General features: G+C 36.6%; 64 protein-coding genes (1 of these 64 running past the window's edge). 11 read left to right on the top strand and 53 right to left on the bottom strand.

Going from position 1 to position 57671, the window contains the following annotated elements; translation table 11 throughout:
• The 18 genes from dnaG to rpsU all read right to left on the bottom strand — a co-directional run.
• Nucleotides 1-618, bottom strand: the 5' portion of a protein-coding gene (dnaG, locus tag BAZO_RS14370) for a DNA primase (protein WP_003332333.1). It extends 1197 nt beyond the left edge of the window; the window shows 618 of its 1815 coding nt (coding positions 1-618); the start codon lies at nt 616-618; the stop codon falls past the left edge of the window.
• A 409-nt stretch (nt 619-1027) separates the two neighbouring features.
• Nucleotides 1028-1858 carry a pyruvate, water dikinase regulatory protein gene (locus BAZO_RS14365; RefSeq protein WP_051015818.1) on the bottom strand — a complete coding sequence of 277 codons (831 nt, stop codon included), beginning with the start codon at nt 1856-1858 and terminating at the stop codon, nt 1028-1030.
• A gap of 20 nt (nt 1859-1878) precedes the next feature.
• A complete protein-coding gene (ccpN, locus tag BAZO_RS14360) occupies nt 1879-2520 on the bottom strand; it encodes a transcriptional regulator CcpN (protein ID WP_081585723.1) in 642 nt (213 codons plus the stop codon).
• 150 nt (nt 2521-2670) lie between these two features.
• The gene (gene recO / locus BAZO_RS14355) at nt 2671-3417 is read right to left on the bottom strand and encodes a DNA repair protein RecO (RefSeq protein ID WP_003332330.1); all 747 of its coding nucleotides are present in this window, start codon (nt 3415-3417) and stop codon (nt 2671-2673) included.
• A 60-nt stretch (nt 3418-3477) separates the two neighbouring features.
• Nucleotides 3478-3621, bottom strand: a complete 144-nt coding sequence (locus BAZO_RS21840) for a YqzL family protein (protein WP_003332329.1) — start codon at nt 3619-3621, stop codon at nt 3478-3480.
• Nucleotides 3622-3882: 261 nt separating this feature from the next.
• Nucleotides 3883-4791, bottom strand: coding sequence for a GTPase Era (era, locus tag BAZO_RS14350; RefSeq protein WP_003332328.1), 909 nt, complete (start codon nt 4789-4791; stop codon nt 3883-3885).
• Complete coding sequence (locus BAZO_RS14345; protein ID WP_003332327.1) at nt 4784-5194, bottom strand: cytidine deaminase; 411 nt, start codon at nt 5192-5194, stop codon at nt 4784-4786. The genes era and BAZO_RS14345 overlap by 8 nt, the downstream gene beginning before the upstream one ends.
• 72 nt (nt 5195-5266) lie before the next feature.
• Nucleotides 5267-5659, bottom strand: a complete 393-nt coding sequence (locus BAZO_RS14340) for a diacylglycerol kinase family protein (RefSeq protein ID WP_003332326.1) — start codon at nt 5657-5659, stop codon at nt 5267-5269.
• Complete coding sequence (ybeY, locus tag BAZO_RS14335; RefSeq protein WP_003332324.1) at nt 5637-6101, bottom strand: rRNA maturation RNase YbeY; 465 nt, start codon at nt 6099-6101, stop codon at nt 5637-5639. Before ybeY ends, BAZO_RS14340 begins: the two co-directional genes overlap by 23 nt.
• Nucleotides 6098-8203 (bottom strand): HD family phosphohydrolase, encoded by a 2106-nt coding sequence (locus BAZO_RS14330; protein WP_003332323.1) that lies wholly within the window; start codon nt 8201-8203, stop codon nt 6098-6100. Before BAZO_RS14330 ends, ybeY begins: the two co-directional genes overlap by 4 nt.
• 134 nt (nt 8204-8337) lie before the next feature.
• Nucleotides 8338-9297 carry a PhoH family protein gene (locus tag BAZO_RS14325; protein ID WP_003332322.1) on the bottom strand — a complete coding sequence of 320 codons (960 nt, stop codon included), beginning with the start codon at nt 9295-9297 and terminating at the stop codon, nt 8338-8340.
• 3 nt (nt 9298-9300) lie between these two features.
• A complete protein-coding gene (gene yqfD, locus BAZO_RS14320; RefSeq protein WP_003332321.1) occupies nt 9301-10488 on the bottom strand; it encodes a sporulation protein YqfD in 1188 nt (395 codons plus the stop codon).
• Between the two features lie 17 nt (nt 10489-10505).
• A complete protein-coding gene (yqfC, locus tag BAZO_RS14315) occupies nt 10506-10796 on the bottom strand; it encodes a sporulation protein YqfC (RefSeq protein ID WP_003332320.1) in 291 nt (96 codons plus the stop codon).
• Between the two features lie 77 nt (nt 10797-10873).
• Nucleotides 10874-11428 (bottom strand): hypothetical protein, encoded by a 555-nt coding sequence (locus BAZO_RS14310; RefSeq protein WP_003332319.1) that lies wholly within the window; start codon nt 11426-11428, stop codon nt 10874-10876.
• Entirely contained in the window at nt 11428-12420 is a 993-nt protein-coding gene (gene floA / locus BAZO_RS14305; protein WP_003332318.1) for a flotillin-like protein FloA, read from the bottom strand. The genes BAZO_RS14310 and floA overlap by 1 nt, the downstream gene beginning before the upstream one ends.
• Nucleotides 12421-12423: 3 nt before the next feature.
• Nucleotides 12424-13770, bottom strand: a complete 1347-nt coding sequence (locus BAZO_RS14300) for an NfeD family protein (protein ID WP_003332316.1) — start codon at nt 13768-13770, stop codon at nt 12424-12426.
• Nucleotides 13771-14091: 321 nt separating this feature from the next.
• On the bottom strand, nt 14092-14535 hold the full coding sequence (locus BAZO_RS14295) for a GatB/YqeY domain-containing protein (RefSeq protein WP_003332315.1): 444 nt from the start codon (nt 14533-14535) through the stop codon (nt 14092-14094).
• Nucleotides 14536-14550: 15 nt separating this feature from the next.
• Nucleotides 14551-14724 (bottom strand): 30S ribosomal protein S21, encoded by a 174-nt coding sequence (rpsU, locus tag BAZO_RS14290; protein WP_003332314.1) that lies wholly within the window; start codon nt 14722-14724, stop codon nt 14551-14553.
• A gap of 240 nt (nt 14725-14964) precedes the next feature.
• Here rpsU and BAZO_RS14285 point away from each other — a divergent pair, with 240 nt between their 5' ends.
• Nucleotides 14965-15897 carry a Na/Pi symporter gene (locus tag BAZO_RS14285; RefSeq protein ID WP_003332313.1) on the top strand — a complete coding sequence of 311 codons (933 nt, stop codon included), beginning with the start codon at nt 14965-14967 and terminating at the stop codon, nt 15895-15897.
• A gap of 289 nt (nt 15898-16186) precedes the next feature.
• Here BAZO_RS14285 and deoC read toward each other — a convergent pair whose 3' ends face one another.
• The 13 genes from deoC to gpr form a co-directional block, all read right to left on the bottom strand.
• Nucleotides 16187-16858, bottom strand: coding sequence for a deoxyribose-phosphate aldolase (gene deoC / locus BAZO_RS14280; RefSeq protein WP_039957612.1), 672 nt, complete (start codon nt 16856-16858; stop codon nt 16187-16189).
• An 82-nt stretch (nt 16859-16940) separates the two neighbouring features.
• Nucleotides 16941-18296: a tRNA (N(6)-L-threonylcarbamoyladenosine(37)-C(2))-methylthiotransferase MtaB gene (mtaB, locus tag BAZO_RS14275; RefSeq protein ID WP_003332311.1), complete on the bottom strand. Its 1356-nt coding sequence runs from the start codon at nt 18294-18296 to the stop codon at nt 16941-16943.
• A 4-nt stretch (nt 18297-18300) separates the two neighbouring features.
• On the bottom strand, nt 18301-19053 hold the full coding sequence (locus BAZO_RS14270; RefSeq protein ID WP_003332310.1) for a 16S rRNA (uracil(1498)-N(3))-methyltransferase: 753 nt from the start codon (nt 19051-19053) through the stop codon (nt 18301-18303).
• Nucleotides 19054-19067: 14 nt separating this feature from the next.
• Nucleotides 19068-20015: a 50S ribosomal protein L11 methyltransferase gene (gene prmA / locus BAZO_RS14265; protein WP_003332309.1), complete on the bottom strand. Its 948-nt coding sequence runs from the start codon at nt 20013-20015 to the stop codon at nt 19068-19070.
• 124 nt (nt 20016-20139) lie between these two features.
• On the bottom strand, nt 20140-21261 hold the full coding sequence (dnaJ, locus tag BAZO_RS14260) for a molecular chaperone DnaJ (RefSeq protein ID WP_003332308.1): 1122 nt from the start codon (nt 21259-21261) through the stop codon (nt 20140-20142).
• 172 nt (nt 21262-21433) lie between these two features.
• The gene (gene dnaK, locus BAZO_RS14255) at nt 21434-23272 is read right to left on the bottom strand and encodes a molecular chaperone DnaK (protein WP_003332306.1); all 1839 of its coding nucleotides are present in this window, start codon (nt 23270-23272) and stop codon (nt 21434-21436) included.
• Nucleotides 23273-23327: 55 nt separating this feature from the next.
• A complete protein-coding gene (grpE, locus tag BAZO_RS14250; RefSeq protein WP_003332305.1) occupies nt 23328-23933 on the bottom strand; it encodes a nucleotide exchange factor GrpE in 606 nt (201 codons plus the stop codon).
• Nucleotides 23934-24024: 91 nt separating this feature from the next.
• Complete coding sequence (gene hrcA / locus BAZO_RS14245; protein ID WP_003332304.1) at nt 24025-25059, bottom strand: heat-inducible transcriptional repressor HrcA; 1035 nt, start codon at nt 25057-25059, stop codon at nt 24025-24027.
• A gap of 80 nt (nt 25060-25139) precedes the next feature.
• Nucleotides 25140-26279, bottom strand: coding sequence for a radical SAM family heme chaperone HemW (gene hemW, locus BAZO_RS14240; protein WP_039957611.1), 1140 nt, complete (start codon nt 26277-26279; stop codon nt 25140-25142).
• 55 nt (nt 26280-26334) lie between these two features.
• Entirely contained in the window at nt 26335-28173 is a 1839-nt protein-coding gene (lepA, locus tag BAZO_RS14235; protein ID WP_039957603.1) for a translation elongation factor 4, read from the bottom strand.
• Nucleotides 28174-28415: 242 nt separating this feature from the next.
• Nucleotides 28416-28766, bottom strand: a complete 351-nt coding sequence (locus BAZO_RS14230; protein ID WP_003332301.1) for a YqxA family protein — start codon at nt 28764-28766, stop codon at nt 28416-28418.
• Between the two features lie 26 nt (nt 28767-28792).
• Nucleotides 28793-29938, bottom strand: coding sequence for a stage II sporulation protein P (gene spoIIP, locus BAZO_RS14225; protein WP_039957610.1), 1146 nt, complete (start codon nt 29936-29938; stop codon nt 28793-28795).
• Nucleotides 29939-30043: 105 nt separating this feature from the next.
• Nucleotides 30044-31162 (bottom strand): GPR endopeptidase, encoded by a 1119-nt coding sequence (gpr, locus tag BAZO_RS14220; protein ID WP_003332299.1) that lies wholly within the window; start codon nt 31160-31162, stop codon nt 30044-30046.
• Nucleotides 31163-31336: 174 nt separating this feature from the next.
• On the opposite strand from gpr, the gene rpsT reads away from it, so the two are divergent.
• Complete coding sequence (rpsT, locus tag BAZO_RS14215; protein WP_003332298.1) at nt 31337-31603, top strand: 30S ribosomal protein S20; 267 nt, start codon at nt 31337-31339, stop codon at nt 31601-31603.
• Between the two features lie 130 nt (nt 31604-31733).
• Here the strand turns inward: rpsT and holA are convergent, their stop codons facing one another.
• On the bottom strand, nt 31734-32756 hold the full coding sequence (gene holA / locus BAZO_RS14210) for a DNA polymerase III subunit delta (protein ID WP_003332297.1): 1023 nt from the start codon (nt 32754-32756) through the stop codon (nt 31734-31736).
• A gap of 318 nt (nt 32757-33074) precedes the next feature.
• Between holA and BAZO_RS21835 the strand changes: the two genes are divergently transcribed.
• Complete coding sequence (locus BAZO_RS21835) at nt 33075-33206, top strand: YqzM family protein (RefSeq protein WP_003332296.1); 132 nt, start codon at nt 33075-33077, stop codon at nt 33204-33206.
• Between the two features lie 99 nt (nt 33207-33305).
• Here the strand turns inward: BAZO_RS21835 and BAZO_RS14200 are convergent, their stop codons facing one another.
• The 3 genes from BAZO_RS14200 to BAZO_RS14190 all read right to left on the bottom strand — a co-directional run bounded on the left by BAZO_RS14200 (nt 33306) and on the right by BAZO_RS14190 (nt 36817).
• Nucleotides 33306-35630, bottom strand: a complete 2325-nt coding sequence (locus BAZO_RS14200; RefSeq protein WP_003332295.1) for a DNA internalization-related competence protein ComEC/Rec2 — start codon at nt 35628-35630, stop codon at nt 33306-33308.
• A 24-nt stretch (nt 35631-35654) separates the two neighbouring features.
• The gene (locus BAZO_RS14195) at nt 35655-36122 is read right to left on the bottom strand and encodes a ComE operon protein 2 (protein ID WP_003332294.1); all 468 of its coding nucleotides are present in this window, start codon (nt 36120-36122) and stop codon (nt 35655-35657) included.
• Nucleotides 36123-36211: 89 nt separating this feature from the next.
• Complete coding sequence (locus tag BAZO_RS14190) at nt 36212-36817, bottom strand: helix-hairpin-helix domain-containing protein (protein ID WP_003332293.1); 606 nt, start codon at nt 36815-36817, stop codon at nt 36212-36214.
• 96 nt (nt 36818-36913) lie between these two features.
• On the opposite strand from BAZO_RS14190, the gene comER reads away from it, so the two are divergent.
• Nucleotides 36914-37741: a late competence protein ComER gene (comER, locus tag BAZO_RS14185; RefSeq protein ID WP_003332292.1), complete on the top strand. Its 828-nt coding sequence runs from the start codon at nt 36914-36916 to the stop codon at nt 37739-37741.
• A gap of 76 nt (nt 37742-37817) precedes the next feature.
• Here comER and BAZO_RS14180 read toward each other — a convergent pair whose 3' ends face one another.
• The 8 genes from BAZO_RS14180 to BAZO_RS14145 all read right to left on the bottom strand — a co-directional run bounded on the left by BAZO_RS14180 (nt 37818) and on the right by BAZO_RS14145 (nt 43117).
• Nucleotides 37818-38558 carry a class I SAM-dependent DNA methyltransferase gene (locus BAZO_RS14180; protein WP_003332290.1) on the bottom strand — a complete coding sequence of 247 codons (741 nt, stop codon included), beginning with the start codon at nt 38556-38558 and terminating at the stop codon, nt 37818-37820.
• A 3-nt stretch (nt 38559-38561) separates the two neighbouring features.
• Nucleotides 38562-38915, bottom strand: coding sequence for a ribosome silencing factor (gene rsfS / locus BAZO_RS14175; RefSeq protein WP_003332289.1), 354 nt, complete (start codon nt 38913-38915; stop codon nt 38562-38564).
• A gap of 32 nt (nt 38916-38947) precedes the next feature.
• Nucleotides 38948-39508, bottom strand: a complete 561-nt coding sequence (gene yqeK, locus BAZO_RS14170; protein ID WP_003332288.1) for a bis(5'-nucleosyl)-tetraphosphatase (symmetrical) YqeK — start codon at nt 39506-39508, stop codon at nt 38948-38950.
• Nucleotides 39459-40064, bottom strand: a complete 606-nt coding sequence (locus tag BAZO_RS14165) for a nicotinate-nucleotide adenylyltransferase (RefSeq protein WP_039957602.1) — start codon at nt 40062-40064, stop codon at nt 39459-39461. Before BAZO_RS14165 ends, yqeK begins: the two co-directional genes overlap by 50 nt.
• Nucleotides 40065-40084: 20 nt before the next feature.
• The gene (yhbY, locus tag BAZO_RS14160; protein ID WP_003332286.1) at nt 40085-40375 is read right to left on the bottom strand and encodes a ribosome assembly RNA-binding protein YhbY; all 291 of its coding nucleotides are present in this window, start codon (nt 40373-40375) and stop codon (nt 40085-40087) included.
• Entirely contained in the window at nt 40376-41215 is an 840-nt protein-coding gene (gene aroE, locus BAZO_RS14155; protein WP_003332285.1) for a shikimate dehydrogenase, read from the bottom strand.
• 229 nt (nt 41216-41444) lie between these two features.
• Nucleotides 41445-42554, bottom strand: coding sequence for a ribosome biogenesis GTPase YqeH (gene yqeH, locus BAZO_RS14150; RefSeq protein WP_003332284.1), 1110 nt, complete (start codon nt 42552-42554; stop codon nt 41445-41447).
• Nucleotides 42555-42556: 2 nt separating this feature from the next.
• Nucleotides 42557-43117, bottom strand: a complete 561-nt coding sequence (locus BAZO_RS14145; protein WP_268869825.1) for a YqeG family HAD IIIA-type phosphatase — start codon at nt 43115-43117, stop codon at nt 42557-42559.
• Between the two features lie 389 nt (nt 43118-43506).
• On the opposite strand from BAZO_RS14145, the gene BAZO_RS14140 reads away from it, so the two are divergent.
• Nucleotides 43507-43647 (top strand): sporulation histidine kinase inhibitor Sda, encoded by a 141-nt coding sequence (locus BAZO_RS14140; protein WP_003332282.1) that lies wholly within the window; start codon nt 43507-43509, stop codon nt 43645-43647.
• Between the two features lie 252 nt (nt 43648-43899).
• On the opposite strand, the gene BAZO_RS14135 is transcribed toward BAZO_RS14140, so the two are convergent.
• From BAZO_RS14135 to BAZO_RS14125, 3 genes are read right to left on the bottom strand one after another with little or no spacing between them, the layout of a single operon-like run.
• On the bottom strand, nt 43900-45237 hold the full coding sequence (locus tag BAZO_RS14135; protein WP_003332281.1) for an ArsB/NhaD family transporter: 1338 nt from the start codon (nt 45235-45237) through the stop codon (nt 43900-43902).
• Nucleotides 45238-45256: 19 nt separating this feature from the next.
• Nucleotides 45257-45715 (bottom strand): hypothetical protein, encoded by a 459-nt coding sequence (locus BAZO_RS14130; RefSeq protein WP_003332280.1) that lies wholly within the window; start codon nt 45713-45715, stop codon nt 45257-45259.
• Nucleotides 45716-45755: 40 nt separating this feature from the next.
• The gene (locus BAZO_RS14125) at nt 45756-46559 is read right to left on the bottom strand and encodes a phosphatidylserine decarboxylase (RefSeq protein ID WP_039957609.1); all 804 of its coding nucleotides are present in this window, start codon (nt 46557-46559) and stop codon (nt 45756-45758) included.
• 105 nt (nt 46560-46664) lie between these two features.
• Between BAZO_RS14125 and pssA the strand changes: the two genes are divergently transcribed.
• On the top strand, nt 46665-47204 hold the full coding sequence (pssA, locus tag BAZO_RS14120) for a CDP-diacylglycerol--serine O-phosphatidyltransferase (RefSeq protein WP_003332278.1): 540 nt from the start codon (nt 46665-46667) through the stop codon (nt 47202-47204).
• A gap of 46 nt (nt 47205-47250) precedes the next feature.
• Here pssA and napH read toward each other — a convergent pair whose 3' ends face one another.
• The 3 genes from napH to BAZO_RS14105 form a co-directional block, all read right to left on the bottom strand.
• The gene (gene napH / locus BAZO_RS14115; protein WP_003332276.1) at nt 47251-48156 is read right to left on the bottom strand and encodes a quinol dehydrogenase ferredoxin subunit NapH; all 906 of its coding nucleotides are present in this window, start codon (nt 48154-48156) and stop codon (nt 47251-47253) included.
• Nucleotides 48157-48440: 284 nt separating this feature from the next.
• A complete protein-coding gene (gene sigK / locus BAZO_RS14110; RefSeq protein ID WP_003332275.1) occupies nt 48441-49151 on the bottom strand; it encodes an RNA polymerase sporulation sigma factor SigK in 711 nt (236 codons plus the stop codon).
• Between the two features lie 80 nt (nt 49152-49231).
• A complete protein-coding gene (locus tag BAZO_RS14105) occupies nt 49232-49999 on the bottom strand; it encodes a FixH family protein (RefSeq protein WP_003332274.1) in 768 nt (255 codons plus the stop codon).
• A gap of 179 nt (nt 50000-50178) precedes the next feature.
• Here BAZO_RS14105 and BAZO_RS14100 point away from each other — a divergent pair, with 179 nt between their 5' ends.
• Nucleotides 50179-51138, top strand: coding sequence for a metal ABC transporter solute-binding protein, Zn/Mn family (locus tag BAZO_RS14100; RefSeq protein WP_003332273.1), 960 nt, complete (start codon nt 50179-50181; stop codon nt 51136-51138).
• Nucleotides 51139-51181: 43 nt separating this feature from the next.
• Here the strand turns inward: BAZO_RS14100 and BAZO_RS14095 are convergent, their stop codons facing one another.
• Nucleotides 51182-51478: a DUF2325 domain-containing protein gene (locus BAZO_RS14095; RefSeq protein ID WP_003332272.1), complete on the bottom strand. Its 297-nt coding sequence runs from the start codon at nt 51476-51478 to the stop codon at nt 51182-51184.
• A gap of 202 nt (nt 51479-51680) precedes the next feature.
• Here BAZO_RS14095 and BAZO_RS14090 point away from each other — a divergent pair, with 202 nt between their 5' ends.
• Entirely contained in the window at nt 51681-52274 is a 594-nt protein-coding gene (locus tag BAZO_RS14090) for an IMEF encapsulin system ferritin-like cargo protein (RefSeq protein WP_003332271.1), read from the top strand.
• Between the two features lie 20 nt (nt 52275-52294).
• Entirely contained in the window at nt 52295-53143 is an 849-nt protein-coding gene (locus tag BAZO_RS14085) for a family 1 encapsulin nanocompartment shell protein (RefSeq protein WP_003332270.1), read from the top strand.
• Nucleotides 53144-53206: 63 nt separating this feature from the next.
• Here BAZO_RS14085 and BAZO_RS14080 read toward each other — a convergent pair whose 3' ends face one another.
• Nucleotides 53207-53671: a hypothetical protein gene (locus BAZO_RS14080; protein ID WP_003332269.1), complete on the bottom strand. Its 465-nt coding sequence runs from the start codon at nt 53669-53671 to the stop codon at nt 53207-53209.
• 227 nt (nt 53672-53898) lie between these two features.
• On the opposite strand from BAZO_RS14080, the gene BAZO_RS21830 reads away from it, so the two are divergent.
• Complete coding sequence (locus tag BAZO_RS21830) at nt 53899-54054, top strand: DUF1540 domain-containing protein (RefSeq protein ID WP_003332267.1); 156 nt, start codon at nt 53899-53901, stop codon at nt 54052-54054.
• Between the two features lie 953 nt (nt 54055-55007).
• On the opposite strand, the gene BAZO_RS14070 is transcribed toward BAZO_RS21830, so the two are convergent.
• Both BAZO_RS14070 and BAZO_RS14065 read right to left on the bottom strand, forming a co-directional pair.
• Nucleotides 55008-55880: an AraC family transcriptional regulator gene (locus tag BAZO_RS14070; RefSeq protein WP_003332265.1), complete on the bottom strand. Its 873-nt coding sequence runs from the start codon at nt 55878-55880 to the stop codon at nt 55008-55010.
• Nucleotides 55881-56387: 507 nt separating this feature from the next.
• Nucleotides 56388-56798: a VOC family protein gene (locus BAZO_RS14065; RefSeq protein ID WP_003332264.1), complete on the bottom strand. Its 411-nt coding sequence runs from the start codon at nt 56796-56798 to the stop codon at nt 56388-56390.
• A gap of 369 nt (nt 56799-57167) precedes the next feature.
• On the opposite strand from BAZO_RS14065, the gene BAZO_RS14060 reads away from it, so the two are divergent.
• The gene (locus tag BAZO_RS14060; protein ID WP_235786742.1) at nt 57168-57671 is read left to right on the top strand and encodes a hypothetical protein; all 504 of its coding nucleotides are present in this window, start codon (nt 57168-57170) and stop codon (nt 57669-57671) included.

Genomic DNA, 57671 nt, shown 5'->3' with positions numbered 1-57671 from the left:
TATCCGATCACGAAACCGGTCAAAATAAGTCCCATCACTATCCTTTCTTACTATAAGGCCTGCCTTTGCCATCTCATGGAGATTGAAGCCTCTTTTTTCCAAAAATCTTGAGGCAACATCCCAAGTATTAGGTGCATAACCAATTTTAAATCTATTAATAACTTCCTCTGTAAAGCCTCTTTGCTGCAAATATTTGGTTGCTACAGTCCCCTCTTTTGTATTTACCAGCAAGTGGTGGTAAAATTTTTGTAATAGGTCGTGGGCCCGAAACATCTCAGCGTAATCAGGGGATTTTTCAGAGAAAGGACTTACCTCATTTTGAATAGGAAGATTAATATGTACTTTCTCAGCTAATGTTGCTGCAGCCTCCATAAAGGAGCAGTTTTCAATATTCATAAGAAACGAAAAAACATTACCTCCTGCCCCACAACCAAAACAATGATATATTTGTTTATCTGCGGAAACAGAAAAAGAAGGCGTTTTTTCGCCGTGAAAAGGACATAGACCGAAATAATTCCGACCTTGCTTTTTTAATTGGATATATTCACTAATTACATCAACAATGTCTACCTTATTTCTAATTTCTTCAATGGTTTCTTCGGGAATACGATTTCCCATCTAGCATCACCATATTTTCTACCTTTAATATTTATTCTATCTCCTTATTAAAATCCCCTTCAAATTTCGACATTTTTCTTAGAAATTTTTTATAAAATCTTTTCTAGTATTTCACCATCTTTCTTAATTCTACATCCCTCTATATATTCCTTCTTTAAATTAATTATTTTATAATTTTGATTTTTGTCGAAACGCTTGGGAATTATACTTTAGTCTTTCTAATATAGTTTATTCTTTCATTGTCAAGTATAAACCAAAAATTTTAATTTAATCACAAATTTTTATTGTAATATAAAGTTATTTAAATTTCTAGATATAAATCAAAAAAATATCTCAAGAATATCAAGCATTCATTATTCCATAAGCAATTATGATTGCTATATTGTACGAATGCATGACATTTTGAGATTTAAGACATTTTTTTAGCGTATAAATTTAATATTAAGTTTGCTGTTTCTTCTACGGCCTTGTTGGAAACATCTATTACTTCACAACCGATCTTTTTTACAAGGTTATCAAAGTACGATAGTTCCTCTTTAATTCGATCTAAATTAGCATAGCTGGCTGTGTCACTAAGTCCAAGCGATTTTAACCTTTCCTTGCGGATATTATTTAACTTTTCCGGCGTTATTTTTAAAGCAAAGCACTTTTCGGCCGGAATTTGGAATAATTCCTCTGGCGGCTCAACTTCAGGCACAATAGGGATGTTAGCAACCCTTAAACGTTTCAATGCTAAATATTGTGATAACGGTGTCTTTGATGTTCTTGACACCCCAAGAAGAACGATATCCGCTCTTAAAATTCCGCGCGGATCCCTACCGTCGTCATATTTTACAGCAAATTCAATTGCTTCGACCTTTTTAAAGTAATCTTCATCCAATTGGCGTACGAGTCCCGGCTCTTCTCGAGGCTTCTTATTATAGCTATCCTGCATCTGTTTAACCATTGGACCGATAATATCGACAGCAGGAACACCAACTTTCCCTGCCTCAGCAACTAAGAAATCCCGCATGCTAGGAACTACCAATGTAAAAGCAATGATAGCATTATTTTCTTTTGCCAAAGAGATCACTTCACTTAGCGTTCCAGTATCTTCAACATATGGGATTCGTTTCACATTTATTCCAAATGAATAAAACTGACTAGCAGCTGCTTTTACAACGAGCTCAGCCGTTTCCCCAACCGAATCAGATACAACATAAACATTGGCATTTTCCAAAATTCCTCCATTCCTTTCCATCTACTTATTGTTTGTGTATATTAGATGATTTCATCTTTTGCTATCTCTAATAGTACCTTTGTCATATTGGTTTTTGTCAACCTTCCAATAACTTCGTACCCTTTTCCTGAAATTTTAACAACCGGAACTGCATCGATTTGTTTTTCAATGATTTTTTCAGCTACATCGATTATTAAATCATCTTTTTGACAGAAAGTTATATTCGGCATTCTTGTCATTATTATATTCACAGGAATAGCCTCAAGGTTCGTTTTTCCAAGACTTGCACGTAATAAATCCTTTCTTGAAAGCACACCAACTAACATTGAGTTCTTGTCAACTACAAATAATGTACCAACATCCTCAAGGAACATTGTACATATAGCATCATAGACAGAAACACCTTCATCAACGACAACAGGCATGGATTGATATTGGTAAACTTGTAACTTTTTAACCTTTTCTGTCAATAATTGCGAACCAGTTTTTCCAGTATAAAAATATCCTACACGCGGACGCGCTTCTAAATAACCGGCCATTGTCAAAATAGCTAAATCTGGCCTAAGTGTCGCTCTAGTTAAATTTAATTGATCAGCTATTTGTTCACCTGTTATTGGACCGTTATCTTTTACAATTTGCAAAATTTTCTCCTGACGATTACTTAGTTCTATCGTACTCACCACCTTAAATCATAAAAACACTATATAAAAGAAAAAGGTAATATTTTAATTATAATATTGATATATTTATTATAGCTTAATTTGGATGATTGAGTAATAATATGCTTCATTAAAATTAAAAACTTAATAAATAGTATGTAACAATATCCTTTTTCAAGGTTTAAAACGATCAAGTTGGGTGAGAAAACGCTTAGATTTAAGATTCAATCCAGAATATTCATCATATAACGACGAAATCACGGTTTTTAGTTCTTTTTTAGTCGTGTCCTTAACAGAAATTTTTCCAAGACGATGCAAATCAAAGTAATAAAAAAGACGAAGTAACTTAAGCGTTGCTGGTGATATCTGAATCAGATTGGGATCAATATGGAAACAACGATGACATATAAAACCGCCTTCTCTAATCGAGAAGGCGAATTTTCCTTGCGTTTTTGAACAATGAACACATCCATCAAGTTTTGGATAAATACCTGCAATATTTAACATTTTCATTTCATATATATAAGTTAGTATTTCCAAGTCCATTCCTTCGTTTATATAATTTAAAGTTTGATACAGGAGTTCGAATAAAAATGGATTTGTCTTTTTTTCCTCTGTTAATTTATCGGTGAGTTCAACGATATAAGCAGAATAGGCCGACTTTTCCAGATCCTCTCTAAGTCCCCTAAAGGAATTAATGATTTCGCCTTGCTGTAAAGTCCCTAAACCGGTGCCCATTTGCACTAAAAAATGTCCATAAATAAACATTTGTGAAACGGACGTTAGCCTGCTTTGTGGCTTTTTGGCTCCACGTGCCATAACACCTATTTTACCCATTTCTCTTGTAAACAGGTTAACAATCTTATTTGTTTCGCCATAGTCAATCGTTCGGATGACAATCCCTTCAACTTTTCGCAGCAATTTTGACACCATCCACTATTTATTGATTCATAAATTCGCTTTCAAGAAGCGGTGCATGGGTCAAGATAAAGGAGAATCAGTTTGAATTAGCTCGTTAAAATTAATATCAGTAGTTTCTTGATATTCCCGTTCAATCTCTTTCATAAGAAGATACGTTTCCAAATTACCAGTTTGACTAAAGATTTTCCAGGTAAAATCTATCACAAGAAACCCCACCTTTTCAATTTTTTAGAAAGACACGACTTGCCGCCCACGATGGCGGAGTACCTAAAGGTATGACCTAAAGGCCCTCGATGTCCCTTCTTATACTGATAACCAACAAAAACATAAACTTATCAGTATAAAAACTAGCTTTTTTTACAACTCCCTAATATTAGCCTGACCTAACGATTACATTTAATGTAAGTGAAATTCTGTAAATTTAATGTCTAGCTCTAGCACCCAGCGAGTGCTTCCGCTTTTCGATCAATATTCATCTTCTCTAAAACCGAAGTCTCTTAGTTGATTTAATCTGTTCCGCCAATCTTTTTGGACTTTAACCCATAATTCTAAAAAGACTTTGGAACCTAATAACGCTTCTATATCAATCCTTGCCAATCGGCCGACCTCTTTCAACATCTTCCCTTGCTTGCCGATCACGATACCTTTCTGCGAGTCCCGCTCAACAATTATTGTTGCCGCAATATATACCGTATTCCCATCCCCGCGACGTTCCAATGAATCCATTACAACGGCAATCGAATGTGGAATTTCCTCGCGTGTTAAATGAAGCACTTTTTCACGTATAAGCTCGGTTATGATGAACCTCTCAGGATGGTCTGTCACTTGGTCAGCAGGATAATACTGCGGTCCATTCGGCATGTACTTTTCGATTTGTTCTAACAATGTCGTTACGTTATTTCCTTCAAGGGCTGATATCGGGATAATTTCCTTAAAAGGATACATTTCTTTGTATTGATCGATCAGCGTTATTAATTCATCAGGATGGACCTGATCTATTTTATTAATTACCAGAAAAACGGGTTGGTTGGTCTGTTTTAAACGCTCAATAATAAATTGATCGCCTTTTCCAAAACCTTCCACCGCATTGATCATAAATAAGATCAAATCAACTTCATTTAGCGTATTCTGGGCAACTTTCATCATAAAATCGCCAAGCTTATGTTTAGGTTTATGAATACCAGGTGTATCAATAAATATAATTTGACTATGGTCAGTTGTATAGACACCCTGAATTTTATTTCTTGTGGTTTGCGGCTTATCGCTCATGATTGCTATTTTTTGACCGATTACTTTATTTAAAAATGTTGATTTTCCTACATTTGGTCTTCCAATAATGGATACAAATCCTGATTTATAATTTTCATTACTCATGCATATCCTCCGCAGTAAAAGCACCCGGCAATAATTCCTGAACAGTAGTTTCAAAAATATCGCCTTTCAAATTTGTTAAATATACTGGCATATTAGGCGGGCAAAATTCAGCCATTACTTGACGGCATGCACCACAAGGCGGTACAGGACGTTCCGTATCAGCTACAACTGCAAGTGCCTTAAATTTTTTAATTCCTTCTGAATAAGCTTTAAATAGAGCAGTGCGTTCTGCGCAATTGGTTAATCCGTAGGAAGCATTTTCTATGTTACAACCTTTAATTACATCATCTTCTTCGGTTAAAAGGGCCGCTCCAACTTTAAATTTTGAATAAGGAACATAGGCCATCTCTCTTGCTTCTTTTGCTTTTTCTACGAGTGCGATTTTTGATATATCTTGTTTCATTTTCATTTCCTTTCGAAGTACTTTTATTTTACACTAACTTTTATTAAATTTCAGCAATAACAAAAGAATAATTTACAAAAGATTCAAAAACTTTAAAAATGGTATTGTAAAAATAATTAATCCTATGATAACAGATATAATTGCGAAAACAAAAACAGCTGCTGCAGCGGTGTCCTTAGCTTGTTTAGCTAAAGGCTTCATGTCCTTCGTGCATAAATCAACTGTTCTTTCGATTGCTGTATTGACTGATTCCAGACTAATAACGATTCCAATACACAGAAGGAGCAAGATCCATTCAATTTTAGAAACCGAGAAAAAATATGCTAAAAAAACAACAATACAGGCAACCGATAGGTGGATCTGCATATTTCGCTCTTTTTTTATAACATGTAATAATCCTTGGGTAGCATATTTAAAACTGGCCGCCAATCTTTTACGTTCTTTACCGATGGAGCCCATATTCATCTAATAGTTCCTTTTGTTTAGCAAACATTATTTGTTCATCTTCTTTTTCCATATGGTCGTAACCCAACAAGTGAAGAAAACCATGGATACTTAAAAACCCTAATTCTCTCATAAAGCTATGATTATATTCATTTGCTTGTTCAATCGTTCTTGGAATCGAGATAATGATATCACCTAGTATAGTAGGCAAATTTTCTCCCGTAATGGCAATCTCGCCTTCCCCCATTTCCTCCATCGCAAAAGAAATTACATCCGTTGGTTGATCCTTCATCCGGTAAGTACGATTAATCTCCTGTATTTCTTCATTATTAACAAAGGTAACAGATAGTTCAGCATCGGAGTTAATCCCTTCTTTTTCTGCTGCAAATTGCAGTAATTTCTCAATTTCTTTTTGCTGCTCCTCTAGGACATAATTATGGTCATCAATAAAATCAATAATCATTCTAACACCTCTACCTTTTTTACTTGTTTCTTATCAGGATTTTCTGGATACTCAATTCTTGAATGGAATATTCCTTTTAATGTTTCACACATTGATTTTGTAGCGATATCAAGCTCCTTTAAAGTGATATCACATTCATCGAACTGACCATCTTGGATTCGATCAGATAATATCTTTCGAACTAAATTCTCTACTTTTTGCATAGTTGGATTTGGCATTGACCGAACAGCAGCTTCGACACTATCAGCAATACCAACAATGACCGATTCCTTTGTTTGAGCCTTTGGTCCTGGATATCGGAAGTCTGACTCGATGACATTTTCCGATTGTTCCTTCGCTTTAAAATAAAAGTATTTTAATAATGTGGTACCATGATGCTGCTCACAAATATCAATGATTTCCTTCGGGATATTGTGTTCCCGGAGCAAATCTGCCCCATCATATGGGTGTGCCGTAATGATCGTCGTACTTAGTTGCGGCGAAATGTTATTGTGTGGGTTTTCCATGTTCATCTGGTTTTCAATATAGAAATGTGGTCGCTTTGTTTTACCAATATCATGATAATAAGCCCCCACTCTTGCCAAAAGCCCATTCGCCCCAATTGCTTCACATGCTGCTTCGGATAAATTAGCAACCATGACACTGTGATGGTAGGTCCCTGGAGTCTCAAGTAATATTTTACGTAGCAACGGATGATTTGGACTGGATAATTCAATTAATTGGACTGTAGATAGTATTCCAAACCATGCCTCAAAAACAGGCAACAAGCCTAACGTCAAGACCGCTGAGATAAAACCGGATAAAAACGCCAATAAAAAGTAGGTCCCAATCTCAATCCCTGTATAATGACCATTTCTAATCATAAACAAGGCTGCTATTACAACGATATTAACAACAGAAACATATAATCCGGCTTTTAATATTTTCGTACGGTAATGCCTTTCGTTAATAAAGATTATACCTGCAATTCCACTAATTAAAAAATAAATGCCGATTGAAAAATTAAATTTTCCAAGCATCTCAACATTAAAAATAAGACTGCTGCAGATTGCGAAAATGATACTTGAGATAGCTGCCAGCTTTTCATTAAGAAGTACCTTTATTAGCATCGGTGCCATCGCTACAGGGAAAATATAGCCTATTTCAGAAACAAGTTGGAATAAACTTATAACCTTCATTAATAAAATAGTTAATAAAAAAATTAAAATATAGATAATTCGTTGTTTAGGGTTAATACCATGAAGATATACAGCAATAATACTTGTTAAGGTTAAAGTAAATATGGCTAGTCCAATAAAAAGATTTGGATTTACTTTTTCATCTAAAAGACCAACAAGTTCGAGCTGTTTATACATTTCCCGGTCGATAACTTGTCCTTCTTTAACAAGGACTTGACCAGCCCTAATCTTTACAGGGCTTACTGCATCCATCGCTTCCTGTCTTTTACCTTCAGTCCCCTTTACATCATAAACGTAATTAGGGATGATTGCATATTGAGCAATTATAATCATGACCGTTTTTAAATTTTCAGGTAAATTTACTTTTTTTATTTCCTCTGAAACGATTTCCTTTTGCAAATCCTCTTCCCCGACCTTAATCGGCTGTGTCATAATTTGCTTTATTAATGTGATGGCTGTATTTTTTGCACTGTCCAGCTGCGAGGGTGAAGCCGCTAATAATGTTTCCAAATTAGTATTTGAAAGCTGCCCTTTAAGCTCTGATGGTATCAATTCGTTTAGTGTCGTTAATTTACTTTCAAGTATTTCGCTCTCTAATTCTTCTTTTTTAACAACGGTAACAGCATCAAAAATGGACGAAATAATTTCGACACGGTTTTCAGCGTAATCCGTTTTTAAAATATACTGATCTTCCACCTTCAAGGCTGCCTCTTGCTTTTTTTCCTCAGTTGCCTCGATATCCTCCACGGTTATCGGTGAAATAATATCCTTTTTAGCAACAGAAAAAAGACGGAGATCTAATTTTTCGGGTTGAATATTCGAATACATTGCCCCATATAAAACAATTGCAAGTATGGTAAAAAGAAAAGCTGAAAAAAACCTATTCTTTTGCATTTTTTCAAACCAAAGTTTTAAATTTTTCATCTTTCTCCTCAACTCCTAAAACAAATGGAAAAAAGGGCTGTCTCAACGGTGTCAGACCCCACATACTTACGATGTAGTTCTTTGGCATCCGCCGAGTGGATGCCAGACACCGTTGAGACAGCCCTCTCTGGGTCTTATCTTAGGTTTTCGTATGCATTTATAATTTTCTGTACTAATGGGTGCCGTACAACATCTGATTGTTCTAAATAAACAAATTCAATTCCTGATATATCCTTCAATATATCCCTTACGACGCTTAGTCCTGATTTAACTCCATTTGGAAGATCTACTTGGGTAATATCACCGGTAATTACCATTTTTGAACCAAAACCTAGTCTAGTTAGAAACATTTTCATTTGTTCTTTAGTTGTATTTTGTGCTTCATCTAAAATGACAAAGGAATCGTCTAGTGTGCGGCCGCGCATATAAGCGAGCGGCGCAATTTCAATTGTGCCTCTTTCAATTAATCTTGCAACTTGGTCTGCACCTAATACATCATGCAAAGCATCGTATAAAGGGCGCAGATATGGATCTACCTTTTCTTTAAGATCGCCTGGTAAAAAGCCGAGACTTTCCCCTGCTTCTACTGCAGGTCTTGTAAGAATGATCCGTTTCACCAGTCCACTCTTAAGTGCTGCAACAGCCATAACAACTGCAAGATATGTCTTGCCCGTTCCAGCAGGGCCGATTCCAAAAACTAAGTCATTCGCTTTAATCGCAGATATATATTTTCTTTGTCCTAATGTTTTTACACGAATAGATTTACCCTTCACATTTTTCGTAATTTCTTGCTCGTATAATTCTTCAAATTGATCGAGCATTCCTTTTTTACCCAAATCAATAGCGTACACTACATCACGTTCGGAAATGCTCGCTCCTTTCCTAATCACCTTAAGCAGGGCCATAAGAACTATTTCTGCAAGCTGAAGTGCTTCAGCGTCACCCGATACGCTTACTGATTCTCCTCTTGTGACAATAAAAAGCTGAAGCTTTTCTTCCATTATTTTTAAATTCCGATCCTCAGTCCCAAATAAAGATAGAGCTTCATTTAAAGTCTGTAGTTGTATGTTGATCGTTTTAAAATTTTCTTGCATTATTTAGTCTCCTTGAATTATAGGTTGTGGTGAGGCGATATTTTCTATAACCTGGTAGTGTATCATTAATTTAACTTTACCATTGTCTAATGTCTGGTGCAAAACATTTTCTCCTTTTATAACTGCTTCTTCTCCAAGTTTTGCCTTTAAATCATTTCTTGCTGTCTTTTTCCCAATTAAAATGGCGGATTGTTTATCATATTTTCTAATATGTTCTTCTTCTTCGCGAATGATTTGTTTTCGATATACGATGGGTAAATCCCATCTTAAAAATTGAACTTGTTTATCTAAATTCTCTGTCTTATAAGTTTTATATTCAATCTTTTTAAATCCCCATAATGGGATATTCAATTTAAAAACCTCAAGGGAATACTTTGTCATACTTTCTCCGGTAAATACATTAAAGACCGTTTCTAAAGGCACAGTAATATGAGACTTGTACCAAATTTCGCCAAAAACCTTACCCTTAGCAGGAATAATCTGAGTATTCCCTTCCTTGCCAATAATCCCTGAAACGAGAATTTTACCGGGTTTCACAAAATCATTGATCTTTATAATAGGTTGTCCTTGTTCGACAAAATAATCATAAATTACAGCCTTTTTATTCGCTACTAGATGCCTTGGGCTAAGTAATTCAGGCTCTTCAGCGACTTTTTTCTCAACTACCTCAAAATGATAGGCCGTGCCGCTTAATTTAACTCCTACCCATGTAATCGAAGACATTCTTTCCATCAGTTCACCCTGGATATCTTCGTTACTTGGAAGGGAAAAATGAAGTTTTCCCCGTTTTATACCCATTGATGAAAGTTCTTTTCTCATATCATGCTCAATCTTTGGGTTTGCCCCTGTTATTTCAATATTCCAAATCATATTGGACAAAAGCAATGTAATTATAAAAGCAATGGCAATACCAATAATAAACCCGCTATTAGACATCATTTTCTTTACTAAAAAAGGCCAACCTAAGCGACCGATGAACTCCAGCCTACAGCCGCTCTTTCGGATAATCCTTCTGAGTTTATGTATATCCTCTAATCTCAAATAGCCCGTAACCGATGTAATACCTTGCCTTTTCAAATTCCAAATATATACATCCGCTCTGACACAATTATTTAAAAAAGGTTCTATTAGTCTGCCGGTCACTTTAATTTTGACATAGCCTGAAAAATAGCTGGTCCATTGATTTTTCATTACATAGATCTCCTTCCTTATTTTCCGGGTTCGTCCAAATATAATACTTGAGCTATTTTACCTTCGAGTAAGATCTCTTCAGGAAGCATTGTTCTAAGTACAAATTGTTCCCCTTTAATCAATAGCTGACCTTGCTTTAGCAACAAGCGCAGTTCTGTATCCGAAAACTGAAGTAATCCCCGATGATTTTCTATATATATATGAATTTGTCCGATCATCGTAATCCTTGGGAGATCCATCATTACATCGGCGGGTAGTTCCATATTTTGTGTTATCCATCTTTTAATTTGTTGTCTAAACTTTTTCATTAAGAGACCCCCCTCTCCTTTCATGTTTATGAACAAACAGTGATTTTTAGCACCAAAAAAGAGGTTAAGCACAATGCTTAACCTCTTTTTAAATAGGAATATGAATGTTTTTTTCTTGCCCTTGGTGGTCCAAGAATTTCTCCCCAAATCACACCTTCAATGACTTTCTTTCTGTTCATTTCTTTCATATTGATCGCTTGCTGTCTAATTTCTTTCGGGGCAGCGGTATTTTTATTTACATATTCGAAGCGTGTCTTTACTTTTTCGATATCAGGCATCACTTCTTCGGCGGATATTATAGCGGTTTCGAATTCCGGCTTTTTTATTTCAGCTTGATACACTGTTGGTTGTTGCTTTTGATTTTGATCCTCTATGTGTTTTGTACTTTCGCCCAATAAATCATCAAGCTGTGGGATAAAAGGTTTAACCCTTTTATCCTTTGCCGGTTGATACCGTTTTTCATCTCGGGTTTGAATTGGAGTCGGAGTTTGTTTTCTGTTTTGATTTCGATTTTGATTTCGGCGGTTGTTATTTTGGTTTTCATTAGCTCGTTTCAAAAAGCTGATGACCCCGCCAATTATCACGATAATGAAAGCGAGATTTCCGAATATAAGATCAAAAAGCGCCTCCATTATTTCATTCCTTCTTCATCATCTTTAGAAATTTTGCCGATTGAATTTCTCATATCTGTATCAGCATCAATATTTCTAAAGTTCATATAATCCATAACACCAATATTACCTGATCGTAGTGCCTCAGCCATAGCAAGTGGTACTTGGGCTTCTGCTTCAACAACCTTCGCTTTCATTTCTTCGACTTTCGCCCTCATCTCTTGTTCTTGAGCTACAGCCATTGCACGGCGCTCTTCAGCCTTGGCTTGAGCAATCTTTTTATCCGCTTCAGCCTGGTCTGTTTGTAAACCAGCACCAATATTTTTACCGATATCAATATCTGCAATATCAATAGACAAGATTTCGAACGCTGTTCCGGCATCAAGTCCTTTTGTCAGAACGGTTTGTGAAATCATATCAGGATTTTCTAATACTTTTTTATGATCGGTTTGACTACCGATTGTTGATACTATACCTTCGCCAACACGAGCAATAACCGTTTCTTCACCAGCACCACCGACTAAACGATCAATGTTGGCGCGAACTGTAATTCTCGCTTTGGCTTTAACCTCAATTCCATCCATGGCAACCCCTGAGATAAATGGTGTTTCAATAACCTTAGGATTAACACTCATTTGCACAGCTTCTAATACATCACGGCCAGCAAGATCGATGGCAGCCCCACGTTCAAAAGTAAGTTCAATATTCGCACGGTGGGCTGCAATCAATGCATTAACAACCCGGTCAACATTACCACCAGCAAGATAGTGACTTTCTAATTGATTTGTACTTAAATTCAGACCTGCTTTTACCGCTTTAATCAATGGATTAATCACACGGCTTGGAATAACTCGACGTAACCTCATTCCAATTAATGTAAAGATGCTGACTCTTACACCTGAAGCTAACGCGGAAATCCAAAGCATAACAGGAACAAAGGTAAATAATACTGATAGTGCGATAATAATTAGTGCAATGATTAACAATAAAAAAATGGTACCTTGTGTTATCATATCCTATTCCTCCACTTCCTTTTTAATTTCTCGAACAACAATTCTAGAGCCTTCTACCTTTATTATTTTCACTTTTATATTACTGCTAATAAAACTACCTTCTGTTACAACATCGACTCGTTCATCATTGAAAACAGCCGTACCAGATGGACGAAGCGGTGTTACAGTGGTTCCCTCTAGTCCAATCAAATCTAAACGATTTTGGTTAGATACATACCCTTGCTCACTGCTTGTTGAATCAAAAAGAATAATTCTCCTAAAGATCCCTTTCTCATACCCAAAACGCCTAAATAAAATGACAGAAGCAATTATAGTTACAAGAATGGCAATTAATATTGAAAAAATCATATGGCTAATATTCTCCGCAGCAAGTAATAAACTTGTTATGATAGAAAGTACACCTAAGAGTCCCATAATTCCTCCTGGAACAAAAAACTCAAGTACAATAAGTATAATACCAATGATTACCAATATAATCGATTCCATACCTGCTAACCCCGCTATCATATGGCCATAAAAGAATAACAACAATGAAGATAAACCCATTATTCCTGGTACCCCAAAGCCTGGACTATATAACTCAATGACCAAACCAAGGCTTCCAATAGAAAGTAAAATTGGGACAACGATCGGGTTCGTTATAAAACGAGCTAACTTTTCTGCAAAGCTTTCTTCCATTTGTTGAATGGTTGCCCCAGACAAACCTAAGTAATCGAGCAACTCTGCTCTTGTACTTACAATTTTCTCAGCGTAGCCAACCTCTATCGCCTGTTCTGCCGTTAGTGTTAAAAACTCGCCTTTTTTTACCCCGAATTTAGGTATTTCAACATTTTCATCAGCCATTGCTAGTGCATATATCGGATCACGATTATTTAATTCCGCGGAAGCCTTCATTTCCGCTAACCACATAGACTCAGCTTTTTTACCGGCAGTATTACCTTGTTGATCAATTATTCCTGCTGCCCCCATCGTTGAATGAGGTACCATTACAATTTGATTGGCATTCAGCGCTAGATAAGCACCTGCAGATAAAGCACTTTTATTTATGAATGCTGTGGTTGGTATTTCTGTCTCTCGCAAAGACTTCGCAATATCTAAGGCCGCATCGACTACACCACCAGGAGTGTTCAATTCAAACACAATATGACTCGCCCCGATTTTCTCCGCCTCTTCGATGGAACGATTAAGAAAGGCACCTAGTCCCTGTTCCACTGTTTTTTCAACAGGTACAAAATATACAATCTTTTCAGATTTAGCCTGTACAGGAAATACTTGTGGTAGAAGAATGAATAGAGTAAATAGAGCAAAAGTAATGATTATAGCTTTCTGTATAAAGGTTTTTGACCGCAAATATAAACCTCCCCTCTAAAAATCAAATGCGCCCTGACGTATTTGTGCCCAGATTTTTTCGAGCTTGCTCGAAAAACTACCTCTAAAAATCTGAGGCATCCGCCGGAAGCTTTAACTTTATTCAGTACTGAATAAAGTTATAAATTGTTCTCATGTATGTATTACGGATTAGTTCCTAAAAAGGTTTCAATTCAAAGATATAAAAAGATATAAAATTAAAAGGGACTGTTCCAAAACTTATCAACGACCACATACCATAATGATGGTATTTCATCTGTGGTTGTCAGATAAAATTTTGATACAGCCCCTTATTTGAAAGTATTATGACAAATGTTTAAGGACGAGGCGATTTACTAATGTACCATCAGCTTTGCCTTTTACTTTTGGCATGATCGCACCCATAACCTTGCCCATTTCAGCTTTGGTTGAAGCTTTTATTTCAGAAATTGTTTGTTTGACGATTTCCTCCACTTCTTCTTCTGTTAGCTGTTCAGGCATATAAATCATTAATATTTCAATTTCAGCTTTAAGTTTATCAGCTAAGTCGCTGCGACCAGCATTTTCGAACTCAAGGAGGGAGTCTTTACGCTGTTTTAATTCGCGGTTTAAAACAGTAAGCTCTTCTTCATCAGATAAGTCATGACCAAGCTTTATTGCTTCGTTCTGAAGAGCAGCTTTTACCATACGGATAACAGATAATTTTTCTTTATCTTTATCTCTCATCGCTTGCTTCATATCGTCAGTAAGACGCTCAAGAAGACTCATAAATAACACCCTCTCTTAAAACTTACGCTTTCTTGCAGCCTCTGATTTTTTCTTACGTCTTACACTAGGTTTCTCATAAAATTCACGCTTCCTAGCTTCAGAAAGTGTTCCATTTTTAGAAACGGATCTTTTGAATCGACGAAGAGCATCCTCAAGTGATTCATTTTTACGAACGCGAGTCGTTGACATAACTATTTCCCTCCCTCCGAAAAACCAATAACACCTGACATGTTTTAAAGAATCTATTACTTTTTTAAAAGACATGTCTTTTGCCATTATATAATAAGGATGTGCCTTTTTCAACTATTAATATTTATTTCAAATGTTTCTAACAGTTTTACGTCTGCAAATTTTGACCTTTGTCGAAAAGTAAAAGTCATGTCCCATGCATCCTGTCCATACAATGGGTGATGAGGATGGTGACTTGGTATGATTAATATTATTACTCAATTTGCAATTTTTATTGCAATTTTTTTATATGGAATGACTGTTATGAGAATTGGCCTTTATAATCTTTCTCACAAAAGGCTAAAGCAAGTATTGGTGAATATGACGAGCACACCATTAAAAGGCATGATTATTGGGACGCTCATTACAGCCGTTTTGCAAAGCAGTTCTGCCGTAATGGTTATTACGATCGGCTTTATTGCGGCTGGATTGTTAACATTTAAGCAATCCATCGGCATTATTCTTGGGACAAATATCGGGACAACAATCACAACTGAATTTATCACTATTGATCTAATATACCACGCAATCATGCCTTTATTATTGATAGGGGCGCTTTTATTATTTACCAGAAAACTGCTTTCTTTTAATATTGGCGCAATATTATTTGGACTTGGCTGCCTTTTCGTAGCGATGAATGGGTTTGAAACACTAGCAAAGCCTCTTTCAACGATTCCCGTTATTCACTCATCAATTGAGTTATCAAACGAAAATAATTTAATAGGTGTTGGATTAGGTACATTATTGACCGCCGTTATTCAATCCAGTTCAGCTACAACAGGCATCATCATGGGCTTTATGAGCGAAAATTTAGTAACGCTATCTTCAGGAATTGCCATTGTTCTCGGCGCTAACATTGGGACGTGTGTGACAGCCTTTATTGCAAGTATAGGGGCGAATGTTGAGTCAAAGTTAGCGGCTTATGCACATATTTGGTTAAACGTCTTTGGGGTTATTTTATTTTACCCTTTTATAAAATTCCTGGGTGCCGCTGCTGCAATGGTAACTAGTCTGCCAGATGTACAGCTTGCCCATGTTAGTGTGATATTCAATGTTCTGTCTTCGATTATTGCTTTGCCGCTGGCAGGATTGTTGGCGAAGTTTATTTTGAGGATGCATGGGAAGCAGGCGTAGGTGAGTGCGGCCTCCTGTTATCTACCATTAATTATGAGCCCGAAACCATTTGGTGAGGATAAAATTGATTTTTCTACTATCAAACGCTGGGCTGGAGTCGTTTTGTAAGGATAAACATGAGTTTTCTATCATCAAACGTGGGGTCAAAACGGTTTCGTGAGGATAAATGCAAGGTATCTACCATCAAACACGGAACCAAAGACGTTTCGTGAGGATAAACGCAAGGTATCTACCATCAAACGTAAGCATCAGGCTGTTTGATGGTAGATATTTTTTGTTCTTCCATTAATTAATAGTTTGCATCAGATTGCTCACCTTTTACGATCGCTATTCCTGCACTGGCTCCAATTCTTGTCGCACCGGCTTCTATCATTTGAAGTGCTCCTTCACGGTCACGGACACCGCCAGAAGCCTTTACTCCGATGTTAGGGCCTGCGGTTTCACGCATAAGCTTAATATCCTCAACCGTTGCACCGCCTGTTGAAAACCCAGTAGAGGTCTTAACATAATCAGCACCTGCTTTAACTGCAAGCTTGCAAGCTCGAACCTTTTCTTCCTGTGAAAGGAGACTTGTCTCAATAATTACCTTAACTAGTGCTTTCCCACTAGCGGCTTCAACAACGGCACGAATATCTTGTTCAACTAATTCGTCATTTTGATCTTTTAGGGCACCGATATTAATAACCATATCAACTTCAGTAGCACCTTTTTCAATTGCATCCTTTGTTTCAAATGCTTTTGTTTCTGAGGTAGAAGCCCCTAATGGAAACCCGATGACAGTACACACCTTTACTTCCGAACCTTTAAGTCGTTCAGCTGCTGTTTTGACCCATGCTGGATTTACGCAAACTGAGAAAAAGCCATATTCCTTCGCCTCATCACACAGCTTTACGATTTGTTCCTTTGTTATATCTGCTTTTAATGCAGTATGGTCGATCATTTTTGCAATATTAACAGTCATTAAACCCAATCCTTTCATATCAGCAATTAAAAACAGCAAGATAAAATTTCTACCTTGCTGTTATCATCTCTTAATTCTATTATTACCCTATTTTCACTTTTTCTTCAATCTCGTCCGAAACGACACTCACAAATTCACCTTCGCTGTACGGGTAGCCGACCTGCGTAATTTTTACTTTTACGATTTGACCAATCATATCCTCTTTACCAGGGAATACTACTTTTAAATAGTTGTCAGTATAGCCAACGTAAAGGTCGGTGCGGTCCGGTCCTTCTGTAAATTGCTCTTCTGGAATTACCTCTAAGATATCGCCTTCGTAATTAGATGCATATTCTTTTGCTAATTGGTCTGATAATGATATTAGTCGGTGAACTCTATCATTTTTAATCTCTTCATCCACTTGGTCCTCCATACGTGCGGCAGGAGTACCTGTGCGTTTAGAATATGGGAATACATGCAATTCAGCGAATTTATTATCACGGATTAAATTATAGGTTTCCATGAATTCCTCTTCTGTTTCGCCAGGGAATCCAACAATCACGTCTGAAGTAACAGCTAATCCTGGAAGTGCTTCTTTCAAACGATTAAGACGATCTACATAGAATTCTGTTGTATATTTACGACGCATCCGTTTTAACACGGAATCAGATCCAGATTGCAATGGAATGTGTAAATGGCGGACAATCTTTTCTGATTTATCAAGAACGTCAATCACTTCATCCGTAATTTGGCTAGCTTCAATAGATGAAATACGAATACGTTTTAAGCCGACAACCTTTTGGTCCAATTCGCGAAGAAGCATTGCAAAATTATAATCCTTCAAGTCCTCACCATATCCACCTGTATGGATGCCTGTTAAGACAATTTCTTTATAGCCAGCATCCACTAATTGCTGTGCTTGTTTAACAACATCTTCTGGCATTCGAGAACGCAAAAGCCCACGAGCCCACGGAATGATACAGAAAGTACAGAAATTGTTGCACCCTTCTTGAATCTTTAATGATGCCCGAGTTCTATCTGTAAACGCTGGAACATCTAGTTCCTCGAAAACTCTTGCTTTCATGATATTGCCTACACCGTTGATTGGCTCACGATTCTTTTCATATTGACGTACATAATCAAGCAATTTTACACGGTCTTGTGTACCGATTACGATATCCACACCTGGAATATCTAAAATTTCAGCTGGTGCTGTTTGTGCATAACATCCTGTTACAGCTACAACAGCATCAGGATTTTTGCGGATTGCTCGTCTAATAATTTGACGACTTTTCTTATCACCTGTATTTGTTACAGTACATGTATTAATAATATAAACATCTGCTATTTTCTCGAAATCTGCACGTTCATAGCCAGCTTCTTGAAATAGCTGCCAGATCCCTTCTGTTTCATAATGATTTACTTTACATCCTAATGTATGGAAAGCCACTGTTGGCATATGATCACCCCAATAATTCAGTATGGTAGGAAACAGCTGCTAGTAGATATAGAGGGGCTGTTTCTGTTCTTAATATTCTTTGACCAAGACTACAGGATATAAACCCATTGTTCCGTAACTCAGAAACTTCTTCTTCCGTTAGACCACCTTCCGGTCCAATAACAGCTAGTAAGGAATCGCCCCCAGCTAATTTTGACAAAACAGAAAAAAGATTGCTCTTTTCACTAAGCTTTGCGTCTTCCTCATAAGCTACAATTTTATATGTGTAATTTTTGCTTTCATTTAAAAGAGTCTTAAAGTTTACTGGCTCATTTATTTCCGGAACTTTAGTACGATGGGATTGCTCCGCCGCTTCTTTTGCTATTTTCTCAAGCCGTTCAACCTTTTTTCTCCCCTTTTTTTCATCCCACTTCACAATAGAGCGCGATGCAAAAAAGGGCAGAAAACGATGGGCACCCATTTCTGTTCCTTTTTGTACGACTAGCTCCAATTTATCACCTTTTGGTAAGCCCTGTGCAATTGTTACAAATACAGGCAGTTCCTTATTCTCATCTATCCATTCTACTATAGAGGCGAAACATAAGTCATCAGTAATTTCTTGGATTTCACAGCGGGCTACTTGTCCATCTTCCGAGCAACAAATAATGTTTTCTCTAGGCTTCATCCTCATGACTCGTGATATGTGATGGGCATCTTCACCGCTAATCTCTATTTTATTCTCTGTTATTTGATCATTTTTCACAAAATATCTTTGCACAGGCTCTCACCTTCTTACTGGTCATTATTATTTTTTGAAATAATTGCTACCCAATCTTCAATTTGCAAAATCTCTTCAATAGTAAACCCGGCCTTTTCTAGGTTACCCACGATATCATCCTGCTTGCTTTTAATGATCCCGGATGTGATGAACAGTCCATCTTTTTTCAACCTTTTAGCTGCATCATCAATAAATAGCAAAATAATTTCCGCCAAAATATTAGCAACAATCACATCTGCTTTTCCGCTGATATTTTCCAATAGATTGTTCTGCCTCACTTCTACAATATCATCGGTTTGATTAAGTTCAACATTCATCTTGGCACTGTTGACGGCAACTTCATCAAGGTCGTAGGCATCTACCTTTCTTGCTCCCAATTTAGCAGCAACAATACTTAGTACACCTGACCCGGTACCCACATCAATAACATGTTCCCCTTTTTGAATGACCTTTTCAAGCGCTTGAATGCACATAACCGTTGTTGGATGGGTTCCTGTTCCAAATGCCATCCCAGGGTCAAGTTCAACGATGATTTCATCCGACTGTTCCGGTTCATATTCCTCCCAGGTTGGAACAATCGTTACCTTCTCGGAAATTTTAACTGGATGATAATATTTTTTCCATGCAGTTGACCAGTCTTCTTCATTTACTTCAATAATCTCAACTGTATTAAAGCCAAGATCAATTCCGTAATGGGTAAGGTTAGTAACCGCTTCTTTAATAGATTCCACCGTTTCGCTAAAGCTGCTTGTTACAGGTAGATAAGCTTTAACAATTACACCTTCTTCGGGATAATCGTTTGGATTAAGAGCATAGATTTCGCCAAATTGCTGTTCTCTCACTTTGTTTAGGTCGGCTGGATCTTCAATTGCTACTCCGCCGGCACCTGCTTCATGCAAAATATTAGAAATTGGCTCTACAGCCTCTTGTGTTGTATGTATACTCATTTCAGACCATTTCATCTTTTAAACACTCGCTTTTTATTTGTTTAAAGGCTATTTCAAAGGTGTCTAACATCCATACAGGATACTACAGATTTTCCATGTTTGATGTGATGTTTAACACAATTTGAAATAGCCTCAATTGTTATCCTTTAAATGCTCTTTTTACTTTAGCAAAAAAGCTATCCTCATGTTCGGCTGGAGCTTCATCACCAGTAAGTTCTGCTAATTCGCGGAACAACTCTTTTTGACGATTACTTAGCTTTGTCGGTGTAACAACACGAATTTTAATATGTTGATCACCTTGACCATAGCCCCTTACATTCGGAACCCCTTTGCCTCTTAGTCGGAAGTTGGTGCCCGTTTGTGTACCCGCAGGAACTTTTAATTTCACCTTGCCATGAAGGGTTGGAACTTCAATTTCATCGCCAAGCGCTGCTTGAACAAAAGTAATTGGCATTTCACAATAAATATCATCACCATCACGTTCAAAAAACTCATGTGGCTTCACATGGAAGACAACATATAAATCCCCTGAAGGCCCTCCATTAATACCTGGTTCCCCTTGACCGGAAACACGCATTTGTTGGCCCTCATCAACGCCGGCAGGAATTTTTACGTGAATTTTTTTACGTTTCTTAACCTTTCCTGAACCTCCACATGTAGAACACTTGTCTTTAATCATTTTTCCAGTACCATTACAATAATGGCAGACACGGCGATTGACAATACGACCAAATGGTGTATTTTGTTCCACATTCAATTGACCTGAACCATTACAATGTGAGCACGTTTCAGGTTTAGTGCCTGGTTTCGCACCACTGCCATGACAGGTGTCACATTCTTCTTCCTTTGGAATCTCTAAATCTGTTTCTTTTCCAAAGGCCGCTTCCTTAAAATCTAATGTCATTGTATATTGAAGGTCAGCACCTTGCCTTGGGGCATTCGGGTCACGTCTTCTTGATCCTCCCCCACCAAAAAACATATCAAAAATATCACCAAATCCTCCAAAGTCGGCGCCTTCGAAACCGCCAAAGCCACCTTGGTTCGGATCCGCATGACCAAATCGGTCATAACTTGCCCGTTTCTGATCATCACTTAAAACCTCATATGCTTCTGCAATTTCTTTAAACTTTTCAGTAGCGTCCGGTTCTTTGTTCACATCTGGGTGATATTGTCTTGCAAGCTTACGATATGCCTTTTTTATCTCATCTTTAGAGGCATCCTTCGCCACTCCGAGGACTTCATAATAGTCTCGTTTACTCATATCATATCCACTCCCAAAAATCCCGTTCTATTCTTATCTGCATAACGATTATGATAACATTTTTAAACTACACTATGCAACTTTACAAACTTTGACAATAAAAAGGCCAAAGCCAAGGTAGCCCTGACTTTGACCGTTCAATCTTACGCTTAGACATACTTGGCGTATTCGTTTATTTCTTAGCTTCTTCCTCATTTACTTCAGTAAATTCTGCATCTACGACATTATCGTCTTTTGCGCCAGCCTCTGCACCTGCTTGGTTAGCCTGTGCTTCTTGTGCTGCTTGTTCATAAAGTTTTACTGAAAGCTGTTGGACAACTTCTTGTAATGTATCTTTTTTCGCACGCATTTCGTCTAGGTCATTCTTTTCGATTGCCTGTTTTAATGCATCTCTTGCTTCTTCGGCCTTCTTCTTGTCAGCCTCATCAACCTTGTCACCAAGATCTTTTAATGTTTTATCAGTGGCAAATACTAGCTGGTCTGCTTCATTGCGAAGTTCAGCTTCTTCTTTGCGCTTTTTATCAGCCTCAGCATTTGCTTCAGCTTCTTTAACCATTCTATCAATTTCATCATCAGATAAACTTGTTGATGATTGAATTGTGATGGATTGTGCTTTACCAGTACCTTTATCTGTCGCACGAACATTAACAATTCCATTCGCATCAATATCGAAGGAAACTTCGATTTGTGGAATTCCACGTGGTGCTGGTGGAATATCTGTTAATTGGAAACGGCCTAATGTTTTATTATCAGACGCCATCGGACGTTCCCCTTGAAGAACATGGATATCCACGGCTGTTTGGCTGTCGGCTGCTGTAGAGAAAATTTGTGACTTACTAGTTGGAATCGTTGTATTACGATCAATCAGCTTCGTAAATACACCACCCATAGTTTCAATACCTAATGAAAGTGGAGTTACGTCAAGTAATACGATGTCCTTCACATCACCAGTTAATACCCCACCTTGGATAGCAGCACCAAGTGCAACTACTTCATCAGGGTTTACACCCTTACTTGGTTCTTTACCAACTTCTTTTTTGATTGCTTCTACCACTGCTGGAATACGTGTAGAACCACCTACTAAAAGGACTTTATCAATTTCACTCTTCGAAACACCCGCATCTGAAATGGCTTGTCGTACTGGCCCCATAGTTCTGTCAACAAGGTGTGCAGATAGTTCTTCGAATTTAGCACGAGTTAAATTCATTTCTAAATGTAGAGGTCCAGCTTCACCTGCAGTAATAAATGGTAATGAAATTTGAGTAGAAGTCACTCCTGATAAATCTTTTTTCGCTTTTTCAGCAGCATCCTTTAAACGTTGCATTGCCATTTTATCTTTTGAAAGGTCAATGCCATTTTCTTTCTTAAATTCCGCTACTAAATAATCAATAACTACTTGGTCGAAATCGTCTCCACCAAGACGGTTATCCCCTGCTGTTGATTTTACTTCAAAGATACCGTCACCAAGCTCAAGGATGGATACGTCAAAAGTACCGCCACCAAGGTCATAAACTAAAATAGTATGGTTTTCATCTTCTTTATCAAGACCGTAAGCTAAAGCAGCAGCAGTCGGCTCGTTAATAATACGCTCAACTTCAAGACCTGCGATCTTACCAGCATCTTTAGTCGCTTGACGTTCTGCGTCGTTAAAGTAAGCAGGAACCGTAATAACGGCTCTTGTAACAGGCTCGCCTAAATATTGTTCTGCAGTTGATTTTAAATTTTGAAGAATAATCGCAGAAATTTCTTGTGGTGTATAGGCTTTGCCTTCAATTTCTTCAGTTTTGTAATTTGTGCCCATATGACGCTTAATTGATAAAATTGTATTCGGATTAGTAATAGATTGGCGTTTTGCCACCTCACCAACTTGACGTTCACCATTCTTAAAGGCAACAACAGATGGAGTCGTACGGTTTCCTTCTGGATTAGGAATTACTTTAGGCTCTCCACCTTCCATTACAGCGACACAAGAGTTTGTTGTTCCTAAATCGATACCAATAATTTTGCTCATAAAAATGTCCTCCTCAAATCTTCGAAATTTACTCTTCTATATATTCTACAATTGATTATTGATTAACTTTGACCATTGTAGGACGGATAACACGATCCTTCAAAATATATCCCTTTTGCAGTTCATCTACAACAATATTTGACTCATAATTACTATCTTCCACTTGCATTACAGCCTGATGGAAATTTGGGTCAAATTCCTTGCCAACAGCATCAATGATATCTAATCCTTCTGTTTTCAAAGCGTCAAGCAATTGACGGTATACCATTTCTACACCTTTGAGCAATTGTAATGTCTCCTCTTCCTTCGCTTCGATATTCAATGCTCGATCGAAATTATCAAGAGCCGGAAGAATATTTTCAATCAGGCTTTGGGCGCGGTATTTTGCTGCTGCTTCCTGGTCCAAACGAACCCTGCGGCGGAAGTTTTCAAAATCCGCTTGCAGCCGTAAAAGACGACTTTGTCTATCATCTAGCTCCTGCTGTAATCTTTGGATTTCCAATTGTTCTGGAGACACCTCGTTTACTTCCTCTTCTTGGATAGATTCCGCCTGATTATCTATATTTTGTTCAGTTGATTCAGTGACAGAATCATTATTTAGAGCAGCTTTTGCTACCTTTTCGTCATTTGCCTCTTCTTGCGAATAGTTTTTATTAACCATTCGTTTCACCTCCCGCAAACTAGCTTTTTTTATGTAAGTAGAAAAGCCTATAGAAGCTTTTCTATCAATCTTCCCTTTACCAATATGACCATTACTTTTCGTTTTGATACAAGGAAGTTAATGCCTTTGATAAATCTTGAGAAAAGATGTTTAACAACGTTATTACTCTTGCGTACTCCATTCTTGTTGGTCCCAATATTGCAATTGTCCCCATTGGTTCATTCCCTATTGAATAAGTAGCTGTTATAACGCTGCAATCCTGCATTTCCTGCATCTGATTTTCTTGACCAATTTTTACTGTGATTCCTGTACTCGTTGATTTAAACAAATTATAAATAACACTTTCTTGTTCGATAACTGATAACAGGGAACGAATCTTCCCGATATCATTAAACTCAGGCTGGGAGAACATATTCGTTTTCCCGCCATAAAAGACTTTTTCAGCCTTTGTATGACCGAACAAATTCGTTAATAATTCGAATACGCGGTTATGATCATAAAGATTCTTCTTAATAATCCCAACAAGTTCCTTTTGAACGCATTCTTGCAATTCGGCTATCGGACACCCCTTCAATTGCTCATTAAGAATATTAACAAGCTTTTCTAATTCTGAGGAGTCTAAACCATCTGGAAGTGACAAGGTGCGGTGCTCCACATGTCCTGTATCAGTTACGATAATGGCGACGACACTATCACGATTAAGTGGAATCATTTGAATTTGCTTTAATCGAGTTTCCATAAGTTCTGGGCCTAATACAATGGTAGTATAGTTTGTAAACTCAGAAAGAAGCTTTGCCGACTTTTTCGCAACCATTTCAATTTCATAAATTCTACTATCAAAAAGGGAGCGAATAGTCCCTATTTCCTCCTCATTTATCGATGATGGCGATAACAGGTGATCGACATAAAAACGATATCCCTTTTCAGAAGGAATGCGCCCTGAAGAAGTATGAGGCTTTTCGATAAAACCCATTTCCTCCAAGTCGGCCATGTCATTACGAATCGTTGCTGGACTAAATGAAATATCCTCTTTTTTGGCTATCGTTCTAGAGCCAACAGCTTGTGCAGAGCGAATAAAATCATCAATGATCACTTGCAAGATCAACAACTGGCGTTCTGTTAGCATAGTTTAATCACCTCTGTTAGCACTCATGTACGCCGAGTGCTAATTCTATATAATAAGTTACCAAAACCGAGTGTATATTGTCAACATAAAAAGGATTGGAATACTTCATTCCCTAAAAACAAACCTTTTCTAGTAAGTTTGATTGATTTCGGGCTTTCATCTAGCAATCCTTTCTCAACTTCGGTCATAATTTCATTGCCAAATACACTATTCAAATCCTTTCCAAACTTTTGATAGAATATCTCTTTTGAAACTCCTGAAGTTTTTCTTAACCCGAGAAATACCTCTTCCTCCATTCTTTCCCTCTCCGTTAGCACATTTTCTTCTATATAAGGAAAACCAGTTTCTTTTATTAATGAAATATATTGATTGAGCGGTGCAGCATTTGCCCTTCTAACTCCTTGTACATAGCTATGGGCCCCCGCTCCAATTCCAAAATATTCATCGTTGTTCCAATAAGTTAAATTATGTCTGCTCTCAAAACCGTGCTTTGAAAAATTACTAATTTCATACTGGTTATAGCCATGCGAAGCCATTTCATCCATCAAAACGGTGTACATTTCAACTTCTTCGTCCTCAGTCGGTAAATGCAGCTTTCCTTTTCTCTTCAAATTATAAAAAACTGTTTTTGGCTCTATTTGTAGGGAATAACCGGAAAAATGTTGGACGCCAAGCGATAATGCTTGTTTTAGCGTATCTTTAAAGCCTTCAACGGTTTGGCCCGGTAAGCTGTATATTAAATCGGCATTAATATTTTGAAAACCGATTTCTTTTGCTAAAGCAATCGTTTGAAAAACATCGACAGCCCGATGAGTCCGTCCAATTTTTTCTAATAATTCATCATCAAAAACCTGCACACCAAAGCTTAAACGATTCACACCTGCTTCAGCTAATAGGAGTAACTTATCCTTTGATAGATGACTGGGATTAGCTTCAAATGTAAATTCTATTTTTGGATTGATATATTTCCCAAAATGGTTATGGATTCCATTAAGAAAACGATCAAGCTGTTTGACTGTTAAGGAAGTAGGTGTACCACCGCCTACAAAAATGGTTTGTACCTCCTCGGTCCCAAATCTTGCAATGGATAGCTCCATTTCTTTTTCCATTGCCTTTAAATAGTCTTCCACCGGCTGATTCTTAATATAAAATTTATTGAAATCACAATAATGACAAATGTGCTCACAAAAGGGGATATGAAGATATACTGAATTAACCATCCAATCACTCTTTTCATTTAATTCGAAAAAAGGATGGCTATCAAAGCCACCCCGTCTATTTCTTACTATTATTATCATCCATACGTAGTACCGCCATGAACGCTTCCTGTGGTACTTCCACTGATCCTACTTGTTTCATGCGCTTTTTGCCTTCTTTTTGCTTTTCAAGTAGTTTACGTTTCCGTGAAATATCTCCACCGTAGCATTTTGCTAGAACGTTTTTACCTATTGACTTGATTGTTGATCTGGCAACAATTTTCGTACCAACTGCAGCCTGCACAGGCACTTCAAATTGCTGTCTTGGAATAAGCTCTTTCAGCTTTTCAACAATGACCTTGCCGCGATCATAAGCAAAGTCGCGATGGACGATAAATGATAAAGCATCGACTTGCTCACCGTTTAATAGAATATCCATTTTTACTAGTTTGGACTGTTTATATCCTATTAATTCATAGTCAAAGGAGGCGTATCCTTTTGTACTAGATTTTAAAATATCAAAGAAATCATAGACAATTTCTGAAAGTGGCAACTCATAAGTAATATTCACGCGATTTTCATCAAGATACTGCATATCAATAAAATTACCGCGCTTACTTTGACATAATTCCATAACAGACCCAACATAATCATTCGGAACCATTATTTTTGCTTTTACATAAGGTTCAAAAATTCCGGCAATACTTTGGGGATCCGGCATTTTTGACGGATTTTCAACAGTAATTTCTTCGCCATCCGTTAACTCTACTTTATAAATAACGCTTGGTGCTGTTGTAATTAAATCAATATTAAATTCCCGTTCGATCCGCTCTTGGATAATCTCCATATGAAGTAACCCTAAGAAGCCGCATCGGAAGCCAAATCCGAGCGCCTGAGATGTTTCTGCTTCAAATTGAAGGGAGGAATCGTTTAATTCTAATTTCTCAAGGGCTTCACGTAAGTCATTATAATCTTTAGAATCGATTGGGTATAGACCACAGAATACCATCGGATTTAGTTTACGATATCCCGGTAAAGCCTCAGGTGCCGGATTTCTTGCACTAGTAATGGTATCTCCGACTCTCGTATCACTAACATTCTTAATAGAGGCAGTCAAAAAGCCAACATCACCGACCGTTAATTCATCTCTTGGTACGGCCTTTGGAGTGAATACACCAACTTCATTTACCTCAAACTCTTTACCTGTCGCTATCATTCTGATTTTATCGCCGACTTTTACAGTTCCATCAACAACGCGGATATATGTAATAACCCCGCGGTAGGAATCATATAGAGAATCGAAAATCAATGCCGTGAGCGGCGCATCCGGGTCGCCCGCTGGAGCCGGAACTTTTTCAACAATTTGCTCTAAAATATCCTCTATTCCAATTCCGGCTTTCGCTGAAGCAAGAACAGCGTCAGAGGCATCGAGTCCAATTACATCTTCAATTTCCTGGCGAACCCGCTCTGGGTCAGCACTTGGTAAATCAATTTTATTAATTACCGGTAAAATCTCAAGGTCGTTATCCAGCGCTAAATAAACATTTGCTAATGTTTGCGCTTCAATTCCCTGCGCTGCATCAACGACTAGAATAGCACCTTCACATGCAGCTAAACTTCTTGATACCTCATAAGTAAAGTCAACATGTCCAGGGGTATCTATTAGGTGAAGAATATATTCGTTGCCATCTTTCGCTTTATATAATAATTGAACGGCATTTAACTTAATTGTAATACCGCGTTCCCGTTCTAAATCCATAGCGTCGAGAATCTGCTCTTTCATCTCACGTTGTGAAACTGTACTAGTCTTTTCTAGTATCCGGTCTGCTAATGTTGATTTCCCATGATCGATATGAGCAATAATAGAAAAGTTACGAATCCGTTTTTGACGCTCATGTCTAGTTTCTTTATTCATCAAATAACCACTCCTACTAATGTGAGCCAATATATCAAATGCGCCTTGGCGTATTTGTGCCCAGATTTTTTCGAGTTTACTTGAAAAACTACCTTTGAAAATCTGAGGCATCCGCCGGAGGCTTAACTTTATTCTCTAGAATAAAGTTAAACTGAAGATGATTATAACAATATCTTAAAAAGTATTCAATTAGAAATGCGAAAGGCACGAGGACTTCTTTCCTCATGCCTTTCTGATTGCCTTACTTATGATAAAGCTTTATCCAAGGAACTAACGACTAGATTGGTAAGTTGTTGAAATATGATTGATAACATATCACCGAGCCTACTGCCTAAATTAGAGAGGAAGTGAAATGCCTTCATTTCTTCTAATTTTTTTTGTTTTTCTTCGATATCATGTGCTGTAATTTCTTGACCGAGCACAGCTGCTTCAACTTCACCAGCCTCAGTTTTCTTTAAATGAAAGGCCCCACCAAACGTTTTATCATCGAAGCCCTTCATCTGTAAAAGCCCTTCATTCGCTTGCTGCATCCCGAGAAGAACACCGAAAAATAATGTAATTACTAAAAGAAAAAATTTCAATATAAACTTTTTCATCGTAGATCCCTTCTGTTCATTAACATTTAGCCATTAACTTCTTCGGCTTGCCAATAATATTCGCTAAATATTTCAGCAATTGCTTCCACTGTGCGGTATACCTCTTCTAATGAGTTTTCCGGACCCCCCATTTCAATTAAAATAGCATTTTCAGACAAGTCTTGATTGAATTTCCCATTCGTTCCTTCACCTTGTTTTTTCGTAACACCTCGACTTAAGCCTGGGTATTCCTTCTCTAATAAGTTATGCAAATCTGTAGCCATTTTTAGATTTTGTTCGTACTTCGCATGTTCTCCACCAATGATAAAAATCGTTCTCGCATAATCTTTCCCATTAATTTTTGTCGTCGTTATTTTATGTGGCTGTGAATCACGATGAATGTCGATAAAGTATCTTAAATCACGATTATTGGCCATCGCATCTTTAACCACTGGTCTTGAGACCTCATAGGACTTAGAATAGTTCAATCCTTTATCAGATAAAAGCTTCGTAATATCAGTTCCTTCAAATTGAGTACCAATTCCTCTATTTTCTAATTCTTTGCTAAGTTTTTCAGCCACAGTCATTACATTCGCTTCATGCGAGTAGGCTTCAGATACTTTTGTACCTTCAGGCAAGTGTGGTAAGTATGATTCCCTTGAATGAGTTGTATAAATATAAACAACTTTTTTGCCATTTGTCGTCATTGTTGGAGGATTTATATTTTTTGACTCATCCAATTTTTCCAAGCTTTCGATGGAGGCTTCCCGTTCCTGTAAAAGCACCTCCATTGGCGGTGACGATTCAATTGGCATATTCGTATAATTTGTGCCTTGCCCGGCTACGATAATCTCCCCATCAAATAGTGAAAATCCTGGCAGTTCTCTACCAAGCAAACTCCGCGGATCATTAGGGTTGATACTCGTAGCTAATTCAAAGAAAAGAGTGCTAAGGCTAATGGGCGTTCGTTCTGTTTCTTCAAACGCCTGTTTAAAATATTGATTTTCAAAGCCTAGCAAATGAATATAGGCCGTTGTATCTAATTGTTTACTCCATTCATTAATAGATGACGATGATATTCTTAACTCAGGCTTAAGAGCCGTAAGCATGCCAGCAATAACAAACATAACCATCATCGATATCGTAACCATTATAATTGGTTTGATAATTGTGTTCCCATTAAACGAAATCATTAAATTACGCAAGCGCAAACTCTCTCACCCTCCCAAAGCTTCTCTACTAACATTTATGCCCAAGCTTTGAGAGATAGAACCTACAATTTAGTAGTTTAGATATGTTTAATGGGTGTAAGAACCAATATTATCTTGATCAACTTCATAGTGAAGGGCCGCATTCAAACCAGCTGCAACGACATTCGCCATATCCTCGATAAAGACATCAACTTCCTTTGGCGTTACCATTAAATTATGACCAAGCGGTGCGAGTACCTCATGGATTAATTTCCGTTTTTCCTCATCAGGAAGTGTACCGACTAAGCCAAGAAATGAGCGTTTTTCCTCATCCCCAGGCAAATCTTCATCGGTGAGTACTTTTTTCTCACCAAATGTTAAGCTAGCCGGTGCCAGTCTTCTACTAGGCTTATCGCCTTCCTTAAGCTCCCGTCCAAAATGCTTTAAAATAAAATCAATCGTATCGCTAGTAATCGATACAGCGTCTACAACGGTTGGAATTCCAATCGCAATTACAGGTATCCCCAATGATTCTTTACTTAATTCTTTACGTTTATTTCCAACACCAGAACCAGGGTGAATTCCTGTATCAGAAATTTGAATCGTTGCATTCACACGTTCAAGAGATCTTGCTGCCAATGCATCAATTGCGATCACAAAATCCGGCTTTGTCTTTTCGATTACGCCATAAATAATATCACTAGTTTCAATTCCAGTAATCCCCATTACACCTGGAGCTATCGCGCTCACAGAACGGAAGCCCTCCTCTACAGTTTCAGGCTGTAATGCAAATAAATGTCTCGTTACAAGCAGATTTTCAACACAAATTGGTCCAAGGGCATCAGGCGTAACGTTCCAGTTGCCCAATCCAACCACAAGACAGCTGTCCTTATCTTTAATACCAATTTGTTTCATAAATTCACTAAATTCCCTAGCGAAAACTTGTTGTACTTCATCCTGGAGCTCCGTATCCTGCTGTCTAATTCCCTGAACCTCTAATGTCAAATAGTTTCCCGGCTTTTTCCCTACCGTTGTTGCTCCTAATTCAGTTATTTCTACTTTCGAGATTTTTACATTTCCTACCTTTCGTTCTTTAACGATGACTCCTTCTATAGAAGATAAATTGGCATCCTGCTTTTTTTTCTCGTCTACAACCATTTCATGTGCTTCAATAGCCAAATCTGTTCGAACATTATATTTTGATAAATCAAGAGATTGTTGCTCCATCGCTAGTTCCCCCTCATTCTATTAGGTACTGTTAAAATTTAGCTTTTCCCAATTAAAAATAAACATGCATCAAATACTTTTAAGCTCAGAAAGTATTGCATTACCCCATTCATTTTGATAAAATATTGTTTGTTCTATGTGAAGCCGTTATCGGCTTATCAGGAGGTGAAAGGAATGCCAAATATTAAATCTGCTATTAAACGTGTAAAAGTTAACGAAGGACGTCGTGCTCAGAACATCTCTGTTAAATCTGACATGCGTACAGCGGTTAAAAAAGTTGAAACGCTTGTTGTTAATAACGATGTAGAAACTGCAAAGAGCGCACTTATTACAGCTACTAAAAAGCTTGATAAAGCTGCTCGCAAAGGTCTTATCCATAAAAATACTGCGGCTCGTCAAAAATCTCGTTTAGCTAAAAAATTAAACGAATTAAATGCATAATCGTGCCGATTTTAGAAAAACACGAAATTTGCCCATAATGGCAAATTTCGATGTCTTTTCTTATACTGATATCTAAAAGTTTTAATTAAAATCAGTGAAAAAAGAAGCGTCTTAAACGCTTCTTTTTTTATTATTTATTCAATTGGAGAATAAACAGCTCTATTAACAGCTTTTTATCCATTTTTCCCGTTTTCATTTTATAATCCATTTCCGCCAGATCATTCATTATTTTTTGCAGCTCACCTTCGCTAAATTTAGCAGCCTGATCTCCAGCGAGTTTTACTCGGTATGGGTGCACCTTTAAATAAGTCCCTGTTTGATTTTGGCCATAGCCTCTTTTATATAGCTCTTTTACTTGATATATTAGGCGAAACTGTCCTGCTAATAGTGATAGGATTTTAATAGGTTCTTCTTTTTGTTCTAGTAAATCATAGAAAAACAATAATGCATCCCGGGTTCTCCTTTTTACAATCATATCTATCAGAGCAAAGACATTTTGTTCTAACGTTCTTGGAACTAGATTACGGATGACAGAAGAATCAATTCTAGTATCTTCACCAATATAAAGGACCAATTTTTCTACTTCATTTGCGAGCAGCATTAATTTAGGTCCAACTAACTGAAGGAGTAAATGAATAGCTTCCTCATCTATTTCTTTATCTGCTTCAGTTACTTTATTTTTTATCCATGTACTAATTGCTTTATCATCCATTAAAGAGGTCTGTATGACTTCGCCATTCTTCTTTAGCAGCTTAACAATTTTTTTTCGCTCATCTAGTTTGTCATAATTGCCGGTGAAAATGACAATAGCGTCAGGCGATGGGGAGTCCAAATATTGCTCAAGCCTTTTAAGGTCATGCTCTACCTTCGTTTTATCTTTGTTGCCAGTGAAAAAAACTGGGTCCTTAATAAGAACTACTCGTTTTTCTCCCATAAACGGCAATGTTTCAGCATCTTCAACCGCTACATCGATTGGAACCTCATTCATATCGAATACAGATAAATTGAATTCCCTTTCTTCGAATGACAACGCTGAGTTTATAATTAAGTTGACAGCTTCCTCGATTAAAAATTCTTCTTGCCCATAAAGAACATATATAGGTGCCATTTTATTTTGTTTTATTTTTTTATGTATTTCTTGTAATGCATTCATTAAAGTTCACCTCGAAGATCTTCACATACTTATATGCTAGACGGAAGATGTCGATTTGACAAGAAAATTGAGGTAAAAATACTTGAGAGGAGTTGAAATATTCAACCCCTCTCTTTATAATAAACGTTGAACAGTAAGCCCCGGGATAACTTAACATCCAACGATTGTAACCGTAAACTTATAATGCACCAAAATGTGATAACCTATAGGTGACAACTCTTGTCACTTTAGGAAAAACAAATTATGACTTTTCCTTAATGGAGTAGATTTTTTTCATATATTAGCTTATACTAAAATTGTCAAATGGGAGGGATTCTAGTGAACGTATTTGAAAAAGATGTCCAAAGCAAAAGAAATGATGCTATTGATTCTGGTATGGGTTTCATCTTTTCCTTTGTATTTTTCGCACTAATATTTACTATCGGTACTGTTATTAAGCTTGTAGGATAACAAGGTAACAAGTACATACATTCTTTTTTGAAGGAAGGGGACTGCAATTATATGGCAGTCCTTTTTCTTTGTCCGCTGGATTTTTACTATTAATCTATACTATGGCAGCAGCCATTTAAAGGTTCCTTTATTCCCATTAAATTTATAACAAATTGCACCATTTTCATCCGTTCTGAAAATCATAATATGTTGTTTTTCTAATAATTCAATGACTTTCGGATGTGGATGTCCGAAACGATTATTTTTCCCGACAGAAATGAGGGCAACATTTGGATTTACTTGCCGAACAAAAGATTTTGAGGTAGACGTCAAGCTGCCATGATGTCCAATTTTTAAAACATCAGCTTTGATATTTGGATACTGTTCTAATAAATTCCGCTCACCTTTTTCTTCCAAATCTCCGGTAAATAGCCAGCGCTTCCCCCCTAAAGCAGTGTAGAGCACGATGGATCGATCATTTTTATTGTCTTCTTTTCCACTTGGACCAACAACATAAAATACAAAACGACCTATTCTCCATGAATCTCCTTTTTTCACCGCTTTCAATGTAATTTTTTTCTTTTCAATTAAAGTATGCAATGCCCTTTCCTCTTCGTTTTTGCTATTTGCAAAATCCACTGTACTTACAAGGATTTCTTTTACCTTAAAATTTTGAATAACAGCTTCGGTTCCGCCGATATGGTCAAGATCACCATGTGTTAATATTAATTTATCTATTGTTCGAATCCCTTTAGCTTTTAACAAAGGGGTTATAATATCTTCACCGACCTCAAATGGGTTTTTCCTTTTTTGCCAGTCCTCCTTTGAAAAGGAAATTACACCGCCAGTATCAATAAGGTAGACTGCTTTACGATAAGGAAGTTCGATTAAAATACTATCCCCTTGTCCAACATCAATCATCGTTACTTTTCCCTCATTTAGTAAAAAAGGCGAAACCCAATGATAGCTGGAAACTAAAAGCAGAAAAGCTACACCTTTTTGAAGACTTGCCTTTTGGTTCTTATTTTCCCAAGTAATACAAAAATAAATAATCGCAACATAATAAATGAGGAAGAGCCCTCTCGATGGCTTACCAAAGATTAACGTAAAAGCCGAAACCTTCTCTGTCTGTTCAAGTAATAAATCTGAATAATCGAGAATAGAGGACAGGACCATAATCGGAATTGAAGCAAGCGGTTCATATAGATGACTTGCAATAAAAGAAATAATCGAAAGTGGAAGTATGATGACGGACATTAACGGGACATAAATAAAATTCAACGGCAAGCTTAATACGGAAATTTCAAAGTTATAATTTAGGATTAAAGGCAGGGCACAAATTTGTGCAATCATTGTTACGGCAACAAGCTGTTTCCAGTAGCTATTATAAGCAGAAATGATCGTAGCAGAGGATAAAATTAAAAACAAACTAACTAAAAATGAAAGTTGGAAGCCGATATCAGTTATATAGTAGGGGTCAATACTAACCATGATGAGAAAAACAATACTAAGTACATCCAATGGCAAAAATTTCATCCTAAATTGAATGGCGATCATCACAACCATTGCTGCTAAACAAGCCCTAGCAACTGACGGAGTACCACCGGCGATAACCATATAAAAAGGCAACGCAATAAAAAGCAGTAAAAATGTCCGCTCCCTCGTAACTCCAATTCGAACTAAAGTATAAAAAGTAACTGCTACAATCAGAACGACATGGGAACCGGAAATTGCCAACAGATGGATAAGTCCAAATTGTTGAAAGTTATCCTCCACAGCTTGATGTATTTCATTTCTTTCTCCAAAAATTAAAGCTTGTACAAAACCAACTGTATTTCCTGGAAAATGATTCTTTATGTATAAAAGCTCGGCGGACCTCCATTTTTGCAGGGAATATTTCAATGAGGAGGATGGCTGGCATTGCGCGGACTTTAATGAATCGGGTGTAAATATCCAATGGATCTGTTTATTGTATAAATACTTTCGATAATCAAAGGCCATAAAATTCCTAGCCTCTTCCGGTGTTGACAATGTACCCCACAGCTTGCAATCCATGCCAACTTGTAATTGTTGTTGAAGTTGATTTTTTTCTTGCTCTGTTTTAATTCGATAAGATAATTGGAGCTTTTCTTTTGAGGGAAGCTGAAGGATTAGTGTTAACCTGTCTCCGTCCACTTTTGGAATGGACTTAATCGTACCTGAAAGTTTTTTTTCAGTTCCTCTTAATGTTGATCCATTATGTTCGTCAACCCATTGAAACCAAACGGCAAATAAACAAGTGGTAAAGGCGCAAATCAAAAATAATTTTAACTGCCAGTTATGTTTATAGATCAGCCAAATCAAATAAACGAGACTGCTTATGATTGTGAATAAATGAAAGCGAAAGTAGGCAGCCATAATCCCAAGGGCTGCAGCAAAAGCTACGAATATCCATTTCCCTCTCAAGTAAGGCCACCTCGCTCTTTCACTTTATTTCTTTCCTCCAAAATCTTGAAAATACGTTGTTATATCTTCCAGTTCGACCTTTTGGACTTTAACATTGGCCTTTTCAAGTATTTCAATTGCATACGGGTGATTTTTATAATCTTCAGCATAGTATAGAGCTTTAATTCCGCTTTGAATAATCGCTTTCGTACAGTGGACACATGGAAAATGGGTTACATAAATTTCCGCTCCATCCGTTTGAACGCCGAACTTGGCGCATTGTAAGATTGCATTGACTTCGGCATGAATAGTTCGGATGCAATGGTTATCAATTACATAACAGCCATCATCAATGCAATGTGTCTGTCCTGTAACTGAGCCATTATACCCCCCAGCAATAATTCGCTTGTCCCTTACAATCGTTGCTCCAACACGTAACCGTGTGCATGTACTTCGTAATGCTAATAAATGGCTTTGCGCCATAAAATACTGATTCCAAGAAATACGATTCACTAGTAAATCTCCCTTCCAAATAAAACAATGTGCTATTTTATTGTAGCCACGAAAAAAGTGGCTCGTCAATGTATTTCTGTATTAATATTTTAACGAACCTTAATCTGATCCTTTAGTTTCTCAAACGATTTAGCACCGATTCCCGATACATTAACAATATCTTCAATTTCCTTAAATGGACCATTCTGTTCCCGGAAGGTGATAATACTCGCTGCCTTAGCTACCCCAATTCCAGGTAAGCTTTCCAATTCACTTGGGGTGGCTGTATTAATATTAATCTTACCGTCATCAACTTCATTTGCAGGTAATCCAATATCATTAACTATAACCTCACCGATCACAGGGATATAGAGTACCATTTCGTCCGTTACACGGGCTGCCAAGTTAATTTTTATTTGATCAGCGTCAGTCTGAAACCCTCCTGCCATTTGGATTGCATCCAGTACCCTTTTCCCATCTTCAAGCTTATACACACCCGGTTTCACCACAGCTCCTTTAATGTCAATATACACAATCGAAGGCTTCGGCTTTTCCGGAATGGGTGCGACCTCTTCTTTTTCCAATTCAGCCATTGTTGTGATTTCCTCTGTTTTGTCATTACGATCATAAAGCTTAATGAAAAGAAATAGAATAAACACAAATATGATAACCGCAATAATAGTAATTCTTTTTTTATCAATAATAATTTGAGCCATTTTATCGCCCCATTCGTAATTTAGAAATCAATCATATTTAATCTTCCTGAATCATAAGCATTAGTAGAGTATTGTTTGCAAAGAGGGGGGAAAATTGTGAACATAGGAGTTATCGGGACTGGAAACATGGGCAAAATCCTTATTGAAGCATTTCTTAAATCCTCCGCCGTAAACGAAGAGAATTTATATATTATGAATCGAACAAAAACAAAAGCTGAACAATTAAAAAGCGAATTTCCAAATATTCATGTTGTTGATTCTCCCGAGGATATTGTTAAAAGCTCTGAATATATCTTTTTATGTATTAAACCATTGGATATTTATCCATTGCTTAAAGGATTGGCACCGTTATTAAAGAAAGAGCAATGTATTGTATCGATAACAAGTCCAATAAGCGTTGAACAATTAGAGTCGATTGTACCATGTGCGGCTATCAGGGTAATACCGAGTATTAATAACCGAGTTTTGTGCGGAACTTCTTTACTTTCCTCTGGAAAACATTGTCCAGCACACCATCAAGCATTCATTGAACAAATCATGACGAAAATTTCGACACCGGTCACCATCGAGGAAAATATAACAAGAGTTGCTTCGGATATTACGAGCTGTGGACCTGCCTTTTTTACCTATTTACTCCGTAATTTCATCAATGCAGCTGTAGTGGAGACTGAGATCACAAGGGAACAAGCCACATTATTAGCCAGTAAAATGATTATCGGATTAGGTCAATTAATTGAGCAGGAAGTATACACACTGGAAACATTGCAAGAAAAAGTATGTGTAAAAGGTGGGATTACCGGCGAAGGGATTAAAGTCCTCGAAGATGAAATTGGAGCCATGTTTAATCATTTATTCCAACAAACACATGCCAAATTTAAGCATGAAAAAGAAAAGGTTAATGAACAATTTTGCATAAAGGACTAATTCGCTATAAATCTACAAAATCCTGCTAAATAAAGAAATAAATTAGAAAAAAACCGAAGGAAGCATCCCTCGGTTTTTATTTCTTTTTTAAAGTGAAAAAGATTCTCTGCGAATTTTCTGCTGGTTTCTCCTCAGAAAAATCCGCTGAAATCTCCAATAATTCAAAACCTGCTTTTTCCAGCCATTGTTGATAATAATTAATCGGAAATGTTCGCTGATAATGGACTTCATCATATCTATGATAAATATCATTATCCTTTACGAAAAAGGTCAATTCATGCTCCACTGAATGCGGTTGTTCCCCGGCAAAGCAATTCCAAATGTACGATATCTCTTCTTCATTACTGCTATAGCTTTCGCCTATAAAAATATTGTCCATTTTATAGATTGAATGAACATCAAATAAGAAAAGTCCACCTGGAAGCAGTTGGTCATAAATTTTTCTAAAAGTTAGTTCAACATCTTGTTCTGTTTTTAAATAATTTAGAGAATCGCAAAATACACCAATTACATCAAAAGGTTCAAACCCTTCCAACTCCTTCATATCCTGCTGAAAAAAGGCTATTTGAACACTCGCTTCCATTGATTTTGCATGGGCTATTGCTAACATTTCTTCAGATAAATCAATTCCGGTGACATTATACCCTTGAATTGCGAGCGGTATCGACAACGTACCAGTGCCACAGCCAAGGTCTAATAGACGTTTGCCCCCATTCCCATACTTCGTAATATTTTTCATTATGAATTGCAGCCAATCTTCATAGGGGGCATCCATCATTAGTTCATCGTAAAGAAGCGCAAAATGCTGGTACGACATATTTTAAACCAATCTTTCCTGAATATTGACTCTTGGAGCATCTCCCCACAGGCGTTCTAGATTATAATAAATTCTTTCATCTCGATGGAAAATATGTACAATAACGTCACCTAGGTCACAAAGCACCCAACGTGCTTCATCAAAGCCTTCTAATCTTTTAATGCTAATATCATTTTCCAATGCTTTATCTTTAACTTCCCGTGCAATTGCCTGGACCTGCTTCTCAGAATTTCCATGACAAATAATAAAATAATCCGCAACAAGAGAAACGCCCCGCATATCCAATACGGTTATTTCCTCTGCCCTTTTATCATCTGCAGCCTTGGCTGTAATTAACACAATATCCTTTTCACTCATTTAATTCCAATTCCTCCTTAAGATGTTTATGATTATTGACATCTTATAAGTGTATTATAAGTTTCTAATGTATCCGGATAAATGGGTTGCTTTTTATCCAACAAAAACTTGATTGTATTTCTTAGCGCCATAACAACGGCCTCATTTAAATTTTCAAAAGCAACTTTGCGAACGTCGTCTACACCAGGAAACTTTCTTCCCGGTTCAATATAATCTGCCAAGAAAACTATTTTATCCAACATATTCATATCCTTGTTTCCGGTTGTATGAAACCGAATTGCCTGCAATATATCCTCATCGAGAATTCCAGCTTCTGTACGTACAAGATAAGCGCCAACCGGTGCATGCCACAGCTCTGAATGGTATTCTAATAGTTGTTTAGGCATATTTTCATCGATTATGATTTTTCTCATTTCCTCTTTCGAACGAAACTTTGCATAATCGTGAAAGATGGCAGCAAGCTCAGCCTTCCTACTGTCCACTCCATATTTTTCGGCTAACTGAACGGCTGTCTCCATCACACCTACCGTATGCTCATACCGTTTATCTGTCAGCTGTTCTTTTACAAGGGCTAATGCTTTCGCTCGATCCATAAAGATTTTTCTCCTCTATATATTCTCTAACAGCATCTGGTAAAAAGTATTTTGTATTTTGATTATTTTTAAAACGACGCCGAAGTTCAGAAGAAGACATATCAAACTGGGGTACTTCCACTTCAATTACATTGTATCTTGAAACAATTTTAAATTTCGGACGTTTCACACCTACAAAATGAACATCATGAACGAGCTCATCAATCCGATACCATTTTGGTAAATATTCCACCATATCAGCTCCAATGATGAAATAGAATTCCGCATTTGGGTACTTTTCCTTTAGAATGGCAATTGTATCATATGTATAGGATGGACCTGAACGTTCAAATTCGATTGGCTGCAGTTTAAAGCATTCATTATCGGCAATAGCCAATTTTACCATCTCGAGGCGATCCTCACCTCTTGATTTAGCATCTGCTTTATGGGGTGGAGTATTAGTTGGCATAAACCAAACCTCATTTAACTGCAATGAAGATAATACTTCCTGGGCAATAATTAAATGTCCATTGTGCGGGGGGTCAAAAGTACCACCTAATATCCCAACCTTCATCACAAACCAATCCCTTCATTGTTTTAAGGAAGACTTATTTGCTTATGTTCAATCGATTCCTTGTAAAGAACAATTGTATTTCCAATAATTTGGACGAGCTCTGCCTTTGCGCCTTTTGCTAAACTTTCGGCAACCTCATCACGGTCAAATTCACAGTTTTGTAAAACACTTACTTTAATTAATTCACGGGCCTCAAGTGCTTCCCCAATTTGTTTAATCATGTTTTCATTCACGCCACCCTTTCCAACCTGGAAAATTGGATTTAAGTGATGTGCTTTAGATCGTAAAAAACGTTTTTGTTTTCCTGTTAACATTTATTCGTTTCCTCCCAATTGCTTCATTACAATTTGTTCCATTCGGTTATAATCCGGTTTTTCCTTTGTCCACATTTCAAAAGCCAATGCACCCTGTCCTACGAACATCCCTATACCATTTTGTGTAACGGCTCCTGCTATTTTTCCTTCTTTTAACCATTTTGTTTCTAAAGGATTATAAATAATATCACTTAGAATTGTTCCAGGCTGCATATTTGTCAGTTGCAGTGGAAGCTCTTCTATTTTGGGACTCATTCCAACAGAAGTGGTATTTATAATAATTTGATATTCCGCTAAATTTTTTTCAGCTTCCTTTATAGACCTTGCATTAGACTGAACCCGATAAGGGTTATTGGAGATTAGCTCTTCTGCTTTTTCGACCGTTCTATTGGCTATATCAATTGCATTAGCCCCCATCCGGGCCAATGTCACAAAAACGCCTCTAGCTGCACCCCCAGCGCCAACGATCAACATTTTTTTGTTAAGAAAATCTGCACCTGCAATAGTTTGAAGTGAAACAGCAAACCCTTTACCATCCGTATTATAGCCGTATAGTTTACCATCCCGATTCACAACTGTATTGACAGCTCCAATTTGCAACGCTTCTTCGTCGATTTCATCTAAATATTTCATTATTTCAACCTTATGTGGAATCGTCACATTAAATCCAGATAACCCTAATGCCTTAATTCCGTTCACGGCATTTTCTAATTCATTAGGATGAACATCAAATGCATGGTAATAACAGTCCAATCCTAAAAAAGAAAATTGGTCATTATGCATAATCGGTGACATCGAATGCCCTACCGGATGCCCTAATAATCCAAATAACTTCCCCATTTCTCTCCCCCGTTTCTACTATCAAATGCTGAATTATAAAGATCAAATACGCCTTGGCGTATTTGCGCCCGGATTTTTTCGAGCTTGCTCGAAAAACTACCTCTGAAAATCCGTGGCATCCGCCGGAGGCTTTAACTTTATTCGGAAAGGGTTTGCACACCCACTGAATGGAGTACTACATTTCATTAATCCCACCACTTTAGGGAGTAGTCACTTCTTCTGAATAAACTTAAATCAACGATTGTCTAATCGTTACCCCCACACCTTTTGGAACATGTGCCACTATTTTTGCCCCTGGCTCGTTGCATGTAACCCAGCCCAAGCCGTGAAAAACGATATCAGTTTTAGCTTCACGGATCATGAATTCCTGTTTCACTAATGGAGGAAATTCTTTTACTTCCTCTTCAAAAGGCGGGAATAATAGCTCACCTACATGGTCTTCATATAGTTTATCGGCTTTCTCAAGCTTCGTTCGGTGAATATTTAATTCATTTGATACATAACAAGTAAACGATTTTCTTCCCCCTGAAATATAATCAAACCTTGCTAATCCACCAAAATATAAAGTTTGACCTTCATTTAATTGAAATACTCTTGGTTTAATTTCCTTTCTAGGGGAAATCATCTTTAATCCTTTTTCATTCACAAAATGCGCCATCTGGTGATGATTAATTATGCCAGGCGTATCAAATAACGACGTTCCATCATCAAGTGGGATATCTATTAAATCGAGTGTTGTTCCAGGGAACTGTGATGTCGTAATTACATCATCGGTTACTCCGCTGAATTCTTTAATGATTTTATTAATAAAGGTTGACTTACCAACATTTGTACAGCCAACAACATAGACATTTTTTCCTTCACGGTGGAAATCAATGGCTGCAGCTAGTTCTTGTACACCTTCACCTTTTGCTGCACTTATTAAGTAAACATCCTTCGGTTTTAAGCCGAGTTGGCTAGCAGAATACTTCATCCAATGAATAAGCTTAGAATTTTTAACTGACTTAGGTAATAAATCAACTTTATTTCCTACTAATAATACTTTATTCTTACCAACAAAACGATGTAATCCTGGCAACCAGCTTCCGTTAAAATCAAAGATATCTACAATTTTAACAACTAACGCATCAGAATCGCCAATGCCATTTAAAATTTTTAAGAAGTCATCATCCGTCAAAGATACATCTTGGATTTCATTATAATGCTTCAGCCGGAAGCATCGTTGACAGATTAAAACCTCGCGATCTAAAGCAGAGGGGGGGGCATAACCTATTTCTGTTTTATTTTCTGTTTGAATCTTTACACCGCAGCCTTGACAATGTAAAACTTGATTTTCCAAAATTATTCCTCCCAATATACCATACCTTTTCTTCTCATCCTGTTTAAAATAGATCGTTCAATTCGACGGTTAAATTTAGTAAAGAAACCATCGGATTGGGCTACTGGTACAACTAATATCGTATGGAGCCCGGAACGGTTACCTCCTAATACGTCTGTTAACAGTTGGTCTCCAATTACAACGACCTCATCTTTTTTTAGATTCATATCATGAACAGCTTTTCGAAAAGCTCTTCCCATCGGTTTTCTTGCTTCATATATATACTGAATACCTAATGGTCCTGAAAACTGCTTCACTCGTTCTTTATTATTATTGGAAACAACCGTAATGATAATGCCATGGTCTTTCATCTTTTGGAACCATTCTACTAACTTTGGCGTTGCTTCCGGACGATCCCATTCAACAAGGGTATTATCCAAATCAGTAATAATTCCTTTAATACCTCTTTCCTTCAATTTTGCCGGGTCAATCTCAAAAATACTTTTTACATGCTCATTTGGTAAAAACAAATCTAGCAAGACAAACACCTCTAAACAATTAAACTTTAACTTTAACTTCCCTATACCCTTACTAATAATAGCCAAAGTCCGACAACGTTTCAAAACATTATTTACAGAAATACATTGTTTTTTTGTCGAATATTGTTATTCAAAAAAACTTTTCGACAAATTTCAATAAAATCCTCGATTGTGGATAACTTTATGCACATTATTAAAGGTTGAATTAACTGGAATTATTTACATTATAAACATAATACCCACAAGTTATCCACTTTTATCTGTGGATATAAGAACGATTGTTCTAAAATATAAAACATGTTAATGTATAGACATAGGGAGAAAATATTAAATATATGTAAAAAAAAAGAAAAAATGACAAAGAGAAATAAAAAAAGAGAAAATATTTTTAAAACTTGTAGGAGGTGAATGGCCAGCACTCCTGGCTAACAAAAATGAGAACATTATCTGATGAATTATTATTAGAGTCATTCTACAAGGCCATCGAACTTAACTTAAGTCCAGATTTTATTCAACTAATTAAAAAAGAAATTGAACGTCGTTCATTGCACACTAAGATAAAAAAAACATCATAAAAGTTGCAGATGCACCTTGAATAGAAATGAAACATCCTGTCCCAAAATGGAACAGGATGTTTTTTTGCGTGCTCCAGTTAAACGGGTGCTTACGCTTTTCTATTGTCTAGCTCCAGCACCCAGCGACTCGTAAAACTTCACACGCCTCCCTACAATAAGTCAACATCGACTCGTCAAAGACTCGTCGTGTTTCCTTTATCTCAGTCGACGTGCTCCAGTTTTTTCGTCGCTAAACGGGTGCTTACGCTTTTCTTACAAGAAAGCGGTTAAATATCTGAAATAAATATAAACATGTGAAATAGCTAATGCAATTAAAGTTAATGGACCACCAATTTTTAAGAATTGCATATAGGTAAAGCCATTTCCTTCACGAGCAGCAATTCCGGCAACGATAACGTTTGCAGAAGCACCTATAAGTGTACCATTTCCTCCTAAACATGCACCGAGTGATAAGGACCACCATAATGCATCTATTTCTGGTGCATCTACAGGTAAGTTCATACCAAGCGCCATATCTTGAATTAACGGTATCATCGTTGCAACAAATGGAATATTATCAATAAACGCGGAAGCAATACCTGATACCCATAAAATTAATATCGCGGCAGTCGGAATATGGCCACCCGTAAGATCCAATGCTTTTTCTGCTAAACTTTTAATGATCCCTACATCAACGAGCCCGCCAACTAGTGTAAATAAACCGGCAAAGAAAAAGATTGTAACCCATTCTACGCTATGGAATACTTGCTCAAGATCATGCTCTTTAACACCGATTAACATTAATAGAGTTGCCCCTGCTAACGCTACTACTGGCGCCTCAAGATGTATAACAGAATGCAGAACAAAACCTAAGATGGTAAGACCGAGAACGATTAATGATTTTTTCATTAATACCATATCTTTAATATATTCGTTTTCATCCAATGCCATAAGCTTCTGTTTTTGCGATTCATCGACTGTTAATTGCTTGCGGAACATAAAATAAATCAAAACCATTGTTACTAGAGTAATGACAACAACAACTGGTGTTAAATTAAATAGAAACTGATTAAACGTTAAATGCTTAACAGCATTACCAATCATAATATTGGGCGGATCACCTATTAATGTTGCTGTTCCTCCAATATTAGAAAATAAAACTTCAGAAATTAAATATGGAACAGGATTTACTCCTAATAGTCTTGTAATTGAAAACGTAACAGGTACAATTAATAGAACGGTTGTAACATTATCTAAAAATGCAGATGCAAATGCGGTTAAAAGTGACAATACTACTAATATTTTAATTGGATCACCTTTTGCAAATTTTGCTGATTTTAAGGCAGCATATTGAAAGACACCAGTGGTGCTCGTAATTCCAACTAAAATCATCATCCCTATTAATAAAGTAATTGTTCCCCAGTCAACATGGTGCGTAAAGGCTGATTCTAAATCAACAATACCAAATCCAATCATTAAAATGGCACCAAGTAATGCAACAACTGCTCTATTTATTTTTTCTGTAATAATGAATGCATATGTAGCTAAGAAAATGATAACTGCTAAGTAAATTTGAAAGTTTGAAATCTCTTGTGCTACTGAATGTTCCACTTCTCCATTCCCCTTCGAGTTAATTTTTATTTATCTTTTTAGCATTATTTCCTGTTATCGTTAATTTCCCTCCATCTTTTGGACAGTTTAGAGTATTAGCATCCATATCGGTATCCTGAATAAAAAAGTTAAATCCACACTCGTTACATTGAAGCTCTAGCATACGATCAATTAATATTTTGGAAGGAGTTCCCTCTTGGTCTGTGTCAATTAATTCCACATGAAAGCGTGGATTTGAATTATCCTCGGCAATCATTTTCCCCTCAATTTCATCCCTTGTTCTCCAGCCCCTATCAATTAAATGTGAATCTAGTTCGGTTAAAGATGCCTCTTGAATCTCCCTCATAGCTAGTTTCATAAGCTGTTCGTTGCTTAATGTTTCAAATTCAAGGTCATTCCCAAGCTTCTTCCAAAAGCTTCGTAACTGATTTTCAGTAACGACTATTTCGACTATTTTATTTATTAGCACATTTTTCATCCCAGTGCCTCCTCTATTTGTAAAAAAATTCAGTCAAAAATTATTCTATCATATTATTCAACAAATTTTGAACTAAAACACCAATTTTTTGACCCATTTTTATTGATTTATTTTTTATATTACCATTCGCTTTAAAACTATCTTTTTCAAATAGTAGGATTACAGTTGACCCAAATGAAAAATAGCCAATTTCTTCACCTTTTTCCAAAAACTCATTTTCATGTGTTAGTGTAACACTATTAATAAACAGTGCTCCGACCTTCGCAAGAACGACATGAACTCCATTACATTCAATCTCTGAAATTTTTCGATAATTTTCTGATAAAGGTGACTTTCCATACTTTAATCCCCATTTATTTACCGGATATGATTTTCCACCAAGGTCCCATTGCGAAATAACTTGCCCAGACACCGGACTATGTATTCTATGGTAATCCTTAGGGCTTAAATAAATGATCATGAAAACACCGTCGATGTACTTTTCAAATGCTTGATCATTCCCCAACATTTTTCTAATAGAAAAGAGCTGACCTTTAACGAGAATATTCTTTTCTTCCGTGATCGTACCCAAATCCTCTACAAAGCCATCGACAGGGCTGATCACAGTTGTAGAATCTTCATCAATTTGACGGGCATCCTTTTTCAGAGTACGAATAAAAAAATCATGTAAACTTTTATAATCGTTAATATTTTTCTCGATCTCACTCTCATTTATTTTAAAAACCTTAATAAAAGATGGGATTAATCTTTTACTTATTTTTGAAGTCGTATAGGCGCGAACTATACTTGAAATGTATAAATTATTAGTCAAATCAATAAGAAAACGGTAAAAATACTTAAGCATAATTAAAATTTCCTCCTTTTCAGAACCCATTTTTCGATTTCCCTACTATATGTAATTTTTGAATCATAAAATAGTTAAAATCGTTAAAAGTGGGGGGACATTTCTATGTTTTTATCACAATATATTGATCATACAATTAAAAAAATCAAGTCACAAGTAGCAAATATTTTGACGATCATGAACTTAAGCTTTGGAGTTTGCGCATTGCTGGCGGTTTTACGGGGTGAATATCAACTCAGCTTATTACTCATTTTTATTGCAGCACTTTCCGACCGCTTTGATGGATTGGTTGCCCGGAAACTAAGTATTGAATCAGAGTTCGGCAAACAGCTTGATTCAATGTGTGACATTGTCTCATTTGGAGTTGCGCCGGCTTTACTGACCTACCAATTGGTTCTTTTTGAATATGGTGCACCGGGTATATTATTTGCCATTATCTATATCATTTGTGGAGCGATCCGTTTATCCAAATTCAACATTACTGAAAATAACGGATATTTTACAGGCTTGCCAATTACAGTAGCCGGAATTATATTAACATTTTCCACCCTTTTAGTATCGGTTTTGCCTTCCTATCTATTTATGTACGTCATAATTGGTCTGGCTTTGATGATGATTGGAACTTTTAAATTAAAAAAGATCTAAAATACATTAGGCAGTCTCAACAATTTTTGAGACTGCCATTACAATTTCATGCACCTTTATACCATTTTTTCTTTTCTTCACGATGCGCATCTAATTTAACGAGATCTTGTTTTTTAATTGTGATTGACAGTGCTTCTACAGGACAGTTGTCCACGCATTTTCCACATAGTGTACAATCGGCATCCGATACATACATTTCCAAGCGGTTAATAGATGGCTCTAAAATATCAGGATCAGATAAACAAACCGACCTGCACATATCACACCCCATGCAACGATTATGATCGAACTTTACCCTGAATAATCCGAATTTCCCAATTGATTGGTATAACCCGCCGAGCGGACATAAATAACGGCACCAGCCCCGTCTTGAAACAACTAAATCAAATAAAACGATAGCTAGTAAAAACCATAAACCCATTCCCATTGAAAAAATAAGACTTCTCATTGTATTCCCAATGGGTGAAATAATTTCAAATATCGGCACTCCCATTACAAAAGATAGAACAAGCGTCACGATGGCGATATACATTTTTGTTTTTCTATCTAAGGGCTTGTCAGGTAAATCGACATATTTTCTGATTTTATCGGTAACCTCCAACAAGGTGTTAACCGGGCAAACCCAACTGCAAAATACTCGTCCCCTGATTAACAAATACCCTAAAAAGATGATCAGTGCCCCTCCAAGATAGCTCCAGATGATTTGCCTTGATGCTAAAGTAACCTGAAGGGCACTAAAAGGATCCGACAGGGGTATCCCAAAAATTTGGGAAGATGATAAGGATCCATAAAAAAAGTTTTCTCCTTCAACTTCCACTAATACTAATGGAGATAAAAAGAACAGTAATATAAAAATCTGAACACAATGTCTTGCAATCGACCATTTTCGTATCCGTTTCCGTTTCCGCTTTTTTTGTTTTATCGGTTCCAAATCCTCTAGTTCAAAATCCATGTCTTAATCCCCCAAACAATGATTTACTAATATCTTACATCTAGGGGTATTGGAGTACTTGTGAAATTAATCACGAGATCCAACTGTTCGAAATTTTGTCAAAATCCGAAAAGCGGAAGCACCCGTTTAGCGACGTATAAACTGGAGCACGGTGACTGAGATATAGGAAACACGATGAGCAGAGCGAATCGATGTTGACTTATCGTAGGGAGGCGGGCGAAGTTTACTAGTCGCTGGGTGCTGAAGCTAGACAAGAAAAGGGGGCTGCAGCCCCCTTTAGTTCATTATCCTCGTTTTTTCCGTTCATTCCGATAAAATTCATGAAATAGCTTCATCAAAGCCCGTTTCTCTATCCTGGAGACATAACTCCTTGAGATCCCAAGCTCCTTTGCGATTTCCCGCTGCGTTTTTTCCTTTTGCAAATCTAAACCGAATCGACCTACGATGACTTCCTTTTCTCTTTCATCTAATATGTGAATATACTCATTTATTTTTTCCAACTCCATTAAAAGTTGAATTGTATCTACAACATCCTCATTTTCGGATTTTAAAATATCGATTAAACTTATTTCATTCCCTTCTTTATCCTGACCAATAGGATCATGTAAGGAAACATCTCTTTTCGTCTTTTTTAAGGCCCGGAGATGCATAAGGATTTCATTTTCTATACACCTGGCAGCATAGGTCGCAAGCTTTGTTCCCTTTCCGAAGGAATAGCTTTCAATTGCTTTAATTAAACCAATGGTACCTATAGAAATTAAATCTTCAGAGTCCTCCCCAGTATTTTCAAACTTTTTTACAATATGGGCTACAAGTCTTAAGTTATGCTCAATCAGTCGATTTCTGGCATCAGGATCTCCTTGCTCCATTAGAAGAAGATATTTTTTTTCGTCCTGTTCAGATAACGGCTGTGGAAAAGCGTTGTTTTTTACATAAGAGACAAGAAAAAATAGCTCTTTTAGAAGATAACCCATAGCTGTAATTAATAAAGACACAAAATCACCTCCATTTAACATAGTAGGTATTTGCCTATTACCAATCCTATGCCATGAAAGTAATATCTGTGTCTGTCCATTTATTGAATTGTTACTTTTTCCTCCTTATGGTCATGTATATCAGTATCTTTCTTTTCAACATGAACCTTTACATTATACAATCCCTTTTCCGTAAATGTTTTTACAGCTGAATACTCTCCATTCTTGGCTTCAACCGCATCAATGAATTCATGTTTTTCTTGACCATCCGGCCAAACTTCAAATCTTACTTTAGCCCCTTGTAATGGTGCACCTTTATAAGTTAGATGGGTCTGCAATTTACTCTCTTCATCAACCTTCATTTTCTCATCACTCATAAAATGTATTAACAGATCTGACCCATGATGATGATCGCCTTCTGCCGCATGCTGATGCTCTATTTCTGTATCCGTTTCAGTTTGCGTAGCAGTTAAATCAACAACATCAAAATCCCTTTGTGGCATTGTATGCAGATCTCTTGCTTGGACATGTGCAATCACATGATACGTCCCTATATTAGCAAATGATTTTTTTATTGAATAAATTCCATCCCCTTGGTTCTCACCTTTTATTTTTTCATGGTTTTCTTCGTCATCTTTCCATACTTCAAATTCTACATCTGAAGCATCATCAACTTTTTCATTACCTTGGGTTACGGTAGCTTCAAAGGTTACTTCTTTATTGACCTCAATTGGACTTGGATGAATCACAATATCGACTGCAATAGGTACAAACTCTTCAACACCTGAATTTGATTCCTGTTTTTCTTCATTAGTTCCACATCCAGAAATAATTAACATTATTGCAAAAATTATCGCAAAATATCTCATTCTCTATGTTCCTCCTAGTTTGCCACTGTATTTACTATGTGTAAATTCACAACTTATATTATATGAACATTTTGTGATAAAAGTATGAAATCTAATAAAATTTTAAATCGTAATGATTATGACTTGCAAATCGTAATAATTACGATATAATTACAAAGGGTATAAAAGGGGGTAAAAATGTGAAAAAAACAATCGGACTTTTTATTTTGTTTATATTAGTTAGCGTATTTATAACAGGATGCAGTCAAAAGCCAAATGAAATAGACCAGGCTGAAAATGATCCAACTACTGATGATACTCTTAAAGTTTATACAACGTTGTTTCCATTAGAAGATTTCACAAAGAAAATTGGAGGCTCGCATGTGGACGTAACAACTATTATTCCTCCAGGAATAAATGCCCATACGTACGAACCAACAACAAAAACAATGATTGAGATTGCAGACGGTGACGAGTTTATTTTTTCTAGCGAGATTATGGAACCTTATGCAAAAAAAATTGCTGAAGCGCTCAAAGATGAAAATGTAAAAATGGTCGAAGCATCAAATGGTATTACAATGATTGCCGCCGATGAAGAAGAACATACTGCTGGACATGCGGATATTCATAACCATGGGGACGTCGATCCACATGTCTGGATTGACCCAATATTAGCGATAAAATTAGCGGAAAACATTAAAGATAGCTTAATAGAATTAAAACCAGAAGCAACAGAAGATTTTAATGCTAATTTCAATACTTTAAAAATGCAATTAGAACAATTAAACGGAAGCTTTGAAGAACTAATAAAAGGAAAAGAATCACCGAAAATTTTAGTTTCCCATGCCGGATATGGTTATTGGGAGAAAAGGTATGGTATTAAACAGATTTCAATTACCGGACTTTCTTCTACAAATGAACCTTCCCAGCACCAATTACAAGAGATTATTGATAACGCCAAAGCAAGTAAAATAAAATATATTATTTTTGAACAAAACGTTACTCCAAAGGTTGCGGAGATTATTAAAAATGAAATCGATGCAGATGTTTTACGTATTCATAACCTTTCAGTCTTAACCGAAGAAGATATTAAAAACAATGAAGACTACTTTTCCCTTATGGAAAAAAATATTGAAACTCTGAAAAAAACATTAGAATAATATTAATGATAGTGTCCACGCAGAAATACTTTCTGAATGGACACTATTTCTTTGTCAACACTTCACATTGCTGTATCGCTTGAAAAATGGAACACCACGAACGTTTAACAAAGTATGTTGGAACCTCCTGACTTTTTGCTTTTTGCTTGATCACTTTTGCGAGATTATGGTTAATATAATCTGTCATCACAAAAATGACATCTACGTAACTTGGAATATTACGTTTTGTCATATTATCTTTTCGACCGTCCATATGTATTATATTTGTTACCCCGCAATTCAATAATTTCTCTGTAATATTGCCTAAGTGATCCGCACCAACAATCATTAAATTTGCCATATCTTCTACCTCCATTTTGCCGTTATTATTAACTATATATTAATTGAGAATGATTCTCTTTGTCAATAATATTGAGAATAATTTTCAATTAGATTTATTTTCTTAATTAATCCTAATTTTATCTAGGAATTCACTCCAATTGAGTATATTTATGACTTTTGCTGTCAACCTTATAATAGTACTACTTTAAGGGGTTGAAAGAATGACCAATGAAGCTATTAAAGAACTAGAAGAACTATTTATTCGAACAGAAGAGGCTGTCACAACATTTATGAATATGCTACAGCCAAAAATAGAAGGAGCAAACGATGAATACCAGCATTTATACTGGCACCATATTTATGAGGAGGAGGAACAACGTCTAGACCGTCTAAAAGATTTACTTCCAAGGGTTAACCACTACGTTAATAACAAGGAAGATCAATCGATTGATAATCTGGAATTTATTCATTTATTGCAGGATATTAGTCTTGAAAAATTTGGATTACATAATTTTGAGGAGCATTTAGATTTAGCTCTCTATGACGACTCGACAGGAGAGCATGGTGAAACATTAAGGTCAATGCGGAAAATGGCAGAAGCAGATTATAAAAGAATTAAAGTACTATTAAATACTTTAAACGAAGCATATGGTGGGGCTGCCAATCGTGCCGGATCCGTTCCGACCGATGAAAAAGAACATGTTGGAGATCATTTGAAGCTAGGGAAATTCTCCAACGAACATACAATCATGAACGAAAAACCAATCATTCCTGGGAAAAAAAAGCTTACAGTTGGAAGCTTAAAATATAATTAATAAAAGGAGATAAAGAAAAAATGAGTTATAGTTCACGTTATCCAGATGCACCACTTTCAGATGGTGAATGGAATGACCTGCAGGAAACAGTAATAAATCATGCTAGAAGAACATTAATCGGAAGACGTATTTTGGATATTTATGGCCCGCTTGGAAGCGGAATACAGTCCATTATGAATGATGTATATGAAGAAAATGACCTTGGCTCCATTAGTCTACATGGTGATTCATTAGAGGTTTCAGACCCTGTAAAACGCGAAAATTTAACGATTCCACTTTTATATAAAGATTTTAAGTTGTTTTGGAGAGATATCGCCCATGCTAAAACGCTTAACATTAACGTTGATTTTTCCACAGCAGCCAATGCGGCAACACAGCTTGCGTTATTAGAGGATGACTTAATTATTAACGGTTCAAAGGAATTTAACATTAGCGGGTTAATGAATGTAAAAGGCAGAATTACTCACATCCGTGGCGATTGGATGAAGTCAGGCCATGCCTTTCAAGATATTGTAGATGCGAGAAATAAGCTTCTGCAAATGGGGCATACCGGTCCTTATGCGTTAATCGTTGCGCCGCAATTATATGCTTTAATGCATCGTGTTCACCAAGGGACTAACGTGCTGGAGATTGAACATATTCGTGAGATCGTTACCGACGGGGTATTCCAATCGCCTGTTATAAAAGGTGACGCCGGTATCCTGATTGCAACCGGAAAACAGAATGTTGATTTAGCCATTTCCGAAGATTTTGATGTTGCCTATATGGATGAAGAACAAATGAACCATATTTTCCGAATTTATGAAACCATCGTTCCAAGAATAAAACGACCCAGTGCTATTTGTACCCTTGAGGATCCAAAATCATAAAAGAATTAAAAAAGAGGTAATTAGATTAAATCACGGTCTATTTACCTCTATTCTTTAGCTATTTTAAGCAATTTTAACGATCTTCTTATTCTTTTGTAAAAAATCAATATCAATTTCCTTATTAATGTTTTCTACCCCAATATCCTCAACAAGGAGTTTCACTTCATTTATAAACGTTTTGATATAGACGCCTTTATTTAAATCACATAATTTCTTAAGGTAGCTGTTTTTTTCACTTAGCTTTTCCGCTTTATACACTTTATTATTCATCTCGTGAATTTTTTTATGAGTCGGCTCCGTAATTTTGCTTATATCACTAACATTTACAATCATATGATCTCCATTATCAGCAATAAAACCTAATGAATAGAAGGTCCCACCAAAAAAGTCAATGTTTGTGATAACAGGATTATTATATTCTTCACCAGTACGTAATCTAATCACGCTAGCTTCGATGACACCACCGAGTTTTCTTTCGTTTGTAAGAATGGAATGGATATCAATAAAACCATTTATTTTGTATGTCATGAAGCATCCTCCTTGTTGAGAATAAGTCTCAATATCACTTAACTTGATTGTATATGAGAATCATTATCAGGTCAAATAGAACTTTTTTTCGATTATATGTATATTGAGAATGAAAATCATTCATACTATAAAATAATGGTAAGGTGTGCCCTTTCGAATATCTACTTTTTTATTTGGTTATGATATTTTTGTACGACCAAATTTATTTCTAAAGGAGATGTTTTTGAATGGCACAAGACGTGTTATGTGAAGTAAGTAACTGTACGTACTGGGCAAATGGAAACAAGTGTGCAGCCGAATCCATTTATGTAGTAAGCCACCATGGGAAAGAAGCATCTTCTCAAAAAGAAACTGATTGTCAAACATTTGAACCACAAGGTTAACGTAGAACCCCGGGAATCACAACCCGGGGTTTCCACATTTTTTCGGACATGATTTGCACATTTATGCTTAAGAATTCCCCTTTGCGAAAAACCAGACACAAAATAAACACACTATAAATAATGAAATACAGATTGTAATCCAAGAAATATATCAAGCCCAGTGTATGTACTTAATTAGATCTGTATATTTTTCGAGCATGACCTCAATAGTAGTCAATACTGTACTAAATCCAATAAAATAACCCGATTGAACAAAAAGGCCACTACAGCAAGTCAAATTTTATTTTTGGGTATGAAAAAAAGAATTACTGTTGCCACTACGTATACTAATTTAAAAACATAATTGATTGTAATGGAGAGATCTGTCGCTTTTAGGAGCACTCGTATAGGAGCACTTAACAAACCATATGTAAAGGAAGATATATCGCAAAGCCAGATGATTGCTTGAAACACCATGAATGCCAAGAATCCCTTACGCCGATCTTTACGTGGAATAAAAAAATCAGGCCAATCAAGCCGAATAGCCACATAGCCACTAGGAGCCATTGCTCCATCCGCATTTCCAAGAATATCCCCTCCAGATTAGGTGACTATTACTACTTATTAGCATTTTCTATTTTCTTAAATCATATTCAATAGCGACTTGAAACGCTGGGTAGATAATCATAATCTTGCTTCAATTGTTACTTACTTCACACAAATCATTTTGTATAAATCTTTTTAAATTGTGGAATCTAAAACAAGACAGAAGGAGAGAAAAAATTCATCCAAAAATTACAACAGCACTGATGAATAATATTCACCAGTGCTGTTGTACAAACTTTTCTCATCATCAATTTATGATTCTTCCATCACGGGTTTTCCCACTTCCAGTACAACCTTATTTCATCCCAGCAAAATTGCGAGGATAGCAATGAAAACGGGACACAGACCCTGCGTCTCGTTTTATTTTACTACCTTTTAAAAACCGGAATCCAAATTTCACTTGTCACAGATGATGAAGTTAAATCTTGGGTTTTAATCGACAAGATTTCTGGTCCTTTTGCTACTTGATAATTGGAAGATGGAAACCACTCAGAATAAATCCTTCCCCAAGTTTCCTGTAGTGTAGTAGGAAAAGGTCCGTTTGATTCAAATATCGCCCAAGTTAAGGCAAGAACTTCAAGTTTTGAAAAGTTTTCATGGCATCCTTGTGTTGTTGCCACTCCTATATACTGATCAAGCTCTCCTTTTTCTTCCATACGTCCTTCAGAAAAGTTTGTTGATGCTTGAATAATCCCTACTGGTTCAACATTGGAAAGCTTTTTTAATTGTTCTATTTTTTCCATCGTCAAGGATTTCCACATCGCTGTAATTTCCGGGTTTTCCCCTTCAAAAATAATTGGAACTCTTTTCATAATGCCAACTATATTAAATCCCTCTTTTTGTTCAATTCGGTAATTCATTTCATTTCCTCCCTTAATTGATAATTGGAAGGTCATTGGTGGAAAGGCTTTTAATTGCTGGCCGTTATTCCTTGCTTCTGATGGTGTTACACCATGAAAATTATGAAAAGCTTTAGTAAAAGAGTCTGGTGAATTATATCCATATTTAACCGCAATATCAATTATCTTTAAATTACTATTTGTAAGCTCGAATGCCGCCAAGCTTAATCGTCTACGGCGAATGTATTCTGATAATGTTATTCCTGCAAGAAAAGAAAACATTCTTGTAAAATGATATTCGGAACAATGAGCGATTCTTGCCACCACTTTGAAGTCTATTTTGTTAGTGAGGTTATCCTCAATATGCCCCATTGCATCATTCATGCTCTTTAGCAAATCCATTAAATGACCTCCTTTCATCAACAGAATAACTGAAGCTGAATGTGTCAGTCCGACATTCCATGCACCATTTTGTCGGGTTATTACTTATTTTACTAAACTACCACCGTTTCATTTAAGAAAAATAATTCACAAGTAATTTAATCCTGCTAAAGAAATATGGTGAGTTCGTTGATTTGGTTTTATAATTTAAATGATTATGTGGTGAGGTTTATGGTGAAAGTAGTGGATTTATCCTCCTAAATTTTGCAAAAATATCGTAGGTAATAACATAGTTATGTAAAGATTAGTTATTGCTTAGTTCATCTTCCATAGTATTAAGCTGTAAATAAATAGCTTAGACTACTGGTTTTAGAAGTTACATCAAGAGGATATTGGAGAAAGGGCTGGACCATTATTGGATTCAGCCCTAATTCATATTGATTTTTGATCAAAAAAACTGATTGATCGTTCAACAGTTAAATATCTGCATCCATATCCATAAATGCAGCCTACCCTAGTATTAGTCAATTAATATTCTCTTTCAGTTACAACTTGAAAAGTGATTCCAAATTTATCTGTTACATTTCCGAAAGCCGGGCTGAATGGAGTTTCCTCTAGTAGTTGATTGACTTTTCCACCTTGCTGCAAGGTCTCAAATATTTGTTTTGATCTTTCTTTTGTTTTGGTAGAAATGCTAATCATTAATTGATTCCCCTTTTCAATCACCGGACCCGGAGTATCGGAAAACAATAGTACAGATTCACCAACTTTTAACATTGCATGCGCTACATGCCCCTTTATAGCTGAAGGGCAAGTTGGAAGCACCTCCCCATAAGTTTGGATGGTAACAACCTTGGCATCTAATGCTTTTTCATAAAATTGAATAGCATCCTTTGCATTTCCATCCATCATAAAGTATGGAGTTAATTTTAATTCCATTATTCACCGGCCCCTTTCCATTGGGTTTTGCGTATATTTTCATGGTTCAAGCTATTAAGTTTATCCAATTGATAAAGATATTTTTGGAAGTGAATGCCACTTTTTCTTACCTCCTGAGTGGCAAGAAAGCCTATCATTAAGTTTTTCATTAAATATCGCTAATTACTCTGATTATTTAAACAAATAATCTTCGAATGGATTGAAGGTTTTAGTAGAAATAATTTTCTCTCCAATACAAACCCTGACAACATTATGATTCTAACATCCAGGTTAGATATATCAATAACTTCGGACATTTGTATTTTTGCCTATCATAGATTTTTCTTTCTAGGGGATATTATCTTTATGGGATATATTGGAGGGGTGAAAATGGTGAAATTAATGAAATACAACAAACTAATATTACTTTTGATGATGGTATTTTTATGGCTCACACTTCCCTTAATGGGGAAAAATGCAGTCAAACGATTTTTCCCAACAGGTATATTTATTGCTTTACTCACAAGATGGGAAAATTCTGTTGCAAAAAAAAGAACTTGGTGGTGGTGGTATGAAAAATTCCATCCTAAATTATCAGGCTCATTCCCTTTTGTATGGGGGCCGTTTATGATTGGTTCCATGTGGATTCTTAAATTTACTTATGGAAAATTTTATCGGTATTTAACACTAAATTTAATTGTTGATACAATTTTCGTATTTGTATTAGTGGATAAGTGGCTGACAAAATGGGGAATAGCATCATTGGTTCGTATGAAAAAGCTTCAATTGTCTCTTCTATTATTTATTGATTCTTTGCTATTATACGGATTTCAATACCTTGTAGAGAAAATAAAAGCAACTATGTCAAAGTGCATGTGGTCAAGCCCCCATTAA

It is taken from the genome of Schinkia azotoformans LMG 9581, assembly GCF_000307855.1.
Taxonomy (GTDB): domain Bacteria; phylum Bacillota; class Bacilli; order Bacillales; family Bacillaceae_J; genus Schinkia; species Schinkia azotoformans.
Note: the sequence above shows the minus strand (reverse complement) of the source record. Positions and strands in the feature narration are given on the sequence as shown.

Excerpts from the sequence above, each read along its gene's own strand:
- rpsT (WP_003332298.1), top strand. The coding sequence starts at position 31,337 with ATGCCAAATATTAAATCTGCTATTAAACGTGTAAAAGTTAACGAAGGA.
- mtaB (WP_003332311.1), bottom strand. The coding sequence starts at position 18,296 with ATGCCAACAGTGGCTTTCCATACATTAGGATGTAAAGTAAATCATTAT.
- BAZO_RS14090 (WP_003332271.1), top strand. The coding sequence starts at position 51,681 with ATGACCAATGAAGCTATTAAAGAACTAGAAGAACTATTTATTCGAACA.
- dnaK (WP_003332306.1), bottom strand. The coding sequence starts at position 23,272 with ATGAGCAAAATTATTGGTATCGATTTAGGAACAACAAACTCTTGTGTC.
- BAZO_RS14070 (WP_003332265.1), bottom strand. The coding sequence starts at position 55,880 with ATGGATTTGCTAAAGAGCATGAATGATGCAATGGGGCATATTGAGGAT.
- BAZO_RS14060 (WP_235786742.1), top strand. The coding sequence starts at position 57,168 with ATGGTGAAATTAATGAAATACAACAAACTAATATTACTTTTGATGATG.
- BAZO_RS14180 (WP_003332290.1), bottom strand. The coding sequence starts at position 38,558 with ATGTCGTACCAGCATTTTGCGCTTCTTTACGATGAACTAATGATGGAT.
- ybeY (WP_003332324.1), bottom strand. The coding sequence starts at position 6,101 with ATGATTATTGATTTTATTGATGACCATAATTATGTCCTAGAGGAGCAG.
- BAZO_RS14340 (WP_003332326.1), bottom strand. The coding sequence starts at position 5,659 with ATGAATATGGGCTCCATCGGTAAAGAACGTAAAAGATTGGCGGCCAGT.
- spoIIP (WP_039957610.1), bottom strand. The coding sequence starts at position 29,938 with ATGATTTCGTTTAATGGGAACACAATTATCAAACCAATTATAATGGTT.
- hemW (WP_039957611.1), bottom strand. The coding sequence starts at position 26,279 with ATGGTTAATTCAGTATATCTTCATATCCCCTTTTGTGAGCACATTTGT.
- yhbY (WP_003332286.1), bottom strand. The coding sequence starts at position 40,375 with ATGTTAACAGGAAAACAAAAACGTTTTTTACGATCTAAAGCACATCAC.
- floA (WP_003332318.1), bottom strand. The coding sequence starts at position 12,420 with ATGATAACACAAGGTACCATTTTTTTATTGTTAATCATTGCACTAATT.
- aroE (WP_003332285.1), bottom strand. The coding sequence starts at position 41,215 with ATGGGGAAGTTATTTGGATTATTAGGGCATCCGGTAGGGCATTCGATG.
- BAZO_RS14190 (WP_003332293.1), bottom strand. The coding sequence starts at position 36,817 with ATGGCTCAAATTATTATTGATAAAAAAAGAATTACTATTATTGCGGTT.
- BAZO_RS14140 (WP_003332282.1), top strand. The coding sequence starts at position 43,507 with ATGAGAACATTATCTGATGAATTATTATTAGAGTCATTCTACAAGGCC.
- yqfC (WP_003332320.1), bottom strand. The coding sequence starts at position 10,796 with ATGAAAAAGTTTAGACAACAAATTAAAAGATGGATAACACAAAATATG.
- BAZO_RS14285 (WP_003332313.1), top strand. The coding sequence starts at position 14,965 with ATGATTAATATTATTACTCAATTTGCAATTTTTATTGCAATTTTTTTA.
- grpE (WP_003332305.1), bottom strand. The coding sequence starts at position 23,933 with ATGGTTAATAAAAACTATTCGCAAGAAGAGGCAAATGACGAAAAGGTA.
- prmA (WP_003332309.1), bottom strand. The coding sequence starts at position 20,015 with ATGAAATGGTCTGAAATGAGTATACATACAACACAAGAGGCTGTAGAG.
- rsfS (WP_003332289.1), bottom strand. The coding sequence starts at position 38,915 with ATGAGTGAAAAGGATATTGTGTTAATTACAGCCAAGGCTGCAGATGAT.
- BAZO_RS14085 (WP_003332270.1), top strand. The coding sequence starts at position 52,295 with ATGAGTTATAGTTCACGTTATCCAGATGCACCACTTTCAGATGGTGAA.
- BAZO_RS14095 (WP_003332272.1), bottom strand. The coding sequence starts at position 51,478 with ATGGCAAATTTAATGATTGTTGGTGCGGATCACTTAGGCAATATTACA.
- BAZO_RS14130 (WP_003332280.1), bottom strand. The coding sequence starts at position 45,715 with ATGAAAAATGTGCTAATAAATAAAATAGTCGAAATAGTCGTTACTGAA.
- era (WP_003332328.1), bottom strand. The coding sequence starts at position 4,791 with ATGAGTAATGAAAATTATAAATCAGGATTTGTATCCATTATTGGAAGA.
- rpsU (WP_003332314.1), bottom strand. The coding sequence starts at position 14,724 with ATGTCAACGACTCGCGTTCGTAAAAATGAATCACTTGAGGATGCTCTT.
- yqeK (WP_003332288.1), bottom strand. The coding sequence starts at position 39,508 with ATGGATCGAGCGAAAGCATTAGCCCTTGTAAAAGAACAGCTGACAGAT.
- BAZO_RS14325 (WP_003332322.1), bottom strand. The coding sequence starts at position 9,297 with ATGCAAGAAAATTTTAAAACGATCAACATACAACTACAGACTTTAAAT.
- pssA (WP_003332278.1), top strand. The coding sequence starts at position 46,665 with ATGTTTTTATCACAATATATTGATCATACAATTAAAAAAATCAAGTCA.
- yqfD (WP_003332321.1), bottom strand. The coding sequence starts at position 10,488 with ATGAAAAATCAATGGACCAGCTATTTTTCAGGCTATGTCAAAATTAAA.
- BAZO_RS14105 (WP_003332274.1), bottom strand. The coding sequence starts at position 49,999 with ATGAGATATTTTGCGATAATTTTTGCAATAATGTTAATTATTTCTGGA.
- BAZO_RS14330 (WP_003332323.1), bottom strand. The coding sequence starts at position 8,203 with ATGAAAAATTTAAAACTTTGGTTTGAAAAAATGCAAAAGAATAGGTTT.
- holA (WP_003332297.1), bottom strand. The coding sequence starts at position 32,756 with ATGAATGCATTACAAGAAATACATAAAAAAATAAAACAAAATAAAATG.
- BAZO_RS21830 (WP_003332267.1), top strand. The coding sequence starts at position 53,899 with ATGGCACAAGACGTGTTATGTGAAGTAAGTAACTGTACGTACTGGGCA.
- BAZO_RS14345 (WP_003332327.1), bottom strand. The coding sequence starts at position 5,194 with ATGAAACAAGATATATCAAAAATCGCACTCGTAGAAAAAGCAAAAGAA.
- BAZO_RS14080 (WP_003332269.1), bottom strand. The coding sequence starts at position 53,671 with ATGACATACAAAATAAATGGTTTTATTGATATCCATTCCATTCTTACA.
- hrcA (WP_003332304.1), bottom strand. The coding sequence starts at position 25,059 with ATGCTAACAGAACGCCAGTTGTTGATCTTGCAAGTGATCATTGATGAT.
- gpr (WP_003332299.1), bottom strand. The coding sequence starts at position 31,162 with ATGGAGCAACAATCTCTTGATTTATCAAAATATAATGTTCGAACAGAT.
- BAZO_RS14295 (WP_003332315.1), bottom strand. The coding sequence starts at position 14,535 with ATGAGTCTTCTTGAGCGTCTTACTGACGATATGAAGCAAGCGATGAGA.
- BAZO_RS14365 (WP_051015818.1), bottom strand. The coding sequence starts at position 1,858 with ATGGAAAGGAATGGAGGAATTTTGGAAAATGCCAATGTTTATGTTGTA.
- BAZO_RS14230 (WP_003332301.1), bottom strand. The coding sequence starts at position 28,766 with ATGAAAAAGTTTATATTGAAATTTTTTCTTTTAGTAATTACATTATTT.
- dnaJ (WP_003332308.1), bottom strand. The coding sequence starts at position 21,261 with ATGAGTAAACGAGACTATTATGAAGTCCTCGGAGTGGCGAAGGATGCC.
- BAZO_RS14065 (WP_003332264.1), bottom strand. The coding sequence starts at position 56,798 with ATGGAATTAAAATTAACTCCATACTTTATGATGGATGGAAATGCAAAG.
- deoC (WP_039957612.1), bottom strand. The coding sequence starts at position 16,858 with ATGACTGTTAATATTGCAAAAATGATCGACCATACTGCATTAAAAGCA.
- napH (WP_003332276.1), bottom strand. The coding sequence starts at position 48,156 with ATGGATTTTGAACTAGAGGATTTGGAACCGATAAAACAAAAAAAGCGG.
- BAZO_RS14125 (WP_039957609.1), bottom strand. The coding sequence starts at position 46,559 with ATGCTTAAGTATTTTTACCGTTTTCTTATTGATTTGACTAATAATTTA.
- BAZO_RS14310 (WP_003332319.1), bottom strand. The coding sequence starts at position 11,428 with ATGGAGGCGCTTTTTGATCTTATATTCGGAAATCTCGCTTTCATTATC.